The sequence below is a fragment of the Paenibacillus sp. lzh-N1 genome (genome assembly GCF_002872435.1).
GTDB classification, from domain to species: domain Bacteria; phylum Bacillota; class Bacilli; order Paenibacillales; family Paenibacillaceae; genus Paenibacillus; species Paenibacillus polymyxa_C.
Map to the genome: position 1 here is coordinate 403,699 of NZ_CP025696.1, position 57,671 is coordinate 461,369.

Genomic DNA, 57,671 nt, shown 5'->3' on the forward strand with positions numbered 1-57,671 from the left:
TAGGGAGCAAAATGGGAATACAGCACATCGATCGGTTGCTTGTCGAACAGTTCTGCTGCATATTTTTGCATCAGCTCTCGGCGCTTCCAGATGGATTGCTGCTTGCTGCCAATCGAATGAATACGAATACGTTCAGGCGCCTGAGGCTGCTCATCACTACAAATTAGAGCATCCAGCGTATTGCGCTCTAGCGTAAGCTGCTCACAGATGGATTTGAAATATGTGTTGAGACCTCCTGGCTGTAAGGACGGCCAACTCAATCCCGTTGCCGCGATACGAAATCCGTTATTGTACGACATAGCTGGTTTCTCCTTTCTGCTCGGTCTGTCCGCCATCCACGACTTCTATCTTTTTTCGCCGCTTGGTTAACTCATAATGCTTGAAACAGACGAGAAACTCATACATCACCCAGAAAACAGCTACGGCAAAACCCGCCAACCCCTTACGGTATAAGCCTTGAACAAAATACTTCTGTACAAAGCGGGCGGGAGGTCTCCACAACAGTCTGGTAATCCGAAAGGATCTTCCTTTGTTAAATGCCGTCTCTGCTTCCAGATCTGTATATTTGTTAAAACGGGTCATATGATCACTGATGCTGCGGAATCCATAGTGCCATAACACGCCCTCCAGATTGATGATCTGGGAAGAGGCTACATCTGGCATTTCATGAACAAGACTATTCGTAATGCCATAAATTCGCCGATTGTACAAACGAACCAAATACTCGCCTTTGTTCATCCATTTGCCGAGAAAATCGCCAATGCGAAATACGGAATAGGCTTTGGCCGGATCGTGGAGCGTTTCCTTTACTTTCAATAAGTCACCAAGCAACTCTGCATCCACTACTTCGTCTGTATCAATCAGGAAAATCCAATCAAATTCCGCTTTATCAACACCAAACATGCGCTGTTTGGCATAACCGGGCCATGGGTTGGAAAACACCCGACAGCCCAATGATTCAGCTACCTGAATCGTATTGTCCTTGCTCCCTCCGTCAATGACGACGATATCGTCCGCAAAGGGCTGGCAGGATTTAATGGCAGCAGTAATTCGAATGCCATCATCCTGAGCGATAATAACTACGGATATCCGGTTGTCCGCGGGAACGCTAGACATGTGGTTCATTAGCGGGTGCCTCCTTCTTTATCTAACCGTTAACTGGCTTTTTCCGGATGTAGTGTGACATCGTTGATCGGAGCCATTGAAAATCTTGTTTGGAAATAACCAGTCTTGGAATTTTCATTTTCAGAACGAACTTAACATTACATAAAATGAAAACGAACCGTAAAATCCCCGAAGACAGCATTGCTATCCCTGCACCCGTCAATCCATATCTCGGCACGAGTATGGACAGCAATGGAATGACGAGCGCCAATCCGACACCCTGTAGAATGGTAACCAGTTTGGGCTTACCCAACGCCATAAATTGTTGTGCCAGCACCATGGTACCTCCACTGATAGCAACCTCAAGCACCAGAAACCGGAATACCGTAAGCGCTTGTTTAAACTCTTGACCATATAACAATGTGAATACGAACGGAGCAACCAGCATTAACATCACTGCAGCCAAAAAGGTTGCCGTTGAAGTCACTCGAAATGCCCGAAATGTTATGGCCACCGCCTCTTCCTTATCCAGCCCGGAGGCTTTGGGAAACAGCACGACAATGATCGAGGTTGAAAATACATTTACCATCCGGGCCAGGCTGACCGCTACCGCATATAAACCGAGATCAGCGGGTCTGAGCAGACCCGCAATCAAAATCTGGTCAATGTAAGTGGAAACCTGCCCCATGAGATCATTCCCGTATGAACCCATACCGTAGGTAAAGAGATTTTTAAATTGCGTCCAGCTGTTCTTCACCTTTGGTTTGTACAGCCGAATCATTCGTATCGTGACACCGATATAGATCGGCAAGCCTGGCAGTAAGTAGGCCAATGCTGAGGTGTACGGATTCATCGTCCCCGTCAGGATCAGAATCGCCAGTCCAAGCAGCGTACTTAGTGGTACCAGATACCGAAATAAATTGTACTGTTTATATTCCGAGCGAACTTGAAGCAATGCATTATTGATCTGTGAAATCGCTATGAGCGGACACATCATCATGGAGCACTGCGCGAAAAGTATGACCGATGAAGAAAAAGAGCGCAGCCAATAAGGAATTAGAAATACTCCGATGAGTGTCGCCATCCCCCCGAACACCGTAGCCAGCAGCAAGGCCAGACCATACAGCTTACCCGTTTCCTCAGGTTTCCTTTTGGCATTGTAAATCAATGCAGACGGAACACCGAAGCTCATGCAGAAGGCAAGAAATTGGGACCAGTTCACCATCGCTGTCTGTTCTCCGCGTCCAGTAGGACCCAAGAATCGTGCCGTCAGCACACCAGTCAGCATATTCACAACGAGAATCAGCATACTGAATATCATCGTTTTTACTGCTGCAGAGCTGTTATCCTTGCTTTTGGCAAACCGAATCACCGTGGACCATAGTGTCCGGACAGGTGCGGATAATGCTTGTAAGTTTTGCACAGCCTTTACCTTCTTTCCGCGATGACATCTTTTGCCCATAGTCCTATTCCGATCATCATCCAGATCAAATAGCCGCGCATACCGGGGAAACCATTATCCGATATGAGACTGGCTACAGCTCCGGCCCATGTAGCCAACGCCAGTCTGATATAAGGCTGACTGGAATTCCGTTCGGCAATACGGACGAGAAGGCGCTTGATGATAACGATCAGACCACCGAAGAAAAAGAATGCTCCGCAAATACCGAAGGTGAGGAAAATGGCAATATATCCATTATCCATAATCCCAAGTTCACCGAGATCGCCGCCGTTATCAAGCTTGGTTCCGATTCCTACACTCCCGATCCCCTGCCCGACCGGATTGCTAGTAATCGCCGGAAGCATTGTATGCAGTAGATCCAAACGTTCATTGTACGAATGATCCTGTTGAATATCTGTCAACGTCTGCATGCGAGCCACCAAACCTTCTGCCCCCGGAAGTTTTGGAACGATGATGTAGAGAAGAAGGCCGACGATAGCAAGTTGAAACAGAGTCTTCCACTTTCCTTTGGAGGATGAGCTGAGAATGTAAGCCAGCAACATGACGAATGCAATCAGCCAGGCTGAACGTACGAGCGTGACCAAAAGACAAACAACTGTTAGCAGGACTCCAATCCATCCCAAAGTGCCTCGCCACCGTTTCTCCATCAGCATCGGTACAAGTGCCATTGCCAGGAAAATAGCGCATGGGCCGGGCGAGTTCATGGAAGAAAACACTCTGATTTGAAGCGGTTCTGGCACCCCGATGGAATTCATTTCCACATGATTCATCCAAAATGCATCCCAAGGAGGCACCGTCAAGTACTGAATAATGCCGTATATCGCTACAAGAACAGCAATGTTGGCGTATGAATACAGCAGTCGGTCCAGCTCCTTTGCTTTCATTGGCTTAATCGCAAGATAAGGCAATAGAAGCAATGGAACCACATAATTGGCCAAATCATAAGCAAAAACAATACCATTTTTGAATAACCCGACCACACTTCCGTAGGCCAATTCTATGCCGAAAAATACAGCAATTCGGGTTAATGGCTTTTCCGCCAGATGAATACCCCGCAGCACAGGAATGATCAGCATGCTGCTTACCAGCAGCGGCGCCACGCTCAACAAGGAAACCGAGTGATACGTTCCCTCCAACCAATCTGCAATGCGGCGGATTTCCGGGCCTACTGCCCACACCACCAGTGTGTAAGAAATCAGTAGCCGTGATTGCAAGATCGCCAGCAGGAAGGCCGGAAAAACGATCGCCAGCAATATGGCTCCCTGCTGGCTCGTGGTGGGATTCATCTTGGCGCTGACAAATCCGATGGCGAGTGGCAGCATACAAGCCAGCACCCCCATACCAATCATGCCGATTCCACGCCGGCTTCCTAGCCAGAAGGAAATCTGCTGATCTGCCAACCGACTCATGTTTCTCACCCCTGGCCTCCCTTCATCCGCTTCCGCTTGAACATCTCTTTAAACAGCAGAACGAGGAACTGGGAATCCTCAATCAAATATCTTTTCCACAATCGTTTAGGCTCCTGAGACAACCTCCAAAACCATTCAAATCCTGTCTTCTGCATCAGCTCCGGTGCTCTCTTTACATTCCCCGACAGGAAATCAAAGGTCGCTCCCACCCCAATCGAAACTGGAGCGCGGTAAGTCTCATAATATCTGTAAATCCATTTTTCCTGCTTTGGTGCTCCTACACCTACAAAAACGATGTCTGGGCGAGCCTCTTGAAGTAACTGGATAATGTATCTGTTCTCCTCTTCGTTTTTCTCAAAGCCATAAGAAGGAGAATAGCAGCCCACCACATTCATGTTTGGATAGGATTCCTGGAGATTAAGCATAGCCTTCTCAGGAATACCGTCAGCTGCACCCAGAAAAAACAAACGATAGCCTCGATCCTCAAAAGCCTCTCCCAGCCGGGTGAACAAATCGGAGCCTGACACCTTTTGTTTGAGGGGCTTTTTCAGTAACTTAGACGCCCAAATGATAGGCATTCCATCAGCCACTACAGCTCCGGCATCCGAATATACCTTACGGAATTCATCATCCTTGCGAAGCTTGATCACATGATCGACATTACAGGTCAAAATGTAGGAATGACGCTGATGCTCAATAGAAGTATCTATAAATTCGAGTAGATCATTAAAATCGTAATTATCAAAGTTGACATCGAACATGTTCACTCTGCTCATCGTATCACTTCTCTTTGCGAAAATCGGTTTGAGTAGATGTTTGGTATAATGCATTCAAATACCAGCAAAACGGAATAATCATCTGAACCGTCGACAACGTATTATCTGAAAACGAGTAGATCAAAAAACCTGCAATTAAAGTTGCAAAATAAGGTTTAATAGACTTGGCAAGTGACCGGTAAATAAGAGCGAACACGATCAGTAATGAAAGCATTAAGAGCCCGCAACCGATATATCCGGTATCAAAATAAAAGCGTATATACTCGTTATGCGGTACAACAAAACCATTGAATAACGTCCCGTCGTTCGCAACCGTTACCGCGCCAAGTCCTCTGCCTGACCAAGGGTAATCATGTACTCTGTTCAAAAAATATTCCCATGCCTCCGAGCGTCCCGATAGGTCAATGCCTGTGTCGGTCTCCCGTTCGAAGGAGCGTTTTTTTAAATTGTTCCATTGCAGGGCCACCGCCCCCAGAGCAACCAAAAACGATCCGGCCAGCGGTAGCAAATAATTGACTTTTCCCTTGAGGTATTGACGGGCAATATCAAACAGATACACAGCAAACATTAATAACAATGCCAGAATCGGCCCACGTGTACCGGTGGCGATCAGGATTAAAAAGTTCAGTGCCAACACCGTGTAATAAAAGGCAGCTTGCCTAGGTTTGCGCTTGACCTCAATCAGCGAGACGGCAATTCCGAGAAAGGAGAGCATTGCCAAATGCGGCGGTATATTCGCTCCTTGTACTCTGACTGCGCCCGTAAATTCCACATCCGTAAATGAATGCAATCCTAAAACCTGCAAGCCTAATCCAATGACCACACTAATAATCGGCAACAGGCTGATCAACCGAATATGCTTTTCCGCCACATCCTTTTTCCACTGGATCAGTAAAAAAAAGAAGGGCAGTGATAGTCCCACGAACGCCTTGACGGCAATCGAGGTCGTTAACAAAGGCAGCCATGCTGAAAATCCAAATGTAATCCCCAGCATGATCACCAATGCCCAGACTGGATAGCTGAACTTGAGACGAATGCCATAAACGAGCATGCAAGGCACTAGCAGAGCCAAGATGCCCAATTTGTACAATGACAATATCTCAATGCCGAACACGCCACCCTGATACAGAGAATCGACCGAGACCGCTGTGCTTAGCAAAACTGCATAGCTGATGCGCTCTGGATGATGGATAGAGACAGCCAACAAAAGCAGTAAGCATACCGCTGCAATACTGACCACAGGTTGATAGGTAGCTGCAATTCCTACAGCAAGAGCGCCTAGTAGAAAAATAAAAACATGCTGTATGGTGTTTATTCTGGAAGTCCAAGGATAGTTACTCATGTTCAATCTTTCACCCCGCAGCTGACTCGCTTTTCCGGTTGCGCAGTGTATCCAGCGTTCCGCGGATATTTTCAAGCCTGCACCGGTTCAACAGCTTCCTGCCCTCAGTACGTGCCAGCAGGGAATCCACCGTGATGTATAACACTTTGGCTGCCACTTTTGCCATCAGTATCGCGTTGCCGCGCAGACCTGCAGCCTGAGCAGCATTAGACATACCCTGACAATAGTAGCGATTCATAATCCATTCTCTCGTTAAGCGTGAAGCCGGAACAAAATGTTCTACAGCCATGTGTGGATGATACATAATCGTTCCACCATTTTTACGGATTTGCTCGAATACCCACGATTCTTCACCAGATAGTAGGATATCTCCCTTTCTGCCCAGGTGAAGCGGGAACATGACGGCGGCGAAAGCCGTTTTGCGCATAGCCATATTCGCTCCAAATGGATTCAGTCCCGCCGGATATTCACAAACGGATTTCCCCAGATCAATAATCGTGTAAGGCAGTTCAAGCGGTCCTGTCAACCAGTTCGGCCGTTCCGTTTCAAACTTAGGATCAATTTTCCCACCCATAGCCGTCAGCTCGGGATTGTTCCCAAAGGCCGACATAATCGTTTGCAGCCATGTAACACACGGAATTGCATCATCATCCAGAAAAGCAATGACGTCTGCTTTTGATAACGTAATGCCAGCATTACGAGCAGCAGACAGTCCTTGTTCGCGCTCATAATGATACCGAAGATGAATGTCTTGGCCATGTGCAACGGTAAATCTTTTGATCGTTGCTGCTGTATGATCGGTAGATCGATTATCGACCACAATGATCTCAGCCAGTGCAAGGTCTTCCAGCTTCAGCAGAGACATTAACGTTTTCTCCAGCAGGTCCGCTCGGTTATAGGTGCAAATAACGACGGACACTGCGGGACATCGCTTAAATGTATCCATCAGTAAGCATCCTTGGAGAACAGCATCTTAACGCCTGTTTTCATGATAATTTTCAGATCGAGCCACGTATTGCGAACATGAATATACTTCAAATCCATTTGCACCATTTCTTCGAAGCCTACACTGTTACGTGCGCTCACCTGCCAGTAACCCGTACATCCCGGCGTTACAATCAGACGCTGCTTGTCATAATCGGAGTATTGCTCAACCTCGCTGGGCAACGGCGGGCGCGGACCAACTAAAGTCATATCTCCAACCAACACATTCCACAGCTGCGGAATCTCATCAATACTCGTCTTGCGTAGAAAACTGCCAATTTTCGTGATCCGAGGATCGTTTTTAATTTTGAACATGGCGCCGCTCACTTCATTCAGCTCCATCAAGTCCTTTTTCAGTTCCTCGGCATTGGACACCATTGAACGGAATTTATACATATCGAATAACTTCTCATTCTTGCCCACCCGAGTTTGCTTGAAAAACACACTTCCCTTTGGGTCTTCGAGCTTAATCAGAATGGCCACCACTGCAAACAGCGGGAGCAAGACGATTAAGCCCACGAAAGACAGCAGCATATCAAGGAGGCGTTTTGTGACCAGGTAGGACGTTTTATCCTGAATTTGTGTATTTCCGTATGGCATGTAAAACGCTTTACCTGACATGACAGCCTCGCCATCCTCCGGTAAATTTTCCATGCTCATGCTGACGTACCTCCTCTCAACCCGCTGTGGTTGCTTTCTCGGTCTTTTTCAGCCATTCATTCATGGCCTCCATAACCGGATACTTCAAATCATCGCTGGCAAGTGCAAATTCAAGAGTGGTTAAAATATATCCAAGACGTTCACCTACGTCATAACGCGTGCCTTCAAAGTCATAGGCGTATACACGTTCACTCTGATTCAGCTTTTGGATCGCATCCGTCAACTGAATTTCGCCGCCAGCTCCTTTTTCCTGAAGATCAAGATATTTGAAAATTTTCGGTGAGAACACATAACGACCCATAATAGCCAGATCGGATGGGGCTGTGCCTGGAGCCGGTTTTTCAATAAAATTATTCACTCGGTACAATCGTCCGTCCTGTTGGTCCGGTTCAATGATGCCATACCGGTTCGTGAATTCCTGTGGTACCCGCTGCACGCCGATCACAGAATTTTGTGTTTCCTCATATTGATCCATCAGCTGGCGCAGGCAAGGTTTTTGACCTGTTACGATATCGTCGCCCAACAGCACACCAAATGGCTCGTCCCCGATAAAGCGTCTTGCGCACCACACCGCATGTCCCAGACCTTTCGGTTCTTTCTGGCGAATGTAATGGATTTCCACTCCCGAAGAACGCTGTACTTCCTCCAGAAGCTTCAGCTTACCGTCCTCGAGCAGCTTTGATTCCAACTCAAATGCGTTGTCAAAGTGGTCCTCAATGGCACGTTTACCTTTACCCGTAACGATAATAATGTCCTCGATACCAGAAGCAATCGCTTCTTCCACGATATATTGAATCGTAGGCTTATTGATAATCGGAAGCATTTCCTTAGGCATTGCTTTGGTAGCAGGGAGGAAGCGCGTTCCCAATCCTGCTGCTGGAATAATGGCCTTTTTCACTTTTTTCATCATCGCACTCATTCTCCTTGCTTCATCGAATTTTGGTGTTGCTTACTTCACCTGATTCATCACAATTCCAACCAGCGTCGCGCTAGCCTGCTCCATGAGTTGCTTTGTTTTGCGTAGATCTTCCCGTTTGGTCCGGCCATGCTTGGCAACGAGAATCACACCATCCGTCAAGCCTGCAATCAGACGAGCATCCGTATAATTCAGCGCTGGCGCCGAATCAAGTAAGATGATGTCATATTCACGTTTAAGCTCTTCCATCAGCTCTGCCATACGTTCGCTACCGAGTAAATCTGCTGCGTTATACAGACTGTCCCCACCAGGAACAACCGATAGCTCCAGTCCACCATGCCTAACGATAGATTTGGAAGAAGCCCCACCGCGCAAATAAGCCGATAGACCTCCGGTATTCTCCATACCGAATATCTCGTGCAGCGCTGGTCTATGCAGATTGCAATCCACCAGAGCCACCTTCTTGCCTTCTTGAGCAAAGGAAACTCCGATGTTGGCGATCATTGTTGTTTTTCCCGCTCCGCTTTCCGGCGAGGTTAACAAAAGAACCGTCCCACGGTCCTTTTGCCCGATCACCTGCTGCCGGATGTATGTACGGAGGGATCGAAATGATTCCGAGATATACGATGATGGATTACTTTCTGTAATCAACATGTCATTCAATCGCAGCATATTTACGCTCCCCTACCCGTTCTTTGGAATTTCCGGCCACTCCATCGATGTCCTTCTTGCGAATGACGGGAATCGATGCAATTACAGGAATGCCGATGTCTGCATCCGCTTCTTTTTCCGTACGTAGCGTGCCGTTAATGCTTTCCAGGAACACAATCGTGCCCAGCGCAATCATCAGCGATACGAGAAAACTAATCGCAATATTCATGAGCGGATTCCCATTAATCGGGTCAGGATTGGCCTGCGGGTCCGCTTCATTTAAAATTTTCACATTATTTAATTCCATCAATCCAGGAACCGTCTGCACGAATTTCTGGGTTACTGCGTTTACAACCGCTGCGGCCTGAGGATAATTCCCTGCCTCAAACGTCAAGCCAATCACCTGACTTTTATCCGAGGATTTAATCTGCAGCTTCTCTGCCAACTTTTGCGACGTCAAATTGAACTCAGGATGAGTCGCTACCACAGCGTCCATAATTTTAGGCGAAGTGAGAATTTGCTTGTAGCTTTCCACCAAATTAAGACTTGTGTTGACGTCATTCAGATTGTTACTCCCCTGCTTGGCGGAAATATGATTAACCAGCAGTTGGCTTGAAGCGGAGTAGACTGGCTTTACGACATTGTCGCTCACAATGTAAGTAGTTACGCATGAGAGAATGACAAAAATCGCAATCAGCCACAATCTTTTTTTGATTAGGACTAGATAATCCAAAATGGTTTTCTCCACAAAAATCCTCCCTCCCACACAATTTCTCTTCTTATTTTAAGTATGATCTAATTGTAACAATCCGTTGTATAGACGACATGGAACCGAACGGCACTTTCTCCCTCACTACAGAGGAAGGGGGATGTATACTTTTGGACACGGCATGGTATACTTTTGTACCATACTTTGTCGATTATGGTAAATAGAAATGAAAAAATCCTCAAAACCACCAAAGTTGGTGATTTTAAGGATTTCTCTATGCCACTTGCATATGAAACTACTGCGTAGCTTATGGGGTTAGCGCATCATCATATTGGTTGGCTCGTACTTCGCTAGACCAATCGCATTGGCATATAATGCTGCCTGCGTACGATCTGCCAGTCGCAGCTTGGCCAAGATCTGACTGACATGCTTTTTGACGGTGAACTCACTGATAAATAAACGGGATGCTATTTCACGATTGCAAGCCCCTTGCCCCAGCTCGACCAGCACTTCTTTTTCCTTTGGTGTCAGGTCGTCCGTGAGATTGCCCGCATCTTCACGTAGCTTATTTTCGAGAATAGCCGGATCATAATATTTGCGTCCTTTGTTGACAAGATGAATCGCGTAAATTAATTCCTCAGGCAAAGCCTCCTTAAGCACATAACCGTCCACAGAGGCTTCCTCCGCTTTCAGAAAATCTTCACGTGTTGCAGAAGAGGTCAGCAAAATAAATTTGCTTCTGAACCCGCGTCCGCGCGCTATCTTGATAATATCCAGACCTGATTCATCAGCTAATTTCAAATCCAGCAGCACCAAATCTGGATCCGTTTCCTCGATCACTGCAAGTGCTTCCTGTTGATTCTGGGCCTCTCCCGCGAACTGAACATTAGGCTGCATGGATATAACCGCAGCGAGTCCTTTCCGTACTAAAGGATGATCATCGACAATGACAATTTTCATGATTCGGCCTCCTGTCTACAGTTCAGGATTTGCATAATCCCTATGTATCCGATTGTTACCGCAGATTTTGTATTGCAGAATGTTCACACATTGTATTCAAGGATTTTGCAAAATCCTCATTCATAAGCATTTACCGGAATGGACAATCGAATCTGTGTTCCCTCTCCGATTCGACTTGAAATATCAAATTCGCCTCCCATCGATTGAGCTAAATATTCCATATTCATCATGCCCAGGCCCCCGCCTGCACTGACCGCCTCACCTCCTGCTACCATTCTCGCCGTCTCAAACCCTACTCCGTCGTCATGAATAGACAGTCTAATCACTTGGGGCGTCAATTTTAACTTCACATCAATTCGCTTGGCCAATCCATGACGGATTGCGTTCCCCGCCGCTTCGGAAATGATGCGGAACAAAGCCTTTTGGTACAAATACGGAAGTGAATAATGATCACCATGGATATCAAAATCAATTTGTACATGGTTCAGCTTGGAGAGTGTATGCAGATGGCTTTTCACCGTACCCAACCAAGTTGAGCCTCCGCTTTTTTTCGAGCTCAGGCTATGAATTGCCCCCTTCAGCTCTCTAACTGCTTGATTGGCCGATTGCTGAATTAAATCAATTTGCTCCTCCACCTGCTCCTTAGGCTGATGGCACCAAGTCTGCCGGAGAGAATGGGTTGCGTACACAATACCAAAAAGACTTTGTGAAACATTGTCATGCATTTCATTTGCAATCCGGTTCTGCTCATTCGTCACAATCAACTGATTCTCAATGCGCTCCAGCTCATAGCGTTCCAAAAACACAGCACTCAGCTCAGCTAAGAATATCAGTTGTTGCACAAGCCAGCGTCTTCCTGTCAAACTTTGATCCGGTCCCAGCTTGAGGCCAATCGTCGCTACAAAGCGGGTCGTCATCGGTACGGTGATCATGAGAAAGTCGCCCCATTCCGGCAGATGTCTGAAAAATGGTTCGCGCTCTTCCCTGAACTCCTCCCGGTAATTCTCCAGTTCTTCGAATAGCTGCTCCTCTTCTTCTACCGTCCAGCCTGTCTGGCTGCTTGCCGGTGCATCTTCCTCCTGACTATCCAGCCAGAAAAATGCACGGCTCTGCTTGGTTAGCTTGACAGTGTAATCCGAGATGACCTGACCCAGATTTAATGCCTCATTATGGCTGGTCGTCTCCATGATGTGGTAAATCGACTTGATATGATCCATCGTCTCATTGGCTTGTTCTTTAGCCACCTTCAGTTCGTCCTTCATGACGCGAATAACCTGCATTGCCATTGTGGTTACGATCAATACCAGAAACAGATTAATGTTCTGCAATATAAGATCCCACAAAAAATATTGACCTGGTGTAAAAAAGATATAACAAAATGTGAGCACCAAACCGATATAAGAAAGTAGGAGCGTCCAGCTGTACCTCATGGATAGATGAGCACAAGCTACCAGCATGGGAGTAATCACATACCATTTGAACGGGCTATTTATCCCTCCGGTCGGGAATAACAGCAAAATGATCCCTGCGGTTTCTAGTGCAATACTGCATTTCAATACCATATCATGAAGTCTGTATTTACGATAAATCCAAGTAAATGCTGTAACGGATAAAAATAGAAAAACAATCAGTAATAGCTTCTGCCATACCATTAATCTAGATGTTTCGAACAGAAAAACAAGTGATGTTAAAGATAATGATACATAACGGTATAAAAAAATCATTTTGTCTTCTGCTGACTTCTTCAACTTCATCCTGTCACCCTATTCTGTGTTTTGAAGGGACGATGGGCATATTAGGTTTGTTTGCGTACTCTAAAAAAATCATAACCAATCCAAAAATAAATAACAAGACATAAACTCTTACGTAAACGGTTACATTCCAAAAAATTTGGTACTTTTTATAACATATTTACCGTTTCAGGAAAACATTTTGGGGGTAATGTCAGAATTTATGACGTTTGTCAAGGTAATAAATCACATTTTTGTTAGCCTGAAAAAAGGACTTGCTGGTACCGCCGTGACTATAACAGCGGTATTCAGCAAGTCCTTTTAGTGAGTTTGGCGATCTGCTTTTTAGCCCCCGGTACGCGCCAATTCACGCATATTGGCTTCAAATGCTGCCAGTAGAGCTTCATCCCCGCTCAAACCGGTCGCCTCTTCTTTTTGAATCTGTTCAACCATACGCTTGTAATCCTTTGGAATCACCCGTACAAATTGCTGAATCGCAGTCTGCCATTCATCCAAAATACGTTGTCCCGCTTCACTACCCGTGTAAGTGACATGGCGCTGGATCAAGCCGCGCAAATCCGCTGCTTCTGCAGGATCTTCCACATCTTCCAGCAACACCATTTCCAGATTACAACGGCTCAGGAACGTCCCCTCAGGATCATAGACGTATGCAATACCTCCGGACATCCCGGCTCCAAAGTTCCGTCCGGTTCCACCCAATACAGCTACACGTCCGCCCGTCATGTATTCGCAGCCATGATCACCAACGCCCTCAACAACAATACGTGCGCCGGAGTTCCGAACGGCAAAGCGCTCGCCTGCGATTCCGTTAATATAAGCTTCACCGCTGGTCGCTCCATACAAGGCTGTATTTCCGATGATAATGTTCTCTTCTGCCTTAAAGGTCGCTTTGTGAGATTTCTTTACAATAACTTTACCACCAGATAGCCCTTTACCGACATAATCATTGCTATCGCCTTCCACGCTCAGCGTGATGCCTTTCGGAATAAACGCTCCAAAGCTCTGACCTGCCGATCCAATGAAGTTAAAGCGAATCGTATCCTCAGGCAGACCTGCCGCCCCATACTTACGTGTGACCTCGCTGCCTAGAATCGTACCTACTGCCCGATTCACGTTTGTAATAGGCAAGGTACCCTCTACAGGCGTTCCGCTCTCCAGTGCCTCCGCAGCCATCGGTACGAGCTTCAGCATATCGAGTGTTTCTTCCAGTCCGTGGTTTTGACGTTGTACGCGGTAACGTACACTTCCGTCTTCCAACTCAGGAACATGCAGCAGCAAGCTCAGGTCTACACCCTTCTTCTTCCAATGCGAATCGGCGTTCACGGTATCCAGACAATCCGTACGGCCAATCATTTCCTGAATCGTACGGAATCCCAGCTCCGCCATAATTTCACGGACATCTTCTGCGATGAAACGCATAAAATTCACCACATGGGCAGGATCACCCATATAATTTTTGCGCAGCTCCGGATTCTGCGTAGCCACACCAACCGGACAGGTGTCCATTTGGCATACCCGCATCATAATACAGCCCAACGCTACGAGCGGCGCTGTTGAGAAGCCGTATTCTTCCGCACCCAACAGGGCAGCTACTACCAAATCACGTCCAGACAGCATTTTGCCGTCTGTCTCCAGCACCACGCGGTCGCGCAGGTTGTTCAGCATGAGCGTCTGATGCGTCTCAGCCAGCCCTAGCTCCCAAGGCATACCCGCATGGCGGATGGAGCCTTGCGGGGAAGCGCCTGTACCACCGTCATAACCGCTGACCAGAATAATGTCAGCACGGCCTTTGGCTACCCCTGTAGCAATCGTGCCTACGCCTACCTCTGATACCAGCTTTACGTTAATGTCAGCACGTGGATTGGCGTTTTTGAGATCGTAGATGAGCTCTGCCAAATCCTCGATAGAATAAATATCGTGATGCGGTGGTGGCGAAATCAGGCCTACTCCTGGCGTGGAACCGCGTACCTCGGCGACCCAAGGATACACCTTGCGTCCTGGCAGTTGTCCACCTTCGCCCGGCTTCGCGCCTTGCGCCATTTTGATCTGAATTTCGTCGGCGTTCACCAAGTAGTTCGACGTTACACCAAATCGGCCAGAGGCCACCTGCTTGATCGAACTGCGACGTGAATCGCCATTAGCATCCGGGGTAAAACGCGCAGGGTTCTCCCCGCCCTCACCCGTGTTGCTTTTGCCACCGATTCGATTCATTGCAATCGCCAAATCTTCATGCGCTTCCTGGCTAATGGAGCCGAAAGACATAGCCCCTGTTTTAAAGCGACGCATAATCGATGCAGCAGATTCCACTTCATCCAGCGGCACAGGCTCACCAGCAGGCTTCAACTGAAGCATGGAACGGATCGTCAAATGTTGTTCAGCTTCACCCTGTACCAGCTTGGTGTACTTCTTGTAAAGCTCGTAGTCTCCCGAGCGAACCGATTGCTGGAGCAAATGCACCGTTTGCGGGTTAAACAAATGCTCTTCTCCATCGTTGCGCCATTGGTATTCACCGCCCGAATCGAGCACCTTATCATTGCCGTCCTTATCAGTGAAAGCACGGTTATGGTGGGCCAGCGCTTCCATCGTCACTTCCTCCAGACCAATACCGCCAATGCGGGAAGGTGTCCAAGTGAAATAACGGTCAACAAAATCCTGCTTCAGACCTACGGCCTCGAAAATTTGCGCTCCACGGTACGACTGAATCGTGGAAATACCCATTTTGGACAATATTTTAACGACGCCCTTGGTTGCCGCTTTAATATAATTTTTAACTGCCTTTTCGTGTGAGATGCCGCGCAGCAAGCCTTGTTGAATCATGACATCCAGCGTTTCAAACGCCAGATACGGATTAACCGCGCTCACACCGTAGCCCAGAAGCACCGCATAATGGTGAATATCTCTTGGCTCTCCGGATTCCAGCAAAATACTCACACGTGTGCGTGTACCCTGCTTTATCAGATGGTGATGCAAGCTGGATACAGCTAGCAACGCCGGAATGGCTGCATTTTCCGCATCCACTCCACGGTCAGACAGAATCAGAATATTATGACCTTTGTCAATGACACGGTCAGCTGCCTCAAACAGTCCTTCCAGCGCCTTGTATAAGCCCTCAGCACCTTCTTTTGCTTCAAAGAAGATCGGAATGGTCATGGATTTGAAGCCTGGACGGTGTACGTGACGAATTTTGGCAAACTCTTCATTAGACAACACCGGTGAATCCAACCGAATCTGGCGACAGCTTTCCGGTTCTGGGTGTAGTAAATTGCGCTCTGGTCCAATCGTCGTTGCAGTTGACGTCACTATCTCTTCGCGAATGGCGTCAATTGGCGGGTTGGTAACCTGAGCAAACATTTGTTTAAAGTAATTGTACAAACGTTGCGGACGGTCAGACAATACCGCCAGTGGAGCATCATACCCCATTGAGCCAATCGGTTCCGCACCTGTAAGTGCCATCGGCTCCAGAAGTTTGCGCAGTTCTTCAAACGTATACCCAAAAGCGAGCTGCAACTGATTTACATTTTCATGTTTCGGCTCTGGCTGCTCCAGTGCTTCAGGTAGATCATCCAGATCAATCAAATGCTCATCCAGCCACTGCTGATAGGGTTCTTCGGATGCGATACGCTCCTTTAACTCTTCATCAGAAACGATGCGACCTTCTTGGGTATCCACCAGTAGCATACGCCCTGGACGGAGACGATCCTTATAAAGCACATTTTCAGGAGCAATATCCAATACACCCGCCTCAGATGACAGTGCGATCAGATCGTCCTTGGTCACATAATAACGTGCAGGACGCAGGCCGTTGCGGTCAAGAATCGCCCCGATTTGGATACCGTCTGTAAACGCCATCGCAGCAGGTCCGTCCCACGGTTCCATCATGGTGCTGTGATATTCATAAAATGCCCGCTTCTTCGGATCCATGGTTTCATGCTTGTTCCAAGGCTCAGGCACCATCATCATGGCTACATGAGGAAGCGAACGGCCACTCAGATACAGAAACTCCAGCGTATTATCAAACATGGCTGTATCCGAGCCATCTGGGTTGATGACAGGTTTTACCTTCTTGATATCGTTACCAAACGCTTCACTTTCAAACTGTGCCTGACGCGCATGCATCCAGTTTACGTTGCCGCGCATGGTATTAATTTCACCATTGTGAATCATAAAACGATAAGGATGCGCACGATCCCAGCTCGGGAACGTATTTGTGCTAAAACGGGAATGGACCAGCGCAATCGCCGATGTCACTCGCTCATCCTGTAAATCCAGATAAAATTTGCCTACCTGCTCGGTTGTCAACATTCCTTTGTATACAACCTTGCGACATGACAAACTTGGAATATAGAACGACTCACCATTCATATCCTCTTGGTTATAGCGAATAGCAAGCTCTGCACGTTTACGAATGACATACAGTTTCCGTTCAAAGTCCAGTTCTTCCTTCAAATCGCTACTGCGGCCGATGAACACCTGACGCACACCTGGTTTAGCTGCTTTTGCCGATTTACCCAGCATTTCGTCATAAGTTGGAACATCGCGAAAGCCCAAACAGTTTTGACCTTCGTCCATAATGATTTCTCTGAGCTTCTGCTCATGCATCTCACGAACTTTTGAATCATTGGATACAAAAAGCATGCCTACGCCATAATGTCCGGCCTTTGGCAATTTGAAGCCCAATCGCTCTGCTTCCTCTTGAAAAAACAAATGAGGAACCTGAATCATGATCCCTGCTCCGTCACCGGAGTTTGGTTCACTTCCCTGACCGCCCCGATGCTCCATGTTTACGAGCATGGTCAAAGCCTGACTTACAATATCGTGCGATGGTTTTCCCTTGATGTGGGCAACAAAGCCCATGCCGCAGGCGTCTTTTTCGAATTGGGGATCATATAGTCCCTGTTTGGGTGGTAAACCTGTCTGTCTCATGGAACGCAACCTTTCTGTTATAAAGTCATGCTGGCCTGAAATACAGGCGGCCGAATAGAAGACAGTGGCAACAAGAGGTAAATCAAAGAACAACTACGAGGAATGGGGGACAAAAACATAAAACGTATTCAAGGCGGTACGGTCCGCCGAATGCGTATGTTTTTCAATAATTATGCAATGGCTTGACTTGAAAAACACGTCGATTCCACTGATGAATCTAATTAGTTCTATCATTTTATCATTGACCTATTGTGTTAGCAATTCAAAGTTTTTATGATTGTGATAATAAATCTTTTACATTACAGCTTCAACGTATCAATGCAAGAATATATCATTTTTATGTATAAATATTCATTAAAAAAGTCAGCCTTTTCTATCCCTTAAAGAATAGAAAAGGCTGACAAAGGAATTCTGATGTACATACGGACCATCATGTATATTCCCGCAAAGCGATAAACCGTATTAAAATTCGAGACTTTCGCCGGGCTTCAATGCTTTCCCTTCAATACCTTCTTTATGAAGACGGTCACAGAAGCCATCTCCGTCCTGCTCTATACCGGGAAAAGTATTGTAATGCACCGGTATCACGCGGCTTGCCCGCAGCCATTTCGCTGCCAGCAGGGCATCCTCCGGTCCCATTGTATAACCATCTCCGATCGGCAATACTGCGGCATCGATGGAGTTGGTTTCTCCAATGAGACGCATATCGCCAAACAAGCCAGTATCCCCTGCATGGAAAAATGTTTTGCCTCCTATGGTCAATAAAATCCCCGCTGGCTCTCCCATGTAGATGGTTTGTCCGTTCACTGTCAAAGAGGAGCTGTGGAACGCCAGCGTAAATTTCACATGAAAACCGTCAAATTGGTGACCTCCACCCAGGTTCATACCGTGAGCTTTGGTCCCCAAGGATGAACAATATTCAGCCAGTTCCGCCACCGCGATCACAGGGCAATCATTGCGCTTGGCAATTTCAACTGCATCCCCAAAATGATCGGCGTGACCGTGTGTCAACAGCACTGCATCCACCTGAATATCTTCGGCCTGTATGGTTGCTTTAGGATTCCCCGTCAAAAAAGGATCGATAATAATCCGTTTCCCCTCTGCCTCCACCAACACAACTGAATGTCCATAATATGTGATTTTCATAACATTTACGTCTCCTTTATCACTTTCATTATTTAGGTTACTTTCCTTTACCAATTATACCTCTTTTGCATACTGGCTTCACCTGCGCACACAAAATACGCTCACAAAGCTGAACCCTGTTGTTTAGAAAGGGCTGTTATTTGTCGCTTTTGGGATTTATACAAAATGCTCATTTATAAAAGGTATGATGACCGATTGTCTTCACCTTGGTACGCGAATGATGAACCGTAAGGTCCTGGGCCAACGTAAGCGAAAGGAAAAAACAGGTGTTATCAGGCACGGCTTTATGACCATTCAAAGCGGCCGTAACTGCACGGATGCAGTCCTGGTTAGGCTGAACACGACGAAGACGCCCGTTCGCAACCGGACTAAATTGCGCTTTTTGATAAATCACTGCCTGAATCGTATCGGGAAATGAGGCTGACCGCAGCCGGTTTAAGACAACGTTGGCAACTGCCACTTTGCCTTCGTACGGTTCGCCTTCTGCTTCTGCCATCACTATTTTTTGCAGCAGGAGCAGTTCTTTAGCGGAGACAGGATAGCTCCAGGTAGACAACGCCTTGTCATCCTGAGTGAGCATTTTTGTCTTCGAAAAGTAGATGGTTGTAGGAGGGGTTAGGATTGCGGACTTGCTATGCTGGACCTCAGGCTTTTTCTTGCCTGTAACAGCGTTATTCCGAGCTTGTTCCACCTGCTTCATCTGGGAAGCGGGTAACGGAGTCGGCATGATTTCTTTCCAGCTTGGCTGCCCATGAGCAGCGACAAAGATGGGGCTTGTCCTATTTGACCCGTTATGGGTCCCCATCCTGTCGCCATATGTAGGAATCGAAGTGTTCCCTGACCAGCTCAGAGATTGCATAGGTGCATTTTTATGATTATTCTGTGTTTGCTGAACCTCAGCGTAGAGGCCTATCCCCAATATACAAACAAGCAGCACACTCAAAAGAGGTGCAAACCAACGATGTTCTTTAACGATTTCCATAATGTTCCTCCCGTTAACTTTAAGCACATTCCTCAGATATGTAACCCAAAATGCGCTTTTTGAATAACGCTGAAACACTATATCACTAAATTTGCTGATAGATCAAGGGTTTCACCTCATTAATGGGAATGTTTGAATTATTTGGTACATTGGTTTTTGCCCCATTCGTGTTGCATATAACACAAATTCCCCCACTTCCCAAGGCTCGCCGCTTCGGTCATTTGACTGCCACATAGATGCTGAAACAGGCTCCCCTCCTGTATACGAACGTGCTACGGTGATATGGGGTCGATAAGGTCTTTCCTCGGGTTTAAAACCCAGCGGCTCGGTAGCTCGAAGTATCGACTGGTGCAACTGATCCAGCGACTCTCGCTGTCCGGTCACCCCCCTCCACAGTACACGCGGAAAGTCTTCACGTCCAAAAAAGCCCGCTTCACCCATGCCAAGCGTGAACGGGCGATGCTCAGCTGCAGCATGAACTAAAGCCTGCTCAAGTTTTGGAATAACCGAGGTCTCCACATCACCCAGAAACTGAAGTGTCACGTGATAATCTCTGAAGTCACTCCATTTGCGAAAAGACAAATGATTCAAATCCTGCTCCACCCAATGACGTAACTTCTTCTTGTGCTCGTCCGGGAGAGCGATCGCTGTAAAGAGCCTTTGCGATTCATCTTTCATCAACTCTTCTCCTTTCTTATAAATATCCTGTACCTATCCCAAAAAGTAGCTGTTTGGTTGGTCTCTGATCAGGGTAAAGCCACTTGTTGTTATATATAATGACACCGCGAGCTTGTTTCTACCCTTATTATGCAAATTTTCCGGCAATCTGTTATCCTTGAAGGGATGGTTCGCCAGAATATATTGGAAACTCCAAGGAATCAAACATCGAGGAGGCTATGAATCATGGGAAGCATTTTAAGTTTACATCAACTGACGGAAGATCAAAAAAAACAGGTTCGTGCAGCGGCTCCGGGCTACGAGTTGATTATTGGCAAAGCCCAGGAATTGGAGTCTGAACAAATCCGTGAGGCCGAGGTTATTCTAGGCTGGTCCAAGCATATTGCCGAGGAGGCATTACATCCAGACAGCAAGCTGAAGTGGATACAAACCTGGTCGGCTGGGATTGATAAGCTCCCGCTTACCGAACTGGAAAAGCGCAACATAGCACTCACGAATACGAGTGGTGTGCATGCAATTCCAATCACAGAGCAGATCTTTGGAATGCTGCTATCGCATACCCGTTATTTACAGCAAGCGGCTCTCTTACAGCGTCAGAAAACATGGCAGCCACCGGAAGGTCAACTGACGGAATTACGTGGCAAAACGCTGTTGATTACAGGTGTTGGCGAAATTGGCCGTGAAACCGCTCGAATTGCAGAAGCCTTTGGCATGCGGGTGATCGGGGTTCGCCGTTCCGGCAAGGAAGCTCCCCATGTAGAACACATGTACACAAACGAACAATTACATGAAGCATTGGGCGTTGCGGATATTGTAGTTAATATTTTACCATTCACTGAAGAGACCCATCACTTTTTTGACGAAAAAGCATTTGCAGCGATGCGTAAAGGAACCTTCTTCATTAATGTCGGTCGCGGCAAGACTGTTCATACAGATGCGCTTGTACGTTCTCTGGAACAAAAACATATTGCCTTTGCCGGACTGGATGTATTCGAGGAAGAACCGCTACCTGCGTCACATCCACTATGGGGCCTAGAGCACGTCCTGATTACGCCGCATATTGCAGGGGATACAGACCGATATGCTGAACGAGCGGTAGATATTTTTCTTACTAATTTGAAAGCCTATGCTACTGGTCAGGAGCTGCCGCTGAATTTGGTTAACTACAAAACCCAGTATTAACAAGCTACTTACAGATCCAGATTTCCCGACTCATACCTGTCTTATATATACGGCATTGCTCCGTAATGGTCCAACCTGACTCGGATAGCAATGTTGCCATCGGCTCCGTGCTCACGATCACTGCCCGCGCGGCCAGGCGTCTCAGACTGCGCAGCATCTTTTTTTGTTCTTCAGCAGGGAGCACGGAGCACAGGTTATAGGGCATGTCCAAGATAGCCGCATCGTATGTGCCTGCGAGCATATTCATATCCCCCAGTTTCACCAGATCTTCTTCATACCCATAATGACGTAAATTTACTCGTGCCCCACGTACCGCCAACGGATTGATATCACAGCCGCGAATATTCTTGTCCATACTCAATGCCTCAATCATCACATTGCCCATACCACAACACGGGTCCAGCAGTTTCAAGGAGTCTGACTTTCCCTTAGATGCAAATTGATCATTTGCTGCCAAATTCACAAGTGCTCTAGCTACCAGAACGGGTAGGCCAGTAGAATAGTTTTGCGGTTTCTGACGACGTTCCTGCCACGATCTGTCGCTATACTCGCATATGCCCATTAGCCATCGCTCTCCTACTCGTATGACTCCTAGGATTACATCCGGTGTCTTCATTTGCGCCTGCCCCTGAATACGTGCGCCAATCCGGCGTTCTATCCCGCGCCGCTCGTCATAGTCAGCCTCATTGTCCCCTTCTTTAAGGCACAGCACCTTAAAGGTCTTTCCTTCCTCAAGCTGTAACCTGGAAGCCGCTTCGCATAGCTCTTCCAGCGTGTCCGCATCGGTGACGATATCCAGACGAAGATGGATAAACGGACTGGTCCCCGGCTCCAGCCGAAGATGGGACAACAGCATGGAACTATGCACAGGCTGCTGACCGAACAAGCATTTTAGTTCCAATAGACACAACTCACGCTCGGTTTCATGATACGCATAGGTATATATGTAGCTTGGTTTCATTTCATCTGTATTAATTTTGTGTTTATTCATGTCAGATCTCTTTTCATCTTTTCATTTGGAATCAAGACTACAATTCACAGCCTCCGCTATCAGTTGGTAGGAATGAAGCCGCTGCTCATAATCGGGAATGGGCGTGACCAACAGAAACTCATCATTATCATATTTGACCTGCAAGCTACGCAACCGTTCGGCAATAAGCGATGGTGTTCCCACCAGCCAACTGGCCCGTATCGCCGGATCGCCTAATGAAATCTGAGCAGCCCATTGCTGCGCCAACTCATCTGTCGAGGCACATACTGCTCCTACAGCAACCATAGTACGTGGTTTGTCCATCCGTGTGGATGGCTGAAAGCTGGAGCGGTAAATACTTAGCATTTCTTCCGTATGTTGTTCACTCATAAATTGGCCGAATACATAGCCCGTTGAATACTGCGCAGCATATTCGGCACTTTTTCGATTGGTACCCAGCATCCACAGCGCTGGCGGCTGTTCTGGCATTGGACGGGCAAACACGGGGGTCTGTTCATATTCATATGAGCCTTCCAACAAAGCCAATAGAGCTTCCATCTTCTGTGGCAGCTCGGTCACATGTTGAAGAAAATTGCCGCTTAGTGCCATCGAAGCATGAGGTCCCCCACCAGGGGCCCTCCCCAGGCCCAATTCGACTCTGCCCGGATAGAGAGCTGCCAGCAGATGGAACCATTCGGCGACCTTGACTGGACTATAATGCGGGAGCAAAATAGCACCCGCACCCAGTTGGATGGTCGTCGTCACCGCCCCGATATGAGACAACAGCACTTCTGGACTGGAAGAAGCCAGCCCCTCCATGTCATGATGCTCGGAGGTCCAGTAGCGTGTATATCCCCATGCTTCCGCCTGTTTCGCCAGCTTTACCGCCCATTGAACTGCTTGCTCCGGGCGATTGCCAGACAGCAGCGGTACCATATCAAGCACACCGAGATTCAACGAGTTAGTAGCTAAAGACTGAGGTTGCATATGCGCCTTTTTCTCTCCCTTCTATCCGTTCTAAACAAGTTTCTTCTACTATATAGGGTTAAATTAAAACGTTAGTCCAGGTCATAGATAGAACCTACCTTCAGGCCATATAACTCATTATAAATTTTTTCAGCAAAAGCATCGGTCATGCCTGCAATATAGTCAATGACCATATGCTCCCAAGTCCAGATCGGTTTCGCCTTGGCCTGGTCGCGCTCATAGCGCTGGAGCCAATCGGTCGGAATAATGGACTTGGATGTCTCAGGGTCCAGAAAAGCCAACCATAACCGTCTGAGCATCCATTCACTGCGTTTTTGCAGACGCTGTACGCGCAGATCGCGGATCATGGTGACCCAAGCAAAGCTTTTCAATACACTCACCGTGCGCAGCATATCCAAATCTTCGCTTCCATCCCGTACGAAGGTTACCTTTTTCCAGTTTCCATCATCAATTACACCTAAGCTGCTGACAAACAGGCTAACCCAGTATGCCTTCACTTCACGGCGGGTGCGAGAATAATCGTGTTCACACATCGGCATCTTGCCATTCCACACCTTCAAAAATTCGCTCAGCACTGCCGCTACCTTCTGCTCAATCTCAGCCAGCTGCCAGCCTTGCCAGAAGCTATCCTCCAACGTGGTAATTTTCTCCGTAATCAGACGAATCAAATATGGATCATATAAGAAATGCTCGTGTACCTCAATTTTCCCTGCCTTAATCCCATCCTCCAGATCATGCGCGGAATAAGCAATATCGTCGCAGAGATCCATGAGCTGGGCCTCCAGCGTTTTTTTTCCGTCAGGGATGCCCCAATCCTCGCGAATAGAACGTATATATTCCCACTCATGCAGGTACAACCCTTTTTTGTTCAAAATTCCTGGGTACGGGTATTTGTTGATCCCGAGCAGCACAGCGTCAGACAAATTCAAGCCATCCACATTCTCACGCTTCTCCAAAAACATAATCAGCCGGAAATTGTGTGCGTTCCCTTCAAAATGCTCATAAATTCGTCGCTCACGCGCATAGGCCTCCTGTCCACGCTTGGACTCTGGCGTGAAGCCTCCGGCGGATGATATCTTTTCTACCTTCGTCTCAATCAGTTGATCCAAGATCCCGTCCAGCACCTCTTCTCCCTTATGTCCGAACGGTGGATGGCCAAAGTCATGTGCTATCGATGCACACTCCACCACCTCAGGGTCAATGATCAGTCCTGCGTTATCCGCCTGTTCCAACTCTACCTCTGGATGACGGCGCAGCAAGCTTCGTGCTGCCTCACGCGCAATTTGCGCTACCTCCAAAGAATGTGTCAGCCGTGTGCGATAATAATCTCCTGTGCCTGCGCCAAATACTTGTGATTTCCCTTGCAATCGACGGAAAGTCGGTGAATGGATCAATCGGGAGTAATCCCGTTCATATGCTGCCCGTGAAGCGTCGCTTCGTGTCTGTTCCGCGAATTGCCGATGCTCTCTCTTGTCCTGCCATGTCATAAAGCTCACTCCCTACGTACTCAATTGGAGTGATTATACATTTTTTTCACGCCTCAGGAAAGCTCACATGAGTTTCATTTATATGTAAGCGTCAAACTAGCGCATTATCGCCTATCAAGCCAAGCCAGTGTTCAGACGATGAGTAATAAAAAAGCAAGTCCAAAAAAACTTAATATAGGGTAAATAGCATAATAAAATAAAACTAGACTTTATATTTAATGGTTTTGAGTTTGATTATTTTCTACAACGTTACTTCATAAACGCACCCGATTGTTGAAGATTATTTATTAACTAAGACCTGTTGAATTGCCCCCTAATGCTATCATTTTAACTATGTACCTAATTATCAGGCTTGCTGTTGAGAGAGATTTTGAAAAATTAAAAACGCCTATCTATCAAGATAGACGTAAAGTATAACAAGCTTTAAAGAGGTTGATAACTCGCCTCACGCGTTTTTACTTTCACACTAATTTTTGTAATATAATCTTTTTCCTCTTTTGCTGCAATCGAGTGCAGTAAATATTCCTCATAAATATCACCATCTAACGCCAACTGCTCCTGTTCTAAATAAGCGAGTAGCGTATTATAAGTCTCAGTCTGTGAGATTTCATCATAAGGTCCTTGATGATAAATAACCACGTAGTGTCCAGCTGGTTTCATTCTTGCTGACGGGTCATCTAGGCGACAAAATAGGTAGCTTACGCCTTCAAACTTCTTATTTAAAAAATCTCCTTTTGTATACACAGTACCGTATGCGGCTGTACTTTTAATCCCAAGCTTTTTTAAAAATGGCGTAGTTTGCTCGTAAAGTTCCTCCATTGATAACGACGACCAATCTATTTTCTCGTCGCTATACACAACAGGTTCGGCTGGTAATTGCTTCACCAATACTTCTCCAATTGATACTTCTTCCATCTCTTTTGTCAGGGCAACCGTTCGTTCTAGGAAAAACTGAATATCTTGTAACTTTTGAATTTCCATTGCCACTTTTTCTTGCTGTTCCATTGCTAATTGTTGTAACGCTTGTACGTTAGGCGCGTCAAAATACGTTTTGAGTTCTTTAATCGGTACCTCAACTGCACGAAGCGATTGAATCGCTACAAATTGATCGAACTGCTCAAATGTGTAGTAGCGATAGCCATTATCAAAGGTGCCTGCAGGCTTAAATAAATCGATTTTATCGTAATAAAGCAATGTATCTTTATTGATTTCAAGTAACTTGGCAAATTCGCCTGTCAAATATGTTTTTTCGAATGTATTTTTCATCTCTTTTCACTTCTTTCTTTACTCTGGAGTTACTCCATACCTTACACTATTCCTTGCGAACATAACACGAAAACATAAATGAGACAAGCAATTACTAAGGTGTTGAACGCACTTAGGTTGATGAGGAAGAGTGCCATGGGGTATATTGATCAATTAATTGAAAACTACGGGTACGCAGCGGTTTTTATATATGCCTCTAAAATCGTACATGCTATATGCTGGGGTGAGTGCTTTACTTTGGAGTCTACTATTTTTAACAATTGGACGAATATTTTAATCAGTTTAAGAGAAAGGTGTTTTAGAGATGACAAAACAAAATGAACAAATTACGATAGCCCCTGTACCGCAGGAAGAGCTAGCAATATTTAAGGAAGAATTACAAGAGGCATTTATGAAAGGGTTACAAGATAGTTTTCAAGAAGCAGAGGATCCAACAGAAATGGGACCAATCCCATCCGATGAGGATTTCGAGAATTCACTTACTGCAAAAGATTCGGTTGTGCGTCAAATTGTACTAAATGGCGAAAGAATCGGTGGCATCGTATTAAAAATTAATCCCGACACACAGCGAAACGAAGTGGACTTCTTATATACAAAGGCTAATGCACACGGCAAAGGTCTTGGTACAAAGGCATGGGAAGCGATAGAAGCAGCGTTCCCAAAGACGAAGGTTTGGGAGCTACATACACCGTATTTTGAAAAGCGGAACATCCATTTTTATGTGAATAAATGTGGCTTTAAAATTGTGGAGTTTTATCATCGAGGCAATCCAGGACCGAGTATTGAAGGAGAAGAGCCTGAATCTGATGCAGATTATGAGTTTTTCCGTTTTGAAAAGGTCATGACAAAAGAAAGCAGTGAAGCGTAATGCAAGGAAAGGTCTCACAGCTTTGGGCATTGATGAATCGCAGTCAAATGGCGAAGGGGCAATTAGTCTTTTTATTTTTCATTAGTTTAGTGGAGGTTGCAGCTGGGCTTGCTGTCCCCCTGTTAACGATGAAGCTCATTAATCAAATTTCAGATGCGGGTTTTGCCGTAACATCACTCTTGCCAGTCATTGCGATTTTAATTGTGCAAGCGATGTTAAGTGCCATTGCGTTTTATCTGATGCGCCGTTTAGGTGAAAAGGTTGTCGCGAATTTAAGGATAGAAGTATGGGAACATATGCTGCATTTACGTTTATCGTATTATGATGCGCATGAATCAGGCGAAACGATGAGCCGCATTACGCAGGATACAAATGTCGTGAAGGAGTTTGTGACCGAGCAGCTCGTGTCCTTTGTGTCAGGACTATTTGCGATCCTAGGTGCCGTTGTTGTTTTACTATGGATTGACTGGAAAATGACATTGCTACTCCTGATTGCTGTGCCACTGACAATTTTTGTGACGTATCCATTAGGCGAAAAAATGTATGCCATCTCAGTAGAAAATCAGGATGAGCTAGCAGGCTTTGGCGGACGATTAGGACGTATTTTATCGAATATTCGTCTTGTGAAAGCGTCGCAAACGGAGCAGCAGGAGCTAGCAGGCGGTAAAAAGCAAATTCAGCAGCTGTACAAGTACGGTTTAAAGGAAGCGAAGATTGTTGCGATTCTTTCGCCACTGATGACGCTACTCATGATGGTCGTATTGATTGCGATTTTCGGTTATGGCGGCTCACAGGTAGCAACAGGAGCAATCACTTCAGGCGAGCTTGTTGCCATTATGATTTATTTAGTGCAAATTATTATGCCATTTACACAAATGGCGACGTTCTTTACCAATTTACAAAAAACACTTGGTGCGACAGAGCGTATTGTTGAAGCACTCAATGTGAAGCGTGAAGTACAAGACGGGAAACCAGTATCTGCTACACCACTACCTATCCACTTCCAAAACGTATCGTTTAAATATAATGAAAAGTATGTATTAAATGACATGACATTTACGTTAGAACCGAATGAAACGACCGCCTTTGTCAGCCGAAGTGGTGGTGGGAAAACGACGATGTTCTCCCTTATTGAACGATTTTATGACGTGACATCAGGTGCGATACTGTATGGTAACGAAAACATTGAGCAATTTAACTTAACAGAGTGGCGTGGGCTGTTTGGCTATGTAAGTCAGAATGCACCGTTATTAAATGGAACGATTCGTGACAACGTCATGTACGGGACGATTGGAGCAAGCGAACAAGAGGTACTTGCCGCATTAAAAGCAGCCTATGCCTATGATTTTGTCATGCAGCTGGACAAACGCCTCGATACAGAGGTTGGTGAAGGAGGTATTAAGCTTTCAGGTGGTCAAAAACAGCGTATTGCGATTGCTCGTGCGATTTTACGAAATCCGAGAATCTTATTACTTGATGAGGCGACATCGAACTTAGATAACGAATCAGAGCGTGAAGTGCAGCTTGCCCTTCAAGCGTTAACGAAAAACCGGATGACGATCATCATCGCCCATCGATTATCCACGATTACAAGTGCAGACCAAATCCTTGTCTTTGAAGAAGGACGCCTGTCAGGTCAAGGCACACATGAAGCATTACAAAAAACACATCCGTATTATCAACAACTTTGGCATAATGGTCGTTTGTCTGAAGATTAGACTATAGGATCATTGCTTCCTTCCATTCCCATACGCTGCGAAGCAGCGGGGAGAAGGTTAGTAGCGTCTCCAGTCGGTACGGCTCTCCTCTACCAGCGATTCCGCAGGCGGATTGAGTAAGCGATGGTGGGCTTTTTAGGTAAGTCCTTCATCCTCCCACTATGGGATGGTCGTCAAGGTAGATATAAAAAGGGATGTACGCCGCTATTCAAGTCCACACCGAGATACGCAACGTTGGAAAGAACTATACAACGAAAGAACGAGCGTGGAACGTTGTAATTCTCGGATGAAAACCTATTTGACCGCAGATGCCATGCACATCTGGGGGATTCAAAAGGTGACCACTCACCAATACCTAAATGCCATTGTGTTGCTTGCTTCTGCGTTAGCCATGGCCCGTCCATTAAAGAAAGCTACCGCTTAAATTTTTGATTCAACAGAAATTCTGCAGGTCTGTCCATTTTTCGAATTCAAGGAGAAACCGAGCTAAAATGCTGTTCGCTCAGGCTTAAGATACTGATGCCTAATTTTCAAAAACGGAATTATGCAAAATGCTCATGCAAAAAGGTGTCCCACAGCCATTTGATTCAGGCCAGAGAACACCTCTTTACTCAACTTTATATACCTCACCACTTTTGCTCTAACGCTTTGCTCTTGGGTCCAAAACATCCCGCAGGCCATCCCCCATCAGATTAAAGCCCAATACGGTCAGCATGATGGATATGCCTGGGAAAATAACTGTCCACGGCGCATTTTGGATATATTGCCGCGAATCGGACAACATTTTGCCCCACTCGGGCTCAGGAGGTTGTGCACCCAAGCCCAGAAAACCGAGCGCTGCCGCTTCAATAATGGCCGTTCCGATCCCCAACGTCCCCTGTACGATGATCGGCGTCAGGCTATTAGGCAAAATATAACGGAGTATGATTCGTCTATTATTAGCTCCAAGCGCTCTGGCAGAAGTAATATACTCCTCCGTTTTAACACTCAGCACCTTGGAGCGAACCAAACGTCCATACGTAGGCACATTGACAATGGCAATAGCGTATAATGCATTTTCCAACGAAGGCCCGAGAATCGCCACAATAGCAATTGCCAGCAAAATACCCGGAAACGCCAGCAAGATATCGAATAGGCGCGAAATGATCATATCAGCCCATTTTCCATAAAATCCGGCAATTAATCCTAAGGCGGTTCCTACAATCATTGAACCAATAACGGACAAGAAACCGACCCACAACGAGATTCTGGCGCCATACAGCGTACGAGTCAGCAAATCACGACCAAGATCATCGGTACCGAACCAATGCTCTGCGGAAGGAGACTGCAAGCGGCTCACCAAATTTTGCTCTTTATAGTCAAAAGGAGCAATCCAGGGCGCGATCAAAGCAATGATGACAAAGAAGATAATAATGCTCAGACCGACTAAAGCCATCTTGTTGTGGCGAAAAGCTCTCCACGCATCTCTCCAAGGGCCTGACACCACAGGCAAATGCGCCAATGTACTACGTGTCGTCGGTATATTATTGGGTTCGATTGAAAATTGTGACATCGGACATGCTCCCCCTTGACCAATTGACGACTTGATTACTGATAACGAATACGCCGGTCGAGAACAGCGTACAGCAAATCGACAATCAGATTAATGATGACGAACAGGAACGCAATGATTAAAATTCCGCTTTGGATAACCGGATAGTCACGCGAGCTGATCGCTTCAAAAATGTACCGTCCGATGCCAGGCCAGGCAAATATGGTCTCTGTCAGTACGGCGCCTCCCAGTAACGATCCAGTCTGAAGACCGATGACAGTAAGCACAGGGATCGCAGCATTTTTAAGCGCATGTTTGTACACGACTTGAAAAGATGCCAGCCCCTTCGCCCGAGCCGTGCGGATATAGTCCGCATCCATAACCTCCAGCATGCTGGAACGGGTAATACGCGCTATGACCGCCATTGGAATCGTCCCCAGTGCGATACTGGGCAGAATCAAATGCTTGATGACGGTCCACACCTGATCCATACGTCCACCTATGAACGCATCAATCACGGCTAGATGTGTCACAGCTTCCACCGGATCACGGGAATTCATGCGTCCGATGGAAGGGAGCCAATGCAGCTTATTAGCAAAGATCCATTGCTCCATCAAGCCTAACCAAAAAATCGGCATCGATACTCCGACTAGGGCAATGACCATGCTGACATAGTCAAACCAGGAATTTCGCTTCCAGGCACTCACGATGCCTGCATTCATACCCACGACAACGGCAAAAAACATGCTTGCTACCGTCAACTCCAGCGTAGCCGCCAGATAAGGGACCATTTCCCGGGCAATCGGCTGCCGGGTGCGAATGGAATCGCCCAAGTCCCCTCGTGCCAGTTCACTTAGATAGGTCCCATATTGCTGTAGCCACGGCTTATCCAGCCCTAATTGCTCACGCAGCGCCTGTTTGGACTGTTCCGTGGCCTTGTCCCCGAGTATCGTTTCTGCCGGATCACCGGGAATAGCATGAATAATCGAAAACACGATAAGCGTCATCCCCAGCAATACGGGAATCAATATGGCCAGCCTTTTTACAATATATGAGTTCATATGCTATTCACCGCCTGCTTGCGTTTAGGCTATTCAAAATAAATATTACTATACGCTTCAATACCTGCCGGAGAAGGTACAAAACCCTTAAGATTGGCTTTGCCTGCCATCAACGGTGTGCTGTGAACCAAGGGAATCCAAGGTGCATCCTGTTTAATAATGACTTGTGCTTGTTTATACAATTCCGCACGCTTATCTTGATCAACCTCAACCTGCGCCTTCACCAGTATTTTGTGAAGTTCCTCATTCACATAAAAACTGCGGTTATTGCCTGGGATCGTATCCTTGTCCAGCAATGTGTAAAGGAAATTATCCGGGTCGCCATTGTCCCCATTCCATCCCAACATGTACAGATCATCCTTCTCTCCAGCTTTAAGATCATCCAGATACGTAGCCCATTCTGGAGATTGGATGTTGACTTTGACTCCTATTTTTTCAAAATCAGCTTGAATGGCCTCTGCTACCTTTTTGCCGTCAGGCATGTATGGACGAGATACAGGCATTGCATAGAAGGTTAGCGGCTCTGGAAGTCCGTTAGGGAAACCCGCTTCCGCTAGCAAAGATTTAGCCTTATTCAGATCATAAGTGTAGTCCTGAATGCTTTCGTCGTATCCCCATAACGTAGGTGGCATCGGATTGACCGCAGGCTTGGCCTCCCCCGCAAACAATGCATCAATAATGGCCTGTTTGTTCACTGCGTGATTCAGCGCCTGCCGCACCTTGGGATTATTAAATGTCTTTTTCTTTAAATTAAATCCAATGTATGCCACATTAAAGGAGGGACGTTCGATTTTTACCAACTCGCTGTTACCTTCCAACTGCTTCGCATCATCTGGATTCAAATCTTCCATCAGGTCAATTTCCCCGTTTTGCAGAGCATTAAATCGCGCAGTGTTGTCTGGGATAGAACGAACGATGACCTTAGCCAGCTTTGGCTGTCCTTCTTTCCAATAAGTTGGATTCTTTTCTAATGTGATCGTATCGTTTCGTTTCCATTCCTTAAATACAAACGGCCCTGTGCCGACCGGATTACTCTTAAAATCAGCCTTTTTCTCCTTAATAGCCTTGGGACTTGCAATACTAAAGGATGGCATAGCGATATTTTGTAAAAAAGGAGCCTGCGGCTTGTTCAGTGTAAACTGAACGGTATTCGCATCCACCGCTTTAACCTCCTTAATCACTCTACTTCCATCGGGCCCGAACATAGAATCATAATAGTCAAACGAGTCACCCTCAAATTTGTATGGACTTTTCGGATCAACCCAGCGGTCAAAGTTAAACACAACCGCTTCTGCGTTAAAGTCACTTCCGTCATGGAATTTTACGCCCTGACGCAGCTTGAACGTATAGACAAGTCCGTCCGGTGATACTTCCCAGCTCTCTGCGAGCCCCGGCTGAATCTCCGTGGTACTTTCCTTGTATTCCAGTAGTGTATCAAACACCTGCATACCGATTTTTAACGACTCACTTTCAGTCACAATGGCAGGATCTAGCGCCACGGAATCCCCGCCACGCCCATAAATCAACGTGTCCTGCGCGCCTTCTCCCGCTCCACCTGAAGGTTGTCCTGCTTCTGGTTTTGCTCCTTCACCTGATCCCCCACAACCGGAAAGCACCAAAACAGTTCCTAGCGCAAGTACCAGCAATACGGTCCAGATTTTGTGTTTTACGTACTTTTTGCTCATGCAGCGAACCCCTTTCACACCTTATATATTGTTAATTCGTTGATACCCGATAAATACCAATTCTTTGGATTGGCATGACAAGCTTGTCCTCAAGCTGTAGCCCCAAGTTCCGAGTTCATCAAATAGGTGTAGTAGTAGGGAAGGTATGAAGGTTCTGGACAGGCATTTATTGAAGAATACAGGCACAGACAGCATTCATAATCTAGTGGTGTTAGAGGTGCAGTAGGGTAATGGAATAGATGTAATGTCACAAAAGGGAAGAGGATTGTGTTAGGTCATGGAGAATGTGTGATAAATACTCACAGATAGTGAATATTAGTTTCATACAAAGTTGATTATTGGATACTTTACTATAAAATCTGGAAGCAGACAAGGGGGTTTTTCATACATTACCATATGTTTTTATACATCATGTTAATTAATGTTACAAATCAACTCACACGTTCATATCAAATAAAAGCTCCTGCTTGTGGCCCTCAACCTCCAAGCAGGAGCATGTTCTTACCTCAAAAATGTATTCAGCACCAAACCTACAGATACGGCTTGAGCACTTTTTACGATGGAAAAATGATCGCCAGGCACTTTATGGGTATACATTTCCCCTTTACAATACAATTCCCATCCTTTATATCCTAATTCCCAGGTATGTTCTGAAATAAACAAACATACAGGGGCTGTTACAGCTCGATCTGGCTGGTAAACATGCTGCAGTGACAGCGTCTCAGAATTGCCAAAAGCTCAACGCGTTCTTCTTGCTCTTCCAATTGGCAGGTCATTTCAAAAGCAATCGTCCTCATTCCGAATATGTATGTCCAAGCTATAATTCAAATCATTGATTTTACGGTTCGTCAGCAGAATGTTCATTTCACACCTTCGGACTTTGAAACTGCTCAGATTAGTCAGGAGGATATTGAGTTGCTTTTCGAATAAAGGTACATTTTGCATTTACCCTTTTTCGGGATTCAGCTTGGAGGTCATGAAGAACATCACTTAGCCATAAGGGCAGGCGGCCGCATTTAACCGCCTGTCTATTTAGGCTTCGAGCGTAGCTGCTTTACTCATTTCATATTAAAAGTGGATTTTGCAGTGTATGAGTTCTTTTGAAGATTACTTGGTTGTTTTAAATATACCCAGACGGTTCAATACGACCAGTAAGCGATAAAAATCATAACTGCTTGGCAGCTTCGCATCCACAATCGGACTTGCCGGATTAACTGTAACGGCGGCAGCCATCGCTTCCTTGGCCCAGGCCGGTACAGGCATAGCCTGACGCGCCTCCAGTTCAGCTACTCGCTGATCCACCTTTTTAATATAAGCACTCTGTTCATTTAATGTTTGCTTGAGCACATCTCTGCTATTTTCAAGGGCAGCGACCTGCTGCTGCAGGGCCTTAAATGCCGCTTTTTCCTCTGCTGTCATTGGCTCTTCCCCCTCTTCTCCTGCAAATGCTTGGCGTAGCTCGGCCTCTGTTCCGGCATATACATTCAGATCAACTGGCCCTTGAATGCCATCAACCCGTCCACTGTCGCTGTATTGCCAGAAGTCCCAGCTCTTCCAAGCTGTGGTATCACTAGGGACTCGTGTACTATAACGCGCAATCCACAGCTTATAACTACCCAGCGGGGCTTTAAAATGGGCAGCAAAAGCATTGCCCGTATATACTATCGGCTTGCGGCCGCTTACTCGTTCAAATTCCGTCAAAAATGCCAGCGCTACCTCATGAATCGCGGCCGAATTAAGCTTTCCCGGATTATTTTCATAATCCATCACCGCTGGCAAGTCCAGCGCTTTCGCACCACCCACCTGATCCAGCACCTCGGCGAAATGTCTGGCTTCCGCTTTGGCTGCGTTTACACTGGTCGCATCTACAAAATGGTAAGCTCCCAGCAGAAGCCCGGCTGCCCTGATCCCTTTTGCATTCGTAATAAACGTCGGATCAACGTAACGCTGTCCTTGACTTGCTTTAATAAATGCAAACGATTTACCATCGGCTCGCACACGTTTCCAATCAATCGTTCCCTGATATCGGGATACGTCAATGCCTTCGGCAGCATTAGGGCTGCGATTTTGCATAAGGCGCTCCCTCCTTGTCATTCATAATGTTGTAGCACTCTGTCTCTGTTGTATATGCTTGGACCATGGAAACAGTCTGGGCTTTTCCACTTTTACGCCGAAAAAAGGCGAAAAGGTAGTCTTCCTTTTTTGTAATGGCGACGGTCAGCACTTTATGAAGCTTTATTTTCTTTGTCGGAAGGGTCGGTTGGCTTTATTTTTTCCCCACTCGATTTGGACTCAAAAATGGCTACCGCATTCCGCAAAATATCCGGCATCGGCACTCCCATTCTGCCCACATTTTCTATAATGGACAACAGCTCGTTCGCCAAATAAAAGAAAACGACGGCATCCCGGAAGTAATGTGCATCCCCGAGAATACCGTCGATCAGATGGGCTACCGTAATGAGCAAAAACACGGTAACCTTGCGAAAAATACCGTAATACCCTTGGCGGCTTTTTAGCTCCCCATTAATCCAGGCCGCTGCCCATCCGGTGAAAAAGTCGATCACGACCATCCACCACAGTAACGTCAACATTGTAGTCCACCCCCCGAAAAAATAACCGATCAAGGTCCCCGTGGAAAACCCCAGCCAAATCTGATCGATCTTTTCATGCATGTTTGTTCCCCCTTTTGAACCTAGGTGTAAAGTGAATGCCCTTGGTTGATCCAAGGGCATAGAAACAACGATTTTTATTTTGTTCTCTATACTGTTTTCTTACGGAAAATAGAGTTATACCATTTAACCGTTTCTTCCTGTTCATTTGAAGCATCGGTTGATGACGAATCTTCTACGTTGCCCGCTATTAAATCAGAACGCTTGGAAAAAATATTCGTCATTACTTGTTCACGCTGTTCTTCATTTAAAGCGTAGCTTCCCATGATCGTTGCTATATCGCCTTCTCCGCGCTCATAGCGAGTGATGCATGCATTAGCACAAATACGTATTTGAGCCTCTGTTAAAGCTGCCATGGTTATGACTTCACCTCTTTTTATAAAGATTGTTGTTACATATAATCGTCAGTACACGTTATTTTCCAGTGTTACTAAGCATGAGCTGGGTCAACGTCACTTCGAGATCTGCAATCCGCTGCTTCAGTTGTTCTGTCTCGCTTGGCTGTTGCCCTGCTTTTTGTGTCAGTTCCTTAATTGCTTCATCACTCAACCCTTCACTCCAGAACGTCGCCGGGTCTTTTCGTTCTGGAGCCGTAAATGTCTGAGCAAAATATACAGGTTCATCCCCGCGTTCGTTTTCCTGCTTATTTCGCCATTCATCATGCAGCTTCTGAAATAAAGCTTGGGATTCGTTGTTCAACTGATCATAGGCTTTTTGTGCTTCTATCAGCTTTTGATTATATTCCGCTTCATAGGTCAGCCAACCTTGGATGTCAAAACGAGGATGGTATAGACCAGACGGCACTGGAATCCCTACTGTATAACCAGCAGGGATGCTTTCTGAACTTGTTCCATCTGTGGTACTAGAGCTACTGTCAGCAAACCGATGGGTGTCTAGTTGCTGGTTTGTATCAGATTCAGAAACCGTAGGCGAAGATGGAGTATAAAAAGGGACGATACCTGAAAAGGTATCATCCACCAGCTCGTCCTCAAGATAGAGGCCGTTTGTATTTACTTTAGGTACTGCTTTCATGTGTAAGACCTCCTTATTGTTCAGCTAGGAATGACAATCCATCAAACCAAGCACCCTTATTGTACCAATTGTTTTGGCTTAGAACCGCGCCCGACGTATATATAATAATCGTGGAGTTGGGCGCATCATTAGCTCCGTCAGAGGTTCTTAATCTTATTTCCATGTTATTTTTAGGCCGATATCCTACGGGTAGGATAAACAGCCTCGTACCTGGCGTTACAGCTCCGTCTCTAATACCGCCTCTAAACACCACTAACCCATCCGACAACCTCACATACTGCATATCCCCCGTCCAACCATTAAGCAACGTAGGTGTAAGCCATGCAGGATTATCTTTGTCAGCCTTCTTGTTTTCTAGCACCGACACTCGCGCTGTGTTTTGCTGTACGCTGTCCACCAAGTCTGCAAGCAGCGTTTTTTCATTCGCTGCATAAGAGCCAATGAATGGTACAATTGGCGAGGTTTCAAGCGTCAAATATGTTGTGCTGTAGGATGCTGCTGGATCGAACTTATATAAAGGTATCCAGGCCTGTGTAAATCCGTATACATCAATTACATCGGAAGCGTGTCCGATTGCAGACCAATTATCATTTTTGCCGTTTTTATAAACTGCAAAAATTTTATTAGTACGGAACTGGAGTTTACCAAGCCCATTTAAAGAGCCGTTAATCCACATTTGATTATTGGATTGTCCAGGTTTGGACCCCTCCCTAACTATCAACCCCGTACCTACTTCAACCTGATTATCGCCCTCAACAAATGATAGTTGCCCCTCGAATACGATAGGCTCCACAGTAGGTGTTGCAAGCTGGTATACAAGTTGATACGGTGTGTACCCTGCATAAGACTGTTGTGGTGCAGATTGGGTAAAGTTAGGCGCACCTATTCTTTGCACCCAATACTTAGTACCTGTACCGTTCCACGTTGCCGTTGTTGCTGATTGTGCTTGTGCTGGTGTTAGGGTATTAGCGTCATAAGCCTTGTACCCGAAAAAGTAGGCTCTGATGTCGTCTAATGTAGGTGGGTAGCTATCAGCCCATCCACTGTCTGAAACAGGTACAGAGATGGCAAAATTAGGCGAATTCGCATCTATCCCCCATCTGTCGGCTATTGTGTCTTGACCACCCCACAATAGTATCTTACCGTCAAACTTTACTGCCGATCCATTGCCAACAAACGCATAATTTACACCGGACACTACAGGATAAAGGGCTTTGAATCCTACCCCCGACACTACATTATTCACTTTAGTTATTCTACTGCCATCTAGTAGGACACTTTCAAACCTTTTCACTTTGAAGTATTGACCATCACGCTCAAACACTGTATCCGCATTAGCTCCTGTAACTGGATCGGCGTATAGGTCTGTTTGCAACGCTAGCATGGAATCCTGGCGCGGTTTGAACGGTTGGGCTATGTTGCCAATGTTGAGCATGAAGTTCTTACCCGTAAACGTCCCGGCTACACCTAACCTGTTTGTCAATGAGATGTCTACAAAAGTGTTATTTCCTGAATTGAAACTAACTGAACTCGCTGTAACACCGTTAATAATAACTGCCTGCTGGTTTACCCCATATATCCCTAAAAGTCCATCATGCGTAGCAGACAAAGTATACTGCGTATTGGGGACTACTTTTACCGACGCTGCCGCCCTCCATTGTGGTTCGGTGGTAGTCATTATAGAAAATTCATACTTTCCTTTAATTACGACTCGGGCATCGGTCAGACCTCCGTTATTAACCCACTCGCGGACGGATGGAAGTAAGTTCTCACCATACCGAATCGTATAGGGATTACGCACAGGCATTACACTATCAACATACGGATACTTAGCTGCGGCCTGTGCAGGCGTAAGACTTGCAGCTACTGCATAATCTGTATCACTAATCTCATATACGCGCACACTATCCATATTAAATGTATTACCAGTCGCACCCGTGCCAGTGATGGTAACAATATGAAAATACTCCTTCGCCGTGAACCGTACAACAGACGGCGCAAAAACAGAGCCAGAATTTACCTCATTACCCACAGCACCGGCAATACCATTTATTGATATCGCCACCTTGCTGCTATTAACACTTTTCACGTCCGCTATTGCGATATATTTTCGTCCAGGTGTGGTCAAAAAACTTGCAGACGCGGTTGCCGGTACACTACCCAGAGTAATTTTAAACGAGCTACTACCGTTGGTCTTGTTATTATTATCAATTGCAATAGCTACGTTTGAGGACCATTCGCTTACTGTCTCGCAACTACCCATGCGTCCCAACAAATTCACCAACGTACGCCCGCTCAGCCCCGTCAATGAAAATGGCGCAGCCTTTTCCGCATGAACAATCTGTAACCCAGGTTCCAAAGTTACCGCCTTGCGTTCCGTCGTATCCAGGCGCTTCTTAAACTCATTTACACCGTCATTCACCTCACCTGCAAATTCATCTACAGACCGCCAGTTTTGATCCAAGTACTTCTCCAGATCAAAATACGTGGTTTTGGGCGATGTACGGTCAATTTGATTTAAACCAAGATTCGGTGTTTTTTCGCTTGCCATGTTATGCGCCACCTCCTAAATATCTATCCTGTGTTGTATGTTCATTTTCATAGAGGGTCATAGACTCCACTTCGGCAATGGTCAAGTAGCGTAATTTGTACTCCACCGCCATATGAGCGGGCTTGATCTCCTCAATGGCTGCTTTAAGGTCCTCCACATTGGGTGGAATCCCAATGGTATCTATAAATTTGACCGTAAATCCCCATTCGGCAGGATGAAAAGTAACCTCTACCGTGCCTCCGTCATACGCTTCAGCTACATTTTTGACAAGCCGGCCGGAAAAAGTTCCTGCCCCTCGCAGCTTCGATTCCACCACGGCACGCCGTTGATCCAATGGCTTCGCCAGGTCGGTTTCGATCCCCAGCTCCATTTCCCAGCGTTCCAACCCCCAGGTGGCAGTACGTACGAAAAACTGTCCCACCGTTGCATCCATTGCAAGATACAAGGCGTCCAATTCGCTTCCTTTAGCATCCATATTGGAACGCATCACACGTGAGGTTTCATAATAGGCGGGCAAATAGGAAAGCAGCTCGCGTCCCCGCTCGCTGCTCATTTGATCCACTGTATCTCCCGCTATTGCTACCCTGTTAACAAAAGTGCCACTACGGTTTGCGCGTTTTCCCTGGTCTGTGTTATTCAATAAATCTTCAAAACTGTTTGTCTCATCGTTACTCACTGACGCTCACCGTCCCCAGCACGGCCACCTGACCTGATCCAATCTCAATATTCTGATTGCTCTGTCCATTAATTTTCAGTTCAGAGAAATCAATAATAATCGGAATGTCCAGCAGCACAGCAGAAATCCGGGTATATCGTACCAACGGGTCTGCCTTGTAAAAAGCAAGCTGCTTCAAATACGTCCGCACACCGTTTTCGATCAGCTTTTTGATTTCATCCAGTGTCGACGGCTTTTCTTTGGTACGCTGTACCTTGACCGAAATGTTAATCTCCACTTCTGCCGCTGGCATGATCGTCACCACGGGGCCCGCTGGTGCTAGCCCTTCGCCTTGCCCATCCTGGGTCGGATCAATATACTTCTGCACTGCAGCCACGATATCCGGGCTGGCTGCTCGTTTATCCGTATCCAGCACATATAACCCCACTGTTCCTGGCCCTTTCCAGAGCGGAACAACCTCCACGCCACCAACGCCAGCTATCTCATTCGCCCACTGGGTATACTGCGCCTTGTTGCCACTTGTGCCCTGGTTCCGCACCTTGGCATAAAAACGCTCCAGCAACAGCTGGTCGCTCTCAACGTCTGTGCCGCTTTTGGTTTCCTCCGTATTGATCACGGAGGAAACCCCGCTAATCGGAGTAGCCATCACCTGGATGACGCCTGCTGGAACATTGCCGCGGCGTCCGGGATTAACCGCCCGAATGACTGCTTCTCCTGTACCCTGTTCATCCAGCGTGACCGAGGCCGTGGTCGCATACTCAATGGAGGCTTCTCCGGATACATCATCTGCCGGAGTCGCCACCAACGTTCCCGCTGGGACAGTTGTCCCCGCTGTACCTGTGAACGTAACCTTACCTGAGGCCGCAACGGCTTCCCGCCGTGTCACTCCATGCTCTGCTGTCCGCAAATCCAGCTCCGGCGAGCGGAAATCTGGATTATCGCTGGCTGCTGTGCTGGCAAAACCCCGACGCAGCAGCTCCTGCGCCCAGATTGCGGCTTCAGAGAGCATAAATGCCACCGGCGCCTGCGCATCCCAAATAAAAGAGCCCTCAGACTTATCGATGTCCGAGGGCACTTTTTCCAGCATTCGATTTAAGATTTCCTCTTCCGTCTGATCTACCAAATATTCCGGCAAGTCTGCCATTAGATCACCACACTTTCCACAATTTCCGTTTCATCTCGCACGTTCGTAATCTGGCAGCTAAAATAGCATGCCTCACCTTCCCAGCGAAACGTAAACTGATCCACACTAGCCGTACGTGCATCTGCTAGCAACGCCTCTGTGACCATGCGTTGAATTTCACTTTCCTGCACAGCGTGCCCATAGCTGCTGCCAATCAGCTCCTCCAGCTCACTTCCATAGTCAGGTGAATAGATCACATGACGGTAACGAGGAGTGCGAATCGCTTTTTCACACCACTGTACCCAGGCTTCTTTCTCACCTGTAGTCACGATTTTACGGCTAGGGCTCATAACAAACTCGCCAGCTTCAAAATCAAACCTCCAGCTTCGCCCAAATACCGCACGGTTATCCTCCAGCACATCTGGATTGGTCACATCTGTGTCTGTCCAAATCATATCATCTGTTTCTGGAAACAAATTAGCCACGTCCATTCACCACCTTGCACACGACCACCACATCGTTGCCACTATTCACCCGCATCGCCAGTACACGATCCCCAGGCTTAAGTCCTTTGTTCAGACTCAGATTTACATCCTCCAGCTCATCTTCCCCGATATAAAAGGAAGTTTTCAGCTCTTTGCCTTCCCAATTTTCTGATTCCACCGAGGTTGAGGTACCTTTGTACATATGGCGTGGTACAGATAGCAGCCCCGGCAGCTCGGCGACTAGATAATCCTGAAGCTCATGTTTAAAATCGTCCAGTTTGAGTCCTGTGGAGGTGATGGTACCTAATACTGCACCAACTCCACTCAGCGCTTGCTTGGTATGTTTATGAAATGAAGATTGCAGCGCAGTGGCTAAATGCCCATAGGGGTCCTTATTCAAGGTACAACCTCCTTTTTACATCGTCATACGTTCCGAGCTCCAGCGACATACTGCCAGGGTTGCCCAATTCCCTGCTTACTGAAATCACCAACAGCTTCATGGAACCTAACATTACCGCGTCTCCTGCTCGAATCGTGTTCATATCTGGCGCATTTACCGATATCGTTTGTTGTATGCCTCTCAGCTTACTTTTGGCCAACTCACGTGCCGCCGCACCCGATTTCACCTCATCATCCTGTACGATCACCTGAAGTGTTCCATATTTGGCAATGTCCTTTTCCTCAAGTGCCATCACCTTGGAAGGAACCTCTTTCCCTGTTTCACTGGCCGCCGTAGCCAACACCTTTACTCTCGTGGCTGCGCCTTCCAACGTTCGGGATTGTGTCGTATCGGTCACTCTCTCCAAGACGTACACATCTTTGTTTGTGCCCAGTTCGTACAGCTCCAAGCCGGAAGAAATCATACGTGGATGATACAGCTTGCCTCCCGCTTTTGCTGTTTCCCGCAGATCTCCCAGCATCATGGAGTAAATGGACTGTGTTCGGTATACAGCGCGCCCGAGCTGCTTTTTTGTGTCCGGCAAAGAAGCGATTTTCAACTTCCAATCCCTCGCATATTTCTGAAAACGCTGAGTAGCCGTCTGCTTGGCAGGGAGTAAATATTCATCCTCTGACTTGTCTAAATACACCGTACGGTCATATAGCGTCAGCGTCATACGCTTGAGTCCGTTGTTGGAGGTTTCCACTTCCCAGATCACCGCTGGAGACAACAGAGGAACATAGTCTTTTTTACCATAAGGAATACCGCTAACCCGGATTGACATCCCTGGAGAAATGGCAGGCATATCGGACGTAACGACCAAATTGACCGTCCCCTGATAGGCGATTTGCTCCAGCGAATCCCTCAAATTAATGTTCTCCACAAGCGGCGACAGATCATATTTATCCTGTAAAATGACTTTATAGCTCATGATAGCACCAGCTTTTGCCCCGGTTTAATCGCATTCGGATTTTTCCCGATGATCTTTTTGTTAAGCTGATAAATACGACTCCATTGGGAGCTGTCTCCCAGCTCCAGCTTGGCAATTTTGGACAAGGAATCTCCCGATTTAACCGTGTAAATTTTCTTTTTTTCTTTCATATCCGTGCGAGGCTTTTTGTTAACTGTCGCGGACTTCGAACCGGTGCCAGCTTTTTTGGCTACTTTCATTTCACTCCAGGTTCGCAGTGACAAATCAAAATTCACATCCCCATATTCCCCGCCCCGAAAGGTTGAATTATGAGAAGCCACTATTACCGGCACATTCACGGCTGTCTCCGTAATGATAAAGCGTAGCGGGCTCTTGGATAACAAAAAGCCATTCAACGTATTCATGGCCTCCTGCGGATCAGGGATGTCTTCGTATGTGCAATACGCTGGATTATATTCTTTCGGAAAAAAAGAAGAGAAGGAGATTTCCTTCACCTTCTCTCCTTGTGGGAAGTCAAACTCCCCATAGGATAAAATCGTCGTTGTATCAAATCCCTTTTGCCGTGAGATCGTCACTTCCTCAGGATTTACTGGAAACTGAAACTTTTTCCCCTTACCATCCGTCAAACTAAATTCCATACTATTCACCTCCTACTCACACTAGGGCCCTCGCTGTCTTGTTGTTATCCATAGCTTGACGGAATCCTGCTACGAAGCGTTTTCCTACTTCTGAAGCCAAAGCATCAAAATTAACACGTTCACCAACAGCCACCTGAATTGCTCCTGTTGGCATATTTACTTGCATGTTTGATTTATTTCTATTTGTGTTCTTTACTGAATGAACTGCTGCCGTTCTGTGTCTATCATTTGCACGATATGTTCTAGAACTTGCAACTAAATTCCGAGGATATTTATTCGGAGTACTTTTTTTAGCAGCAGTTTTCTCTGTACTCTGAAAAAGCTCCCAGTTCAATTTCTCTGGAGAATCCAAGATCATTTGAAGGAAATCGCTTGTTTTTGATGTTGCCTTTTTAACCTTTTCTTTAAAAGGGTCAGCATTTTTCTGAACAAAGTTATTCAATTTATTAGAGAAATTTTTAGTCCCTTCACTAATATTGTTGATTTTCTCCTTGACCCCTTCTGCCAACCCTGGAACATAACCTTTTAATCGATTACTCACACCATTAATCTTGTTTTCAAGAGCTCCCTTCATATTATCAGTTAAATTAGTAGATAAAGGTATTCTCTTTGATACTTTTCCTGTTATATTTTCAACAATTCCGATAGCACTTTCACCTTTGTTCCCAATAAAATTCACAATTTTATTACTCCAAGAATCAATTGTTGCAGGAGCAGTAGTCTTTATATTATTCGTCTTATTAGCCACTTCATTATTAAAACCATTCATACTTTGTTTAAAATCTTTAGTAGTAGTATCAATACCTTCATTTAAGGATTTAGTCCAGCCTTTAAGATGCGTTTTAGCATACCAGACTTTTTCCATAATTTTGCCCCCGCCTTTACCTCCTAACCACTCTCCTGCTGCTCCAAGAACTAATGAAGCAATAGGAGCGATAACTGGTCCCACATAAGGAATAGCCACAGTAGCTCCACCTACACTTTTACCTACTATATTACCTATTTTTGAGCCAACAAATTCACCTATTAGTTTATACTTTTTTTCTCCAGTAGCATTGAGTATTTCAGAAGCATCATATACAATATCTGCAACAACAATGGCGCTTTTGGCTATTTTACCTGCACCCTTCAAACCTGTTTTTACCCAAGATGGCGCACCCGAGTACATAGAGGCTGCTTGTGTGTAAATAGTAGATGTTTTAATTCGATTTACTACATCGTCAATTTTAGTTTTAGCAGTCTGTAACCATGAAGGCATTGCAGCAACTTGTGACGGGGTAATGGCCCTGTAGGCTTTAACAGTTTTATTTAGTGATTCTACAGCATCATTCACCTTACTAAATTTCTTAATGAAAGCCATAGTATTCATAACAGGCTTTATTACAACGATCTTTTCTTTTTCAGTATTTTTAGTCGCAGGGCTCTGAGAATTTACAGATTTACTGGGAGAATTAGATGTTCTAGTTTTTAAGGGCACGCCTGGAGCTGAAGACTTGTTAATGTTTACTTTGTTCTGTAAACCAAGTTGAGACGTGATCTTTTTTTGTAAATTAGTTAAAGAATGGTTGACCCCATTAGAACTGCCCATCTTACTGTGACATGTTGATCTACATTTCGAGCAATCCTTAGAACAGGAACATTTAACAGCAATCTTAATTCCAGAAAAATTTCGGGTCAGGCGATTTATTTTATATAAACGTGAAGTTAAATTACTTAACGCATTAGAAAGTCGCTTAACTGACTCCGTAGTTTGGTCAATAACTATCTTTTGTCTTTGAAAACTATTAAGCCTAAAATTTCTTGCCCTCTTCTGGATACTCTCAAAGTATCGATCCATAGCTTTTAATTCTTTATTAACTCTACTTAAACTTCTTATATCCAAGATATCATCCACACCTACACCTCCTTTAACTACTACATATTATCTGCTAGAGCATCTAGTTCTTCTTCAGCAAACGCCAGCAGCAGCATGCGCTCACCGCGGGGAAGCCGCCAAAAGTCTCCGGGACGGAGGTGGTGCCGGACCCACAAGTGGTACAGCATCGTCGTCATTCCCCCGGAGCTGATTAGTTTTTTAGATCAGCAATCTCAACTCCAAATCCGGACAGTTCCAATACCTTATCCCCTACTGCATCCAGTTCACCCGCTAACAGCATACGGCGAACAGATTGTTCGCCACCGGACAGCTTCAAGCGGCTTGTAATCCGGGGATCGCCCCAACCGTTGAGGGACAGGCCCTTCACTTCCAGCTTTCCGGTAGCTTCCGAAATCAACAAGGCGTTGAACGTTTCGGTATCTACCTTTTCGTCTACAGCACCCTTCACGGTTCGGCGAATCGTACAACGCTCACGAATGCTGTCCACCTTACTGGAGGTTAGACCATGCAGCACAATTTTCATATCGAGGCGCTTGATACGAACCGTTTCTTCTGGTAGTTTTTCAGCGGCTTCAAACAAACTGTCCAAAATTTGTTCTTCTGTCATATTCTCATTCAAACTCATATCTCATTCTCCCTTAATGTTAATTTGTATTTAGGGAATGGAATGCCTGGCAGCATCCCATCCCCGTTTTCCAATTTAGTTTGCTACAATCGGATCAAGCAGCTCATAGCCTTCAAAGGTGAAAGTAGTTTCTTCTGGCACTTCTTCCCCTGCAGTCCAGTTAGCCAATTGAATTTTATCCGGCATGCAGCGAATCAAACGGACACGTTCATGTCCAAAAGATTCGGGATCGTCCAGTTTGGAAATAATATCGAATTTCTCAAAACCACGACGAATCATATCAGAAGTTACTTTGTAACCACTCATCGTTCCAGTACCCTTTTTAGCTCCATTTTTATGGACTCTCCACGTATTACCTACCAAATTCAGTTCTCTTTTATCAATTTCCACGCTAGCTTCCAGCTTGTTAATATGTGTCTGCCATACCCCATCAATATATGCCTGACCAAACGTACCTAAAATGACTCTTGAAGCATCCAACATTTCTTTTTCCTCCTCAAAATAATTCATAATATAGTTCGGGATTTCACAAAGTCCTCGTTGTTAAAAAGCTACCTTAATCCTACTGATCGCCTGCGAAATGCTTTTGCGCGTAAAATGCTTATTTATTGCACGTAAAATGTACCGAACAGCTGCTCCATCACGTCGGTGAGCTTCACGTTCCATTGCAGGAACACTTGATCCGGCTCCGGTTTGATGACTGGCGCATCACCGTAGTAGGCTGGGTCCAGAATGACATCGTAGCCATCCGCCTCGATTACGTTGCTCAGCGACAGCTGTGCCAGGTATTCTTTGATCGCACCGATGAGTGCCAGACGGCCTTCCACCGTGTTGTTGATTTTGCCAATGTAAGTCTCTTCGGCTGCACGCTGCAAGTCAGCGTTAATGGCATCCATAACACGGATGGAACGGATTTTCTTCCATGCGTTGTTTTGTCCGGCAGACGGGTTCACCAAGCTGTTGATTCCACGCAGCGCTTTGACCTGACGGCCGTCGAAGAACAGGAGGAACACCCCGTTACGGACAGCCTGTTCCTGCTCGGAACGTGTCCAGCGGCGGGTTACATCCTCAAAAGGCGTAACCGCGTACGTTGCGGATTGGTTCAAACGTTGGCCTGCGATCAGCCCGGCTACATAGGCAGCCGTTTGGGCGGAGCTGTAGTCCGTACCTGCCAGGCGTACACCTGTACCCACGTTCACGATGCCTTCATGGTTCAGCGCCAGGGAACGTGCAGAAGCCAAGCTGACAGCTGTTTTGGACACATCGTCTGCCGCAGAACCGCCGAATACAGCGATGACGCCTTTGCCTTCGCTCCGCACACGTTTGATCCAGGCAGCAAAGCTTTGCAGCAATGCCAGATCGGCTGCATAATCGAGGGCCAGCACATTAAACTCCTGTCCTTCAAGTGCTTCCTGCATGGCGATGTAATCGGCATTAACCAGCTTGCTATTGCCGCTATTGCCGCCTGTCAGATGCACGCCGCTAACATCCGCTGGAATGCCACCTTCGCCGACAACCTCGGCCTTCACCCATACGTTTTCGCTGTTTTCGTTCAGCGCTTTGGCAATCGAAGCAGCCGTACCGTCACTGCCTTTGTACGTACCCAGCAGCTTGGTTCCTTCATAAAGGCGCACCTCACGAGCTTGCTCGTCACCCAAAGTCGGCTGTACCGTTACGGCAAAACCATTACCGCGGCTTCCTGTGTACAAAGCCTTCAAACGCAGCACGTCGGTCGGGGTCTCGCCACCGCTTTTCAGCGTTACAGACGCTTCAGCAGCCGTGTCATCTGCCAAGCGGTAAGCGAGCAGTTTTTTCGGACCTCCCAGCAAAGCCAGATACAATGTGGAATATGCTGTCGCACCGTTCTCACTGTCGCCGGAGAAGATTTGGCTAATAGCCGTTTCACTGCCAACCTCTACAAACTCACGTACAGGGCCCCAATTTGCCTTGACAGGCACAACGACCGTACCACGTGATCCACCTTGAATCGCTGAAGCTGCTGCTGCCTGAAAATTCATATACAAACCCGGCAATACCGGTTTATTCGTGTTTTCCCATGTTCCGCCTGCCATAATTAATCCACCTTCGCTTTCATAAATTGTTCGATTTTAGTGTGTGCTTCTGCTACCGTGAACAGCTTGTCTTGTGCGCCAAAAAAGGCGCCTGCCAGCACTTCTTCTTTCACAGAAAACAATGATTCTGCGTGCTCCTTTAGTTCCTCCAGCGTGTAGCGTGGGCCACTCGCTTCCTGCCCGTCATGTACCGGGGCCTTTTCTTGGTTTTCCAAGGTCACTCGGACCACCTCATTTCAAAATAGGATGAATTTCCACTCTGCGAATCAATGCCGCTTCCTCAGCCGGACGCATACGCCGCTGTACCAGCGTCAGCCGAAGCTGACCGTCTAAAATGGCATCTGCCTGCAAATCGGCTGATGCTTCAGCCGTAGACATATAACGGCCCTTGTCCTGCTCCAGAGGAAGCTGGATTTGAGCGGCAAAGCCTTCGACCAGCGCGGAAGCTGCGCGATTCTCTTCGGTGGTATCCGGAGCGGTAATATGCCCGATGAACCGTTTGCGGAGCTCATACATGGAGGCTCCCGCCATCCGGGTTTCGCAGCCGCTCAGCCGCCATAATACCGCGTGGCTTCCCGGCTGTGCAGGCCATGCGTCGGCGTATACCGACCACGATTCGCCCAGTTGCTTCTGCGTCCAGCGGACCAGCGCTGCCAGCCATTCTTCTGGCTGTGCTGCACCAGGTGCTGGAGTAGCCGAACCGCCTTCCGTTTCAGGCACATACACGCCAAAACGCAGGGTTCTATAGGCCTTGCCCGTAACCGTGTCCAGCTTTTCTGCATCCCGCACGCCCAAATAGTGTGCGGTAAAAGCCGACGTGTCCTCACCTTTGCCTGTCACCGATGCCCGGTGCAGTCCGGCAATCAAGGCATTCGCCCATACATCGGCCTGCGCCAGCCCCGCTTGTCCTGCGTACAGCTTGATGCGGACAACCTGCCGGTAACCGGCCCAGGAAGACTTCCAGATTTCCTCGCCTAACGCCATAACTGCATACGGCTCCTCTGCCGTCTGTGATGGGGGCTGAACATCGTATACACGCCCTTGCAGTGCTGGAATAATGTCAATGAGCTTTTGCTTAAAGGCTTGTCTCATCCTGTGGCATGCCACCCTTGCGTATCCTGCGCTCGCATGTTGTGACTGTTTAGCCAGGCTTTTTTCCACTTCCATGTTCTCATCCGGCGCAGCCTTATACTCATGCATTGCAGCATCCCTTGCTTAGGCAACACGACTCCTCCTTTCTATCAACGAATTCCCGGGAAGTGACAGAGACGATCACCGCATGAAAAAACCGGCCCTATTGGCCGGCTAACGTTTGACTGTGTGTGTCTTCGGTATGTCCTCTTGTCTTGATTCCCGATGATATAATCTTACACCCTTATAACGAATGCGTTGCCGGAGAACTGGACGATAAAAGTAGAGACTAGGGATGAAGTTAGGCGACATTTTGCGAACATTTGTTCTTATACTTAAAAATGCGTTTAATCTGATTATTGATACTGTACACAAAAAATAACCGCCCTTTAAAAAGGCGGTTATTATATCGTTCAATTCAATGAATTATAAATATTTACAGTGTACCTAGTAATGGCTTCATCGTATTCTGGATACTCATATTTCAAACTGCTTGCCACAGCCTTAGCGTATGTTCTAAACAATGAATAACAAGTAAGTAAAGACTGCCACATTTCTTGATAGCCGTTCTCTGAGTAAGTCGATAGTAGGCTTTTCCAATCTTCATTAGGAAGATACTGATTTATAAATTTATAGTTTTTTCCTACACTAAAGGTGTACCCTTGCTCTGATCCAATCTTCCAAGCAATCATTCGCAACAAATTAGGTCGTGCAATCTCGTTCAAATGGTCAATAGCAAACAGGATTTCTTTTCTCGCCAATCCTTTTACGATATAAGTTGAAACCATCCAAAATTCATTACAGCAATCATCAAATTCCCTTGCAGTGGGCTTTTTAATCCAATATTGATGATCGTTTGCGATCACTTCCTCTTGGATCAGCACATCCTTGTCGAGCAGAACCTCAACTAAACCATCGCTATTCGTAAAATAATCCTCTACCTCGTTTATAGGGATCAGTGTCAGATCTAATTTGTTTCCATCCTCAAAAAGAATGATATATGAAAACCAGTTACCTAGTTCTGATGGAAAAAGCTCCATATCCTCGGGTTTTTGCATCATAAGCCTATCCCCAAACACGTTCAGCCATTGATCACTTTCCTTGAAAGAATCCATATCTGTTACAAAGTAAGAAATATCATAATCTTGAAATGAATCAGGAGGAACATTGAAGTTTGTACGTGATCCTTCCATCGTGACCAATCGTATTCTTTTATCGTTCATAGCAAACTTTACAAGCATATTCATCATTTCTGGTTCACTTCTCACTACATCCGTCCTCCGTTCCCATTTTAATTGAGACCTATGCTTCTTATTCACCTTTATGGTTCATACTCCTTGCTGTCTAAGTTAATAGAGCCACAGACTGTGACCCCTATGCATTTACCGAACCCAGTCTTCGATCCGCGCCCTTCTGCAAGCTTGCCAGATTCAAAACGCCTTGGTCTGCCAGCGCTAGCGCCATTTTATAAAAAGCACGCGTGCGAAGCTTCGTATACGTATCCTTGCTGACTGGTGGGTCCAACACATAATTATAAACCTTGTAATCGAACACATCGTCATCTTTTAAATAACGTTCACGGATGAGTAGCTGTTCACGTTCATTCAAGCGGCTCACTACAGCATCCACCATTTGGCAATAGGCCAAGCGGGCTGCAGGAGCATCTACATTATATACAGCAGTCCGGGCTGTTGGATCGCTTGTCACATTCGTGGGTCCGTTCGGGCGGTCCGTATAGCCAGCAGTAATAAAGCTTTCCCGATCCATAAAGGTTATTGTTTTATAAATCCGGTATTTCTCAAATACACCCTCCAATGCATTCTGCGTTTTGCGACGGTCTAATTCGGGTAAGTTATTTCTCATGAAAAGCAACACTCCTTATATTATGCCTTTTGACAATGATGTATTTTTAAATAAAAAACGTACTTGTTTACATTTTGTTCCCCTTTTGTTCGTATCTTGAGTATAACATAACATTATTTAGGATAGGTATCCATCGTGAAAAAAAGCAATATAGCCCCAAAAACAGGATATTCGCTCTACTTTTCTATGCCTTTTGGCATATTACGTGCTTTTACTATTTACCTAATGGTATAATAGAGCTGAATCTATGATTCTATTGCAGAAAGGAGCTCCATTGTGGAACAGCCAGCATTCGGAACCTACCTAAAACAGCAGCGTGAGCACAAGCAATTGAGCATCAACCAATTGGCAGATGCCGCAGGTATTAGTAATTCACAAATTTCCCGCATCGAAAATGGACTGCGTGGAGTTCCCAAACCCTCCACCCTCCGCAAAATAGCGGACGCGCTCAGCGTATCCTATACCGAAATGATGAAGGCCGCCGGATATTGGGCAGATGATGATTCTATAGAGCAAAATCCGCATGAGCTTTATCGTTCTACTGTACCAGAATGGGCAAACTCCAAAGACCGCCGGGATTTTAAAAAAATGCTGGAGGAAGACGACGAATTAATGTTTGATGGCATTCCGCTCGATGAAAAAGACCGTCAACGGATCAAGGACGTACTGACAGGCCTGTTCTGGGAAGCCAAGCAAATGAACAAACATAAAAAGCCCGCAGATCCCGGGGCGAGCAAAGATCAGGGATAGCAGGTGAACGCATGAACGAACTCATTCACAAACTTGTCCGAAAATACCGTACCAATTGCCCCTTCGATATTGCGAAAGCCCTAGGCATCCATATCCGATATTGCGATCTGGGTTCCACAACCAAAGGGTTGTATTATCACAAGCTGCGCAGAAGATTTATCGTCATTCACAACGGCCTTACACCAGAATGGGAACGGTTCGTCTGTGCACATGAATTGGGACATGACCGACTGCATAAAGGCATTAGCCGCTTTTTTATGGAGGAACATTCCTACTTTTCTTCAGGAAAATTTGAACAACAGGCTAATCGCTTTGCTGTGCTGTTGCTGAGTGAAGGGAATCCACCGTTGGCTGACGAAACATTGGACCACTATTTACCCCGGATCGGGCTGCCCAAAGAGACTGCCCTTTTTTTTGATCACAAAACAGAACAATAGTTCCTATTCTATGAGTTGATTGTCTATTACTGCCTCTATAATATAGGTAACTAGATGGTGGATTTAACAACCGATATCTCAAAAAAATGTAGTGCTTTGATATAAAATAAGAGTTATTTTTACAATCATCTGATAAAATGTGGACGTAAGCGGTTTCTCTTAATTCATTCATTTTATGGGAGGTTGAAGGAACAACATGAACTCATGGAAAAAACTCTCGTCGATCTTGACGACCGCCGCGCTTCTGTTCGGATGTCTCGGTACAGCAGCAGCGGACCCAGTTGCTAATGCGGGAACAGCAGGAACCGGAACAACACCGTCTCCAGTCAGCGGTAAACACATCACCATCCTACATACGAATGATACCCATGCCCACGTGGTCGCCAACGACAAGGAAATGGGCTTCGCCAAGCTGGCGGGCATTATCGATCAATATCGCGCCGCCAATCCTAATACATTACTGCTGGATGATGGGGATACCGTTCATGGAACGACCTTCGCTACTTTGGTCAATGGTGAAAGTATCGTAAAAGTAATTAACAAGCTGCGCTATGATGCAATGGTTCCCGGTAACCATGAGTTTAATTACGGCTGGAAGCATCTGGTTGAGCTGAGTAAAGAGATTCAGTTCCCTGTACTGAGCGCCAACATTAAGCAAACGGACGGAACACGTTTGTTCCAACCGTATACTATTAAAGAAGTGGATGGCGTTAAAATCGGTATTATCGGCCTAACTACGCCTGAAACGGCATATAAAACCAATCCTAAAAATGTGGAAGGCATTCAATTCACCGACCCTGCGGCTGAAGCCAAAGCGGCCGTAGACGAAATCCGCAGCAAAGTGGATGTTGTTGTTGCTCTGGGTCACCTGGGACAAGATGCGTCCAGTAAAGACACCAGCCTCAAGGTCGTGAAGGAAGTGCCTGGCATTGATATTTTCATCGACGGACACAGCCATACCGTGCTGGAAAAAGGCTTGATCGGTGACAATGGCACGTTGATCGCTAGTGCAGGTGAATACACCAAGTATCTGGGTGTAGTGGATCTATGGGTAGACGGTGGTAAGGTTGTCCAAAAGCAAGCGAAGCTGATCGATTCGACTCAAGCTGCTGACGTTCAGCCTAACGCTGAAATTGCTGCATTAATCGCCTCCATTCAGAAAGAACAAGAACCTATTCTTAAAGAGGTTGTAGCACAAACAAGTGTAGATCTGGAAGGGGCGCGCGAAAAGGTACGTGCGGGTGAAACCAATCTCGGCGACCTGCTCACCGATGCTATGCGTGACGTTACGGGAGCAGACGTGGCTTTAACAAACGGTGGCGGCATCCGGGCTTCCATCAAAGCAGGCACGGTTACCAAGGGAGACGTCATCACCGTACTGCCTTTCGGTAACCAAATCGTTACCCTGAAAGTGAAAGGCTCTGACCTTCAGGCCGCACTGGAAAATGGCGCAGCCTCCTACCCGGAACCGAGCGGGGGCTTCCCACAAGTATCCGGCATCTCGTTCAAAATAGACACCTCAGCAGCCAAAGGCAGCCGTGTTCACTCCATCCTGATTGGTGGAAAGGCCCTTGATCCTGAGGCAACATACACACTGGCTACCAATGATTTTACTGCTGTAGGCGGTGACCAATATACGATGTTCGCTAAATACCCACAGGCAGGTATGTTCGGATCGCTGGATGAAGCGTTAATCCGCTATATGCAAAAAGTGGGCTCTGCTAGCCTGCAAGTACAAGCGGCCGGCCGTATTCAAGAAGCCAAGGCAGACGGAAAAGCTTCTGTCCCTGCCACACAAGCTGTGCCGTCTGCTCCGACCACGACGCCAGCACCTCTGCAGGAGATACCGCAATCCGATTCCATAGCGGCTGCGAAACCAGCACCTGCAAAGTCTCAAACTAGCAAACCACAGCAGGCATCGACCACTGCACAAGCTGCAAATAGCCATGTGTATGTTGTGAAATCTGGGGATACACTGTATGACATTTCCCGCAAACACGGCACTACCTGGCAACAGCTTCAGCAGTTGAATAAGTTGAAGAATCCTCACCGCATTTATCCGGGGCAAAAGTTAGACCTCCCGGCCTAATTCAATAGCTAGCAACAGCAGCGTTCGGAATCCAGGTGTTTTCGGATACTGCTATATGTTAGGAGTTTTTAGATATGCGATAGTCCAAGCCCATTTGGACATCGCATATTTTTTTTGAAAGCAAGCCTTTTAACCGCTGACAAGTTGTGAACCGAGAGGTATGATGGAGAAGAGTTATTCGGGCAGAGAACATTTGTCCCGGTATCCATCGGGATCAGTTATGTGTGTGGAAGGAGTCCTTTAAATGCAATACATTATTTATGATCTTGAATTTACCGTTAGCCGTAACGCCAGATATTCCTCCGAAATCATTGATATCGGTGCCGTCAAAGTTATTCATGGAGAAGATGGTCTATTCGTGGCGGATACGTTTCACAGTTTTGTGAGACCATCAAATCGGCCTGTAATCTCTACAGATACTGTTCAATTTACGGGTATTACTCAACGAGACATTGATGCCGCTCCACTCTTTCCTGAAGCTGTGAAGCAATTTATTGCCTGGCTAGGCACGGATTCGACCTATTATTTATGCGCATGGGGCCCGGATGACCGTCAGAAGCTGGTATCCCATTGTCGTACTCATCATGTAGATCTCGGTTGGATTCATAATACAAATGATATACAGAAGCAAATTTCCCGTCTGTTTAGTTCCAATGGAAAGTATCGTCAGTTGAGCCTGTCTCAGGCGTTGGAATTGTGCAACATTGAGTTTGACGGTCAACAGCATCGAGCACTGGATGATGCCGTGAATACTGCTCAGGTTTTCATGCACCATTTTGATCGTCTTACATTAGTTCATAATGCTGCCGATGATGAAGAAAGTCGCGGCTCAAAGCTCGTCTACTCTTCGCCAGAAGAAGAACAGGAGCAGTACAGCCCCTTCGGCAATCTCGCCAACCTGTTTAAGGACCGTTAAGCAGATAGCTCCCCGGCCCGTCCCGGGGGATCTTCCCCCCTGTTATTCTTGATTTCCAGCCTTTTTATCGAAGTAAAACGCCCCCCAGGTTCGCAGCATTTCTTGCATACGTTTGCGGTACCGTAAAGGTTCCAGAATCTCGGCTTCAGCTCCATAGGATGTGAGCCAATCCAGAAATTCACGGTCATGATTGACCGTCACCTCAAACAACAAACTTCCATCCGGCAAATCCTTGAGAAGAGGCTTGATGAACAGTTCCTCTTCTTTGACCCGATATACAGAATCGGCAGAAAAACGTACCACAAACCGAATATTTTGATTTCCTTTGGTCACCGACCAGGTACCTTTAAAAAACATTTCCATTTCAGATGTATTTTTTTGAAACGTATACGGCAAAATCCTCATATTCCGAAAGCGGCTGATCCGAAAGGTTCTCATGGCGGATTGCTTATGACAAAAACCAAGCATATAGAACCGCCGGTCTTGAGGAACCAAACAATAAGGATCTACTTGCACCAATGATACATCTTCATTTTGAGGCGAGCTGTATTCCGCTTCAATTGTCTGCTGCGTAAGACTCGCCAAAACAATCAGCCTGAGCAGATAGGGCTGGTTTTCCCGATCAAGTGTCGAGCCGAGCCGGATGATATTTTTCATTTCCTGCGCGAAGCTCGTCTGGTCCATCTTTTTTTTCTGACTAGAGGCCATCACTTTCTCATAAGCACTTTCAAAAGCTGGCGGTAAAAGAGGCTTTATCGTTTCCATCATCTCTCCCAGCTTGGTAAAAGCCTCTGCCTCTTCTTCTGTCCAATTCAGAGGATACAAAGCAAAATTGCTAATAAAAATGTACCCCTTGCCATGCCCCATATTCGCGATCGGAATATGCATAGCGCTTAGCGCCTCCATATCTCGGTATATGGTACGTTCTGATGTTTCACAACGTTCGGCAAGCTCTCTTGCCAATATCCCCGGATTTGCCTGAACAATAGTAATAATCCGCATTAAACGTATCAACCGATCAGTCAAGGAAGTCTCTCCTTTACAAAAAGATAGTAAATTAGACTCACTAATTTGCTCAAATAAACTAGCATAATTATCTATCTCAGCCTATCATTCTCCGTAAAATGAACATCTCCTATCGATATTTCCTTATTAAAAAAGACCTTAGAGCTATACGCTTTAAACGATACAAAAGGCCCACTCCATTTATTGCGTAGGGACAAAAGTAACTCGGCTTCCTCCAGATAGTCCATGTCTTCGCTTCTGGCTGCACATATAAGCAATTCATCTGCTTGTCTCGTAAGGATGAACGCTCCTCGCTCAGGTTCCCCTTTCTCGTACATACGCAATGCCTTTTTCACAATTGGGGACGTCTCATTCAGCTTTATGTATTTTTCCACCTTCGGGTTGGATGGCATGCTCAGCAAACCAAGATGATGCGTGTAATGGATATAGAGCTGGTCCGTCCGGATCAGCGTTCGCTTTTCCTGCGATGGCTTGCGCCAGCTCCACTCGATCATTCCAATCGTATGTCTTCCGGACGCGTGAGCAGGGATAGAAAACGTCAAAATAGCTTGTCTATATTTGCCCCGCCATACATCACCACAGTGAACAAACATGCAATCACCGTTTTCTGATTCTTTAAACCCGAGTCTCACCCCTTCAACTTTTAATAGATTTACCCCGTTTTCTGGATTGAACTGAAGTTGAAGGTCACATCCCGCTGCCTTCGGTATTAGGTTCCCTTTTCTTTTACGTATAGCTCCATAGCCCCATTCTATCAGTAGATTTACTTGTTTGGACCCATTCGCCGATATAGACTCTCTGTCCCATGTGTACGTTACATTGAGCATTGACTTCACCACTGGTAAATTCCCCCTAAAAGAACATGTAACTCTAAATTAACAGTGTTATCTGACACTATATTGTCAGGGAACATATGTTTGATTGTGAAAATTATACATGGTAATCTTTATGAAAGGGGACCTAATTCGCGAAATAACATTTTAATCCTTTTCAATTGCATAAATACGCAAAAATAGCCCGGCGTATGCCGGGCTACATGATAGTCTACTTCATATATTTAAACTTATGAAATTGAAGTTTCCGTTAAAGAAACATTCGTCTTTGTGCAAACATCGGATATAGGAGCAAAAGTAG

The 57,671-nt window shown here is 46.2% G+C and carries 54 protein-coding genes and 1 pseudogene (2 of these 55 only partly in view); 8 read left to right on the top strand and 47 right to left on the bottom strand.

Annotation, left to right across the window (positions count from 1 at the left end):
- From C0638_RS01970 to thpR, 17 genes are all read right to left on the bottom strand, one after another.
- A protein-coding gene (locus tag C0638_RS01970) for a glycosyltransferase family 4 protein (protein ID WP_013369822.1) crosses the window boundary here: on the bottom strand, positions 1 to 299 show its 5' end (the start). It extends 889 nt beyond the left edge of the window; 299 of the gene's 1,188 nt are visible here — the first part of the coding sequence; its start codon is at positions 297 to 299; its stop codon lies off the left edge, out of view.
- Complete coding sequence (locus C0638_RS01975) at positions 286 to 1,125, bottom strand: glycosyltransferase family 2 protein (protein WP_013369821.1); 840 nt, start codon at positions 1,123 to 1,125, stop codon at positions 286 to 288. Before C0638_RS01975 ends, C0638_RS01970 begins: the two co-directional genes overlap by 14 nt.
- 22 nt (positions 1,126 to 1,147) lie before the next feature.
- On the bottom strand, positions 1,148 to 2,527 hold the full coding sequence (locus C0638_RS01980; RefSeq protein ID WP_014599533.1) for a lipopolysaccharide biosynthesis protein: 1,380 nt from the start codon (positions 2,525 to 2,527) through the stop codon (positions 1,148 to 1,150).
- A 5-nt stretch (positions 2,528 to 2,532) separates the two neighbouring features.
- Positions 2,533 to 3,975, bottom strand: coding sequence for an O-antigen ligase family protein (locus C0638_RS01985; RefSeq protein WP_058710878.1), 1,443 nt, complete (start codon positions 3,973 to 3,975; stop codon positions 2,533 to 2,535).
- A gap of 5 nt (positions 3,976 to 3,980) precedes the next feature.
- A complete protein-coding gene (locus tag C0638_RS01990; RefSeq protein WP_014599532.1) occupies positions 3,981 to 4,751 on the bottom strand; it encodes a WecB/TagA/CpsF family glycosyltransferase in 771 nt (256 codons plus the stop codon).
- 4 nt (positions 4,752 to 4,755) lie between these two features.
- The gene (locus C0638_RS01995; RefSeq protein ID WP_013369817.1) at positions 4,756 to 6,093 is read right to left on the bottom strand and encodes an O-antigen ligase family protein; all 1,338 of its coding nucleotides are present in this window, start codon (positions 6,091 to 6,093) and stop codon (positions 4,756 to 4,758) included.
- A 10-nt stretch (positions 6,094 to 6,103) separates the two neighbouring features.
- Positions 6,104 to 7,039, bottom strand: coding sequence for a glycosyltransferase (locus tag C0638_RS02000; protein WP_058710835.1), 936 nt, complete (start codon positions 7,037 to 7,039; stop codon positions 6,104 to 6,106).
- On the bottom strand, positions 7,039 to 7,737 hold the full coding sequence (locus tag C0638_RS02005) for a sugar transferase (protein WP_013369815.1): 699 nt from the start codon (positions 7,735 to 7,737) through the stop codon (positions 7,039 to 7,041). Before C0638_RS02005 ends, C0638_RS02000 begins: the two co-directional genes overlap by 1 nt.
- A gap of 16 nt (positions 7,738 to 7,753) precedes the next feature.
- Positions 7,754 to 8,644: a UTP--glucose-1-phosphate uridylyltransferase GalU gene (gene galU, locus C0638_RS02010; RefSeq protein ID WP_025364257.1), complete on the bottom strand. Its 891-nt coding sequence runs from the start codon at positions 8,642 to 8,644 to the stop codon at positions 7,754 to 7,756.
- A 42-nt stretch (positions 8,645 to 8,686) separates the two neighbouring features.
- Positions 8,687 to 9,325, bottom strand: coding sequence for a CpsD/CapB family tyrosine-protein kinase (locus C0638_RS02015; protein WP_013369813.1), 639 nt, complete (start codon positions 9,323 to 9,325; stop codon positions 8,687 to 8,689).
- Positions 9,309 to 10,052: a YveK family protein gene (locus C0638_RS02020; RefSeq protein WP_013369812.1), complete on the bottom strand. Its 744-nt coding sequence runs from the start codon at positions 10,050 to 10,052 to the stop codon at positions 9,309 to 9,311. The genes C0638_RS02015 and C0638_RS02020 overlap by 17 nt, the downstream gene beginning before the upstream one ends.
- 276 nt (positions 10,053 to 10,328) lie before the next feature.
- On the bottom strand, positions 10,329 to 10,973 hold the full coding sequence (locus C0638_RS02025; protein WP_013369811.1) for a response regulator: 645 nt from the start codon (positions 10,971 to 10,973) through the stop codon (positions 10,329 to 10,331).
- A 116-nt stretch (positions 10,974 to 11,089) separates the two neighbouring features.
- Positions 11,090 to 12,727 (bottom strand): sensor histidine kinase, encoded by a 1,638-nt coding sequence (locus tag C0638_RS02030; protein ID WP_013369810.1) that lies wholly within the window; start codon positions 12,725 to 12,727, stop codon positions 11,090 to 11,092.
- 321 nt (positions 12,728 to 13,048) lie between these two features.
- Positions 13,049 to 17,647: a glutamate synthase large subunit gene (gene gltB / locus C0638_RS02035; protein ID WP_058710834.1), complete on the bottom strand. Its 4,599-nt coding sequence runs from the start codon at positions 17,645 to 17,647 to the stop codon at positions 13,049 to 13,051.
- Between the two features lie 462 nt (positions 17,648 to 18,109).
- Complete coding sequence (locus C0638_RS02040) at positions 18,110 to 18,793, bottom strand: metal-dependent hydrolase (protein ID WP_058710833.1); 684 nt, start codon at positions 18,791 to 18,793, stop codon at positions 18,110 to 18,112.
- Between the two features lie 169 nt (positions 18,794 to 18,962).
- A complete protein-coding gene (locus tag C0638_RS02045; RefSeq protein WP_058710832.1) occupies positions 18,963 to 19,775 on the bottom strand; it encodes a cell wall hydrolase in 813 nt (270 codons plus the stop codon).
- Positions 19,776 to 19,886: 111 nt separating this feature from the next.
- Positions 19,887 to 20,453 carry an RNA 2',3'-cyclic phosphodiesterase gene (gene thpR, locus C0638_RS02050; protein ID WP_025678637.1) on the bottom strand — a complete coding sequence of 189 codons (567 nt, stop codon included), beginning with the start codon at positions 20,451 to 20,453 and terminating at the stop codon, positions 19,887 to 19,889.
- A gap of 225 nt (positions 20,454 to 20,678) precedes the next feature.
- Here thpR and C0638_RS02055 point away from each other — a divergent pair, with 225 nt between their 5' ends.
- The gene (locus C0638_RS02055; RefSeq protein WP_058710831.1) at positions 20,679 to 21,635 is read left to right on the top strand and encodes a D-2-hydroxyacid dehydrogenase; all 957 of its coding nucleotides are present in this window, start codon (positions 20,679 to 20,681) and stop codon (positions 21,633 to 21,635) included.
- A gap of 4 nt (positions 21,636 to 21,639) precedes the next feature.
- Here C0638_RS02055 and C0638_RS02060 read toward each other — a convergent pair whose 3' ends face one another.
- From C0638_RS02060 to C0638_RS02075, 4 genes are all read right to left on the bottom strand, one after another.
- Positions 21,640 to 22,626, bottom strand: a complete 987-nt coding sequence (locus C0638_RS02060; RefSeq protein ID WP_040101918.1) for a methyltransferase domain-containing protein — start codon at positions 22,624 to 22,626, stop codon at positions 21,640 to 21,642.
- Between the two features lie 21 nt (positions 22,627 to 22,647).
- Positions 22,648 to 23,592 (bottom strand): MsnO8 family LLM class oxidoreductase, encoded by a 945-nt coding sequence (locus tag C0638_RS02065; protein WP_040101919.1) that lies wholly within the window; start codon positions 23,590 to 23,592, stop codon positions 22,648 to 22,650.
- 71 nt (positions 23,593 to 23,663) lie between these two features.
- A complete protein-coding gene (locus C0638_RS02070) occupies positions 23,664 to 25,079 on the bottom strand; it encodes a deoxyguanosinetriphosphate triphosphohydrolase family protein (protein WP_040101920.1) in 1,416 nt (471 codons plus the stop codon).
- Between the two features lie 423 nt (positions 25,080 to 25,502).
- Positions 25,503 to 26,345 carry a MerR family transcriptional regulator gene (locus C0638_RS02075; protein ID WP_040101921.1) on the bottom strand — a complete coding sequence of 281 codons (843 nt, stop codon included), beginning with the start codon at positions 26,343 to 26,345 and terminating at the stop codon, positions 25,503 to 25,505.
- A 304-nt stretch (positions 26,346 to 26,649) separates the two neighbouring features.
- On the opposite strand from C0638_RS02075, the gene C0638_RS02080 reads away from it, so the two are divergent.
- The 3 genes and pseudogenes from C0638_RS02080 to C0638_RS02090 all read left to right on the top strand — a co-directional run.
- Positions 26,650 to 27,213: a GNAT family N-acetyltransferase gene (locus C0638_RS02080; protein WP_058710830.1), complete on the top strand. Its 564-nt coding sequence runs from the start codon at positions 26,650 to 26,652 to the stop codon at positions 27,211 to 27,213.
- On the top strand, positions 27,213 to 28,931 hold the full coding sequence (locus tag C0638_RS02085) for an ABC transporter ATP-binding protein (RefSeq protein ID WP_058710829.1): 1,719 nt from the start codon (positions 27,213 to 27,215) through the stop codon (positions 28,929 to 28,931). Before C0638_RS02080 ends, C0638_RS02085 begins: the two co-directional genes overlap by 1 nt.
- Before the next feature lie 148 nt (positions 28,932 to 29,079).
- Positions 29,080 to 29,355, top strand: a pseudogene (locus C0638_RS02090) (transposase); the annotation flags it as partial.
- Between the two features lie 216 nt (positions 29,356 to 29,571).
- Here C0638_RS02090 and nikC read toward each other — a convergent pair.
- The 23 genes from nikC to C0638_RS02200 all read right to left on the bottom strand — a co-directional run bounded on the left by nikC (position 29,572) and on the right by C0638_RS02200 (position 51,319).
- A complete protein-coding gene (nikC, locus tag C0638_RS02095; RefSeq protein WP_058710828.1) occupies positions 29,572 to 30,483 on the bottom strand; it encodes a nickel transporter permease in 912 nt (303 codons plus the stop codon).
- 35 nt (positions 30,484 to 30,518) lie between these two features.
- A complete protein-coding gene (locus C0638_RS02100; RefSeq protein ID WP_013369795.1) occupies positions 30,519 to 31,523 on the bottom strand; it encodes an ABC transporter permease in 1,005 nt (334 codons plus the stop codon).
- Between the two features lie 29 nt (positions 31,524 to 31,552).
- Positions 31,553 to 33,208, bottom strand: coding sequence for an ABC transporter substrate-binding protein (locus tag C0638_RS02105; RefSeq protein ID WP_040101927.1), 1,656 nt, complete (start codon positions 33,206 to 33,208; stop codon positions 31,553 to 31,555).
- A 1,107-nt stretch (positions 33,209 to 34,315) separates the two neighbouring features.
- Positions 34,316 to 35,281, bottom strand: coding sequence for a glycoside hydrolase family 25 protein (locus C0638_RS02110; protein ID WP_040101928.1), 966 nt, complete (start codon positions 35,279 to 35,281; stop codon positions 34,316 to 34,318).
- Positions 35,282 to 35,433: 152 nt separating this feature from the next.
- Positions 35,434 to 35,880 (bottom strand): phage holin family protein, encoded by a 447-nt coding sequence (locus tag C0638_RS02115; RefSeq protein WP_040101929.1) that lies wholly within the window; start codon positions 35,878 to 35,880, stop codon positions 35,434 to 35,436.
- 86 nt (positions 35,881 to 35,966) lie between these two features.
- Positions 35,967 to 36,233, bottom strand: coding sequence for a hypothetical protein (locus tag C0638_RS02120; RefSeq protein ID WP_058710827.1), 267 nt, complete (start codon positions 36,231 to 36,233; stop codon positions 35,967 to 35,969).
- Positions 36,234 to 36,291: 58 nt separating this feature from the next.
- A complete protein-coding gene (locus C0638_RS02125) occupies positions 36,292 to 36,909 on the bottom strand; it encodes a hypothetical protein (RefSeq protein ID WP_058710826.1) in 618 nt (205 codons plus the stop codon).
- A gap of 13 nt (positions 36,910 to 36,922) precedes the next feature.
- The gene (locus tag C0638_RS02130; RefSeq protein ID WP_058710825.1) at positions 36,923 to 39,460 is read right to left on the bottom strand and encodes a hypothetical protein; all 2,538 of its coding nucleotides are present in this window, start codon (positions 39,458 to 39,460) and stop codon (positions 36,923 to 36,925) included.
- 1 nt (position 39,461) lies between these two features.
- Positions 39,462 to 40,013, bottom strand: coding sequence for a YmfQ family protein (locus tag C0638_RS02135; protein ID WP_254207735.1), 552 nt, complete (start codon positions 40,011 to 40,013; stop codon positions 39,462 to 39,464).
- Between the two features lie 115 nt (positions 40,014 to 40,128).
- Entirely contained in the window at positions 40,129 to 41,280 is a 1,152-nt protein-coding gene (locus C0638_RS02140; protein ID WP_058710823.1) for a baseplate J/gp47 family protein, read from the bottom strand.
- Positions 41,280 to 41,750: a DUF2634 domain-containing protein gene (locus C0638_RS02145; RefSeq protein ID WP_082689623.1), complete on the bottom strand. Its 471-nt coding sequence runs from the start codon at positions 41,748 to 41,750 to the stop codon at positions 41,280 to 41,282. Before C0638_RS02145 ends, C0638_RS02140 begins: the two co-directional genes overlap by 1 nt.
- Complete coding sequence (locus C0638_RS02150; protein ID WP_017426416.1) at positions 41,737 to 42,144, bottom strand: hypothetical protein; 408 nt, start codon at positions 42,142 to 42,144, stop codon at positions 41,737 to 41,739. Before C0638_RS02150 ends, C0638_RS02145 begins: the two co-directional genes overlap by 14 nt.
- Positions 42,137 to 43,114 (bottom strand): XkdQ/YqbQ family protein, encoded by a 978-nt coding sequence (locus C0638_RS02155; protein ID WP_058710821.1) that lies wholly within the window; start codon positions 43,112 to 43,114, stop codon positions 42,137 to 42,139. The genes C0638_RS02150 and C0638_RS02155 overlap by 8 nt, the downstream gene beginning before the upstream one ends.
- Positions 43,111 to 43,752 carry a LysM peptidoglycan-binding domain-containing protein gene (locus C0638_RS02160; RefSeq protein ID WP_058710820.1) on the bottom strand — a complete coding sequence of 214 codons (642 nt, stop codon included), beginning with the start codon at positions 43,750 to 43,752 and terminating at the stop codon, positions 43,111 to 43,113. The genes C0638_RS02155 and C0638_RS02160 overlap by 4 nt, the downstream gene beginning before the upstream one ends.
- Positions 43,753 to 43,768: 16 nt before the next feature.
- A complete protein-coding gene (locus tag C0638_RS02165) occupies positions 43,769 to 45,646 on the bottom strand; it encodes a transcriptional regulator (RefSeq protein ID WP_102163319.1) in 1,878 nt (625 codons plus the stop codon).
- A gap of 20 nt (positions 45,647 to 45,666) precedes the next feature.
- The gene (locus tag C0638_RS25960; protein ID WP_013369777.1) at positions 45,667 to 45,795 is read right to left on the bottom strand and encodes a hypothetical protein; all 129 of its coding nucleotides are present in this window, start codon (positions 45,793 to 45,795) and stop codon (positions 45,667 to 45,669) included.
- A gap of 23 nt (positions 45,796 to 45,818) precedes the next feature.
- Entirely contained in the window at positions 45,819 to 46,253 is a 435-nt protein-coding gene (locus C0638_RS02170; RefSeq protein WP_007429164.1) for a phage tail assembly chaperone, read from the bottom strand.
- 75 nt (positions 46,254 to 46,328) lie between these two features.
- The gene (locus tag C0638_RS02175; protein ID WP_058711955.1) at positions 46,329 to 46,736 is read right to left on the bottom strand and encodes a phage tail tube protein; all 408 of its coding nucleotides are present in this window, start codon (positions 46,734 to 46,736) and stop codon (positions 46,329 to 46,331) included.
- 122 nt (positions 46,737 to 46,858) lie between these two features.
- Complete coding sequence (locus C0638_RS02180) at positions 46,859 to 48,325, bottom strand: phage tail sheath family protein (RefSeq protein ID WP_025678600.1); 1,467 nt, start codon at positions 48,323 to 48,325, stop codon at positions 46,859 to 46,861.
- 2 nt (positions 48,326 to 48,327) lie between these two features.
- Positions 48,328 to 48,546, bottom strand: a complete 219-nt coding sequence (locus C0638_RS02185; RefSeq protein WP_013369774.1) for a YqzN/YkzM domain-containing protein — start codon at positions 48,544 to 48,546, stop codon at positions 48,328 to 48,330.
- A 10-nt stretch (positions 48,547 to 48,556) separates the two neighbouring features.
- Positions 48,557 to 49,525 (bottom strand): hypothetical protein, encoded by a 969-nt coding sequence (locus C0638_RS02190; protein WP_058711956.1) that lies wholly within the window; start codon positions 49,523 to 49,525, stop codon positions 48,557 to 48,559.
- 344 nt (positions 49,526 to 49,869) lie between these two features.
- Positions 49,870 to 50,724 (bottom strand): aminoglycoside 6-adenylyltransferase, encoded by an 855-nt coding sequence (gene ant(6), locus C0638_RS02195; RefSeq protein WP_040101938.1) that lies wholly within the window; start codon positions 50,722 to 50,724, stop codon positions 49,870 to 49,872.
- Between the two features lie 106 nt (positions 50,725 to 50,830).
- On the bottom strand, positions 50,831 to 51,319 hold the full coding sequence (locus C0638_RS02200) for an ArpU family phage packaging/lysis transcriptional regulator (RefSeq protein ID WP_013369770.1): 489 nt from the start codon (positions 51,317 to 51,319) through the stop codon (positions 50,831 to 50,833).
- 276 nt (positions 51,320 to 51,595) lie between these two features.
- Here C0638_RS02200 and C0638_RS02205 point away from each other — a divergent pair, with 276 nt between their 5' ends.
- From C0638_RS02205 to C0638_RS02220, 4 genes are all read left to right on the top strand, one after another.
- Positions 51,596 to 52,069, top strand: coding sequence for a helix-turn-helix domain-containing protein (locus C0638_RS02205; protein ID WP_013369769.1), 474 nt, complete (start codon positions 51,596 to 51,598; stop codon positions 52,067 to 52,069).
- 11 nt (positions 52,070 to 52,080) lie between these two features.
- Positions 52,081 to 52,506: an ImmA/IrrE family metallo-endopeptidase gene (locus C0638_RS02210; protein WP_058711957.1), complete on the top strand. Its 426-nt coding sequence runs from the start codon at positions 52,081 to 52,083 to the stop codon at positions 52,504 to 52,506.
- 196 nt (positions 52,507 to 52,702) lie between these two features.
- Positions 52,703 to 54,595: a 5'-nucleotidase C-terminal domain-containing protein gene (locus tag C0638_RS02215; protein ID WP_058711958.1), complete on the top strand. Its 1,893-nt coding sequence runs from the start codon at positions 52,703 to 52,705 to the stop codon at positions 54,593 to 54,595.
- 244 nt (positions 54,596 to 54,839) lie between these two features.
- A complete protein-coding gene (locus C0638_RS02220) occupies positions 54,840 to 55,511 on the top strand; it encodes a 3'-5' exonuclease (protein ID WP_013369766.1) in 672 nt (223 codons plus the stop codon).
- A 42-nt stretch (positions 55,512 to 55,553) separates the two neighbouring features.
- Here the strand turns inward: C0638_RS02220 and C0638_RS02225 are convergent, their stop codons facing one another.
- The 3 genes from C0638_RS02225 to C0638_RS25275 form a co-directional block, all read right to left on the bottom strand.
- Positions 55,554 to 56,537 (bottom strand): helix-turn-helix transcriptional regulator, encoded by a 984-nt coding sequence (locus C0638_RS02225; RefSeq protein WP_013369765.1) that lies wholly within the window; start codon positions 56,535 to 56,537, stop codon positions 55,554 to 55,556.
- A gap of 71 nt (positions 56,538 to 56,608) precedes the next feature.
- Complete coding sequence (locus C0638_RS02230; RefSeq protein ID WP_013369764.1) at positions 56,609 to 57,376, bottom strand: hypothetical protein; 768 nt, start codon at positions 57,374 to 57,376, stop codon at positions 56,609 to 56,611.
- 224 nt (positions 57,377 to 57,600) lie between these two features.
- On the bottom strand, positions 57,601 to 57,671 hold the 3' end of the coding sequence (locus C0638_RS25275; protein ID WP_013369763.1) for a hypothetical protein. It continues 85 nt past the right edge of the window; the window shows 71 of its 156 coding nt (coding positions 86–156); the start codon falls outside the window, past its right edge; the stop codon is at positions 57,601 to 57,603.

Bases quoted from the DNA above. Each gene is read 5' to 3' on its own strand.
- C0638_RS01975 (WP_013369821.1), bottom strand. From the start codon at position 1,125: ATGAACCACATGTCTAGCGTTCCCGCGGACAACCGGATATCCGTAGTT.
- C0638_RS01985 (WP_058710878.1), bottom strand. From the start codon at position 3,975: ATGAGTCGGTTGGCAGATCAGCAGATTTCCTTCTGGCTAGGAAGCCGG.
- C0638_RS01990 (WP_014599532.1), bottom strand. From the start codon at position 4,751: ATGAGCAGAGTGAACATGTTCGATGTCAACTTTGATAATTACGATTTT.
- C0638_RS01995 (WP_013369817.1), bottom strand. From the start codon at position 6,093: ATGAGTAACTATCCTTGGACTTCCAGAATAAACACCATACAGCATGTT.
- C0638_RS02000 (WP_058710835.1), bottom strand. From the start codon at position 7,039: ATGGATACATTTAAGCGATGTCCCGCAGTGTCCGTCGTTATTTGCACC.
- C0638_RS02005 (WP_013369815.1), bottom strand. From the start codon at position 7,737: ATGAGCATGGAAAATTTACCGGAGGATGGCGAGGCTGTCATGTCAGGT.
- galU (WP_025364257.1), bottom strand. From the start codon at position 8,644: ATGAAAAAAGTGAAAAAGGCCATTATTCCAGCAGCAGGATTGGGAACG.
- C0638_RS02015 (WP_013369813.1), bottom strand. From the start codon at position 9,325: ATGCTGCGATTGAATGACATGTTGATTACAGAAAGTAATCCATCATCG.
- C0638_RS02025 (WP_013369811.1), bottom strand. From the start codon at position 10,973: ATGAAAATTGTCATTGTCGATGATCATCCTTTAGTACGGAAAGGACTC.
- C0638_RS02030 (WP_013369810.1), bottom strand. From the start codon at position 12,727: ATGAAGTTGAAGAAGTCAGCAGAAGACAAAATGATTTTTTTATACCGT.
- gltB (WP_058710834.1), bottom strand. From the start codon at position 17,647: ATGAGACAGACAGGTTTACCACCCAAACAGGGACTATATGATCCCCAA.
- C0638_RS02040 (WP_058710833.1), bottom strand. From the start codon at position 18,793: ATGAAAATCACATATTATGGACATTCAGTTGTGTTGGTGGAGGCAGAG.
- C0638_RS02045 (WP_058710832.1), bottom strand. From the start codon at position 19,775: ATGGAAATCGTTAAAGAACATCGTTGGTTTGCACCTCTTTTGAGTGTG.
- thpR (WP_025678637.1), bottom strand. From the start codon at position 20,453: ATGAAAGATGAATCGCAAAGGCTCTTTACAGCGATCGCTCTCCCGGAC.
- C0638_RS02055 (WP_058710831.1), top strand. From the start codon at position 20,679: ATGGGAAGCATTTTAAGTTTACATCAACTGACGGAAGATCAAAAAAAA.
- C0638_RS02060 (WP_040101918.1), bottom strand. From the start codon at position 22,626: ATGAATAAACACAAAATTAATACAGATGAAATGAAACCAAGCTACATA.
- C0638_RS02065 (WP_040101919.1), bottom strand. From the start codon at position 23,592: ATGCAACCTCAGTCTTTAGCTACTAACTCGTTGAATCTCGGTGTGCTT.
- C0638_RS02070 (WP_040101920.1), bottom strand. From the start codon at position 25,079: ATGACATGGCAGGACAAGAGAGAGCATCGGCAATTCGCGGAACAGACA.
- C0638_RS02075 (WP_040101921.1), bottom strand. From the start codon at position 26,345: ATGAAAAATACATTCGAAAAAACATATTTGACAGGCGAATTTGCCAAG.
- C0638_RS02080 (WP_058710830.1), top strand. From the start codon at position 26,650: ATGACAAAACAAAATGAACAAATTACGATAGCCCCTGTACCGCAGGAA.
- C0638_RS02085 (WP_058710829.1), top strand. From the start codon at position 27,213: ATGCAAGGAAAGGTCTCACAGCTTTGGGCATTGATGAATCGCAGTCAA.
- nikC (WP_058710828.1), bottom strand. From the start codon at position 30,483: ATGTCACAATTTTCAATCGAACCCAATAATATACCGACGACACGTAGT.
- C0638_RS02100 (WP_013369795.1), bottom strand. From the start codon at position 31,523: ATGAACTCATATATTGTAAAAAGGCTGGCCATATTGATTCCCGTATTG.
- C0638_RS02105 (WP_040101927.1), bottom strand. From the start codon at position 33,208: ATGAGCAAAAAGTACGTAAAACACAAAATCTGGACCGTATTGCTGGTA.
- C0638_RS02110 (WP_040101928.1), bottom strand. From the start codon at position 35,281: ATGCAAAATCGCAGCCCTAATGCTGCCGAAGGCATTGACGTATCCCGA.
- C0638_RS02115 (WP_040101929.1), bottom strand. From the start codon at position 35,880: ATGCATGAAAAGATCGATCAGATTTGGCTGGGGTTTTCCACGGGGACC.
- C0638_RS02120 (WP_058710827.1), bottom strand. From the start codon at position 36,233: ATGGCAGCTTTAACAGAGGCTCAAATACGTATTTGTGCTAATGCATGC.
- C0638_RS02125 (WP_058710826.1), bottom strand. From the start codon at position 36,909: ATGAAAGCAGTACCTAAAGTAAATACAAACGGCCTCTATCTTGAGGAC.
- C0638_RS02130 (WP_058710825.1), bottom strand. From the start codon at position 39,460: ATGGCAAGCGAAAAAACACCGAATCTTGGTTTAAATCAAATTGACCGT.
- C0638_RS02135 (WP_254207735.1), bottom strand. From the start codon at position 40,013: ATGAGCAGCGAGCGGGGACGCGAGCTGCTTTCCTATTTGCCCGCCTAT.
- C0638_RS02140 (WP_058710823.1), bottom strand. From the start codon at position 41,280: ATGGCAGACTTGCCGGAATATTTGGTAGATCAGACGGAAGAGGAAATC.
- C0638_RS02145 (WP_082689623.1), bottom strand. From the start codon at position 41,750: ATGGACGTGGCTAATTTGTTTCCAGAAACAGATGATATGATTTGGACA.
- C0638_RS02155 (WP_058710821.1), bottom strand. From the start codon at position 43,114: ATGAGCTATAAAGTCATTTTACAGGATAAATATGATCTGTCGCCGCTT.
- C0638_RS02160 (WP_058710820.1), bottom strand. From the start codon at position 43,752: ATGGAATTTAGTTTGACGGATGGTAAGGGGAAAAAGTTTCAGTTTCCA.
- C0638_RS25960 (WP_013369777.1), bottom strand. From the start codon at position 45,795: ATGCTGTACCACTTGTGGGTCCGGCACCACCTCCGTCCCGGAGACTTT.
- C0638_RS02170 (WP_007429164.1), bottom strand. From the start codon at position 46,253: ATGAGTTTGAATGAGAATATGACAGAAGAACAAATTTTGGACAGTTTG.
- C0638_RS02175 (WP_058711955.1), bottom strand. From the start codon at position 46,736: ATGTTGGATGCTTCAAGAGTCATTTTAGGTACGTTTGGTCAGGCATAT.
- C0638_RS02180 (WP_025678600.1), bottom strand. From the start codon at position 48,325: ATGGCAGGCGGAACATGGGAAAACACGAATAAACCGGTATTGCCGGGT.
- C0638_RS02190 (WP_058711956.1), bottom strand. From the start codon at position 49,525: ATGCATGAGTATAAGGCTGCGCCGGATGAGAACATGGAAGTGGAAAAA.
- C0638_RS02200 (WP_013369770.1), bottom strand. From the start codon at position 51,319: ATGAGAAATAACTTACCCGAATTAGACCGTCGCAAAACGCAGAATGCA.
- C0638_RS02210 (WP_058711957.1), top strand. From the start codon at position 52,081: ATGAACGAACTCATTCACAAACTTGTCCGAAAATACCGTACCAATTGC.
- C0638_RS02215 (WP_058711958.1), top strand. From the start codon at position 52,703: ATGAACTCATGGAAAAAACTCTCGTCGATCTTGACGACCGCCGCGCTT.
- C0638_RS02220 (WP_013369766.1), top strand. From the start codon at position 54,840: ATGCAATACATTATTTATGATCTTGAATTTACCGTTAGCCGTAACGCC.